Raw genomic sequence first — 57,671 nt, 5'->3', positions numbered from 1 at the left:
GACATTGCGGACAATGCCGATTACGACACGAGTTGTAACTAATCGAAAGATTTCCACAACCATCACACGCATCGATATGCCCACCCAAAGCAGCAGTCCGGCAATACGACAAAGCGCGAAGTGTTTTTTCTTGATGAACCGTAAAGTTTTGCGCCGACAAATTGATTTTGCGAAGAACATCAGCTACACTTCCGCCTTTACTTCGGGTTTCCATTTTTACTGCATAAAGCGAAAACGGTATCCAAAGGGCTGTGCGGTTTTTGATCCGATAACTGACAGACATGAAGATATTCCATGGTCGATTCAATTCTTTCATGTCCCAGAAGTTTCTGAACCATAATGATCGAAACTCCATCTTCCAACAGATGCGTGGCAAAGCTGTGTCGCAAAGTGTGCGTATGAACAACTTTGGTGATTCCGGCTTTTTTACTCACCGTTTTGATGACCCATTGAACGCCTCTTTGACTGTATCTGGAATCAAAATCTTTGGTGTGCGTTGTGGAAGTATCAATCTCTTCAATATTTCTATTTTGATTTCCATTGAATAAATATTGAGTCGGATTTTCCACTGAAATAAAGATTTTCAGTCCCCGAATTAAATGCTCGGATAATGGAACATAACGGTCTTTTTGACCTTTACCCTGAACAACATGCAGCATTTGGCGGTCAAAATCAAGGTGATGAAGTTCAATATTTCTTACTTCCATACATCGAAGTCCGCACCCGTAAATCAAACCGATGAGCAGTTTGTGTTTCAGCAATTGCGCCGTTTGAAGCATCCGCCAAACTTCCTGACGGCTTAAAATAGTGGGCAGTTTTTTGACTTTTGGAATGGCGGGAAGGTGTAGAAAACTATAGGGTAAACCTTCGGCTTTCAGAAGAAACCGCAGTCCATAAACCGTGTGTTTAAAGTAAGTTTGGGAAGGTGTTTTGCTGCGTTGTTGAAGTTCGAAGAGATAATCTTTGATGTCTTCCGGATCCAATTCGGTAGGGATTTTACCGAAGTAAAGCGCTACGGCGGCAACATGCCTGGAGTAATTATCAAAGGTTCTGGGACTTTTTCCCTGGATTGAAATATTTCTTTCAAAACGTTGTATCAGTTCCGAAAAACCATTAACTTCGCTTGAAGCACGATTCAAAATTTTGTTCGTTCTTAAATCCTCCGGAGATTTTTTTTTGTAGCCATTTTAGAGATTTTATTTTTGGTTGAATAAAAACAAAGTTAATAAAACAGCCTCAGGAAAAGCTACCGGAGGTTTAGTTCAACACGGTATTTCTACAAGCGGGTATGAAGTTTTCATCGAAGATTTTAGCGATTAAGTAAGATTTTAGCAAGTAGAAAGATTTCGTATTTTTATCCCGCCTGCAGAAATACCCAACCGTTATGCGCTATATTTCCGCAGAAGGAGAAAATTAAACTTAATAAAAATAAAATGTTTAATAGAAAATGGAATGAAAATCATCGGCTGAATTGGAACTCGCAACTTGAACTTAATAGTGACGGTTTCAGCGGTTTTCAATTACAACTTATGAAAGAAATAAAAAATTTATTTGATTCAAATTCTATACAATACGTTGAAGAAGTTTCCGAACACACCGATTTAGCAGACCTGAATAAAATTGTCAAGATGATTACATTATCACTAGAAGATTATTCAGAATCTCAACTGTGGATTTATCATGACATGGCTGAATATAATATAATTAAAAAACATGCTATTTTTGAGGAATGGGGATATATTTCACCTGCGGAACTTCAAGTAAAATATATAAAAAGTTTAAGAGACATTTTGAAAATACATTAATACAGCGCATAACAGCGGTTTGGCGCAATTGGGGTTTTAGGCAAACTCATAGGTTGGTTTTGTACTTGGAAGTTGGTTTTTAAACCGATACATTGGCTTACCAAATCCCCAACTGACGCCAAGCCACGAGACGTTACCTGCAATTGTAACCGAAAAGCCGCATAGATAATGAAAAAAATAGAAAAATATTGGAATTATATTGTTATAGTTTTTATAATTTTCATGTTTTTGAAACCTATTATTTGTTTTCTAATATTGGGATCAATTATATTATATGTTTGTCTTGATTATTTGCGAGTTTATAAAGTTCTTAAGAGAGATGGAATTTCAAAAACGGGAATAATTATAAAATATACTCGAGGTTGGAAAGGTTATCAAACTCCAACCATAAATTTTTCAACCACTAGTGGAGAAATAATTGAAGAAGAACCATATTTTTATAGTTCATCAGACGTAAATAAATTTCGCACATTCAAAAATTATATTGAAAAACCTGTTGAAATTAAATATAATCCGGAAAATCCTAAAGAATTTCTCATTTCAACTCAAGCAATTATTAATATAATTGGAATTTACATATTCGCTTTTGTCGCTTCATTCTTTACAATTGCGGGAATTCTGGATATTTGTGGAATAATAAATATCAACTTTTGAAAAAAAACAACTGCAGGTAATAACTAAGCTTTCGTTTTGTCTGCAAGACAAGAAATGAAAGCCTGTTGAACGGAATCTCCGGTGGCTTTTCCTCCCCAGTTGGCAACCTTATGGAGTTATCATTTTTAGAATTTAGGATAGTAAAGCAGTTTTTTAGAAGGACTGCTTTTTTGTGGAACTGAGGTGACGTTTTTCGAAGCACTCACCGGCTTTTTTTTACTTTTAAGATACAAAATCCCTTACCCACAAAATTTATTTTGCAGACGAGGCATTAAAAACGGCAAGAAAATCCTGAGGTGGGCCACGCTGTCCGAAAAGCGCTATGGTTATTAAGTTTCCTTCCTTGCAACACCGACATTTTTTAAGCAAAGTTTTCGGTTTTACTTCTGTAATTTGGATTTTTAAATCTGATTGTAAATCCTGAAGTTTTCCACGTTTCCAGGAGCTGCTTAAAATCCCGTAATGCCGTATTCTCACAAACCTTCGAGGCAAAATATGAAGACTAAATCTGCGCACAAATTCAGTATTCGATAAAGTCATTTCCTTTTTCTGACCTTCTTTGCGATAATCTTTGTACCCAAAACGAACTTCTTTATCCGTAACTTCTTTGATGCGGTGATTGCTGATGGCAACTTTGTGAGTATATCTTCCTAAATATTCGATCACTTGTTTCGGACCACCAAAAGGTCTTTTCGCATAAACCACCCAGTTTTTGGTGAAGAGTTTGTCCATTAAATCCTGGTCTTTAATTCCGGAAGCTCTTAATAAAGCCACGAACTTTGCCCGAAAAACTTTGCTCATCGCTTTTACACAGAAGAGATATTTATCGGTTCTTACTTTCTTTTTCCATTTGCCATTGTGGTCAATTCCACCACCCGGAACAATGCAGTGCAAATGCGGATGAAGACTTAAATTCTGTCCCCAAGTATGCAAAATCGCAATCATTCCCAACTGGATCTGTTCTGTTTTACCAAACTGATTTAATGTTGCCCACGCTGCTTCAAATAAGGTTTTATACAACAATGCCGGTTGAGAGATCGCCAAACCATTGAGTTCTTCGGGCAAAGTAAAAACCAAGTGATAATAACTGCACGGCAATAATTCCTGCTCGCGTTTCTGGATCCATTCTTCTCTTTTATGACCTTGACATTGCGGACAATGCCGATTACGACACGAGTTGTAACTAATCGAAAGATTTCCACAACCATCACACGCATCGATATGCCCACCCAAAGCAGCAGTCCGGCAATACGACAAAGGGCGAAGTGTTTTTTCTTGATGAACCGTAAAGTTTTGCGCCGACAAATTGATTTTGCGAAGAACATCAGCTACACTTCCGCCTTTACTTCGGGTTTCCATTTTTACTGCATAAAGCGAAAACGGTATCCAAAGGGCTGTGCGGTTTTTGATCCGATAACTGACAGACATGAAGATATTCCATGGTCGATTCAATTCTTTCATGTCCCAGAAGTTTCTGAACCATAATGATCGAAACTCCATCTTCCAACAGATGCGTGGCAAAGCTGTGTCGCAAAGTGTGCGTATGAACAACTTTGGTGATTCCGGCTTTTTTACTCACCGTTTTGATGACCCATTGAACGCCTCTTTGACTGTATCTGGAATCAAAATCTTTGGTGTGCGTTGTGGAAGTATCAATCTCTTCAATATTTCTATTTTGATTTCCATTGAATAAATATTGAGTCGGATTTTCCACTGAAATAAAGATTTTCAGTCCCCGAATTAAATGCTCGGATAATGGAACATAACGGTCTTTTTGACCTTTACCCTGAACAACATGCAGCATTTGGCGGTCAAAATCAAGGTGATGAAGTTCAATATTTCTTACTTCCATACATCGAAGTCCGCACCCGTAAATCAAACCGATGAGCAGTTTGTGTTTCAGCAATTGCGCCGTTTGAAGCATCCGCCAAACTTCCTGACGGCTTAAAATAGTGGGCAGTTTTTTGACTTTTGGAATGGCGGGAAGGTGTAGAAAACTATAGGGTAAACCTTCGGCTTTCAGAAGAAACCGCAGTCCATAAACCGTGTGTTTAAAGTAAGTTTGGGAAGGTGTTTTGCTGCGTTGTTGAAGTTCGAAGAGATAATCTTTGATGTCTTCCGGATCCAATTCGGTAGGGATTTTACCGAAGTAAAGCGCTACGGCGGCAACATGCCTGGAGTAATTATCAAAGGTTCTGGGACTTTTTCCCTGGATTGAAATATTTCTTTCAAAACGTTGTATCAGTTCCGAAAAACCATTAACTTCGCTTGAAGCACGATTCAAAATTTTGTTCGTTCTTAAATCCTCCGGAGATTTTTTTTTGTAGCCATTTTAGAGATTTTATTTTTGGTTGAATAAAAACAAAGTTAATAAAACAGCCTCAGGAAAAGCTACCGGAGGTTTAGTTCAACATCGTATTTCTACAAGCGGGTATGAAGTTTTCATCGAAGATTTTAGCGATTAATTAAGATTTTAGCAAGTAGAAATATTTCGTATTTTTAGCCCGCCTGCAGAAATACCCAAACGTTGGGAAAAATCGCCCTTTGGGACGATTTTTCCCAACGCCCAACTCGGCTCCGCCAACTGTTGTGAAACCATCGTTGCATTCGCACGACGTTCTCCCAACAGTCGCCTTTGACGCATTCCGAAAAAGAAGTTTTCAACTCCTTTTTCAGAACGACGACAAAGCCGAGCTGGGCGTTATATGCCATTTTATAAAACGCCTCGCACACAATGAAAATCCGAATTTTATTACTTTTTATTTTTATTTTCCTAAACTTAAAATCTCAAATTATCAGCGGGAAAATAATGTCCGAGGAAACTAAATTACCAATACCCTATGCGAGAATCGGAATTGAAAATAGTGAATTGGGGACAACTTCGGACGAAAATGGTGTTTTTTCAATTGATTTATCGAAAAGTAATAAAGGTCAAAATATCAAAATTGAAGTTGGCGGTTTTAAACCTTATTTAAATTCTGTTGAGAGTTTTTTGCTCGAAAATAATAAAACCTTTTACCTTGCCGATAGAATATTAAACATTGAACAAGTAGTCTTAATTCCTAAAAAATTGGTTTCTAAAAATTGGGGAATCAACGCAAAAACTAAAAAGATTGTTCATTTACAACCCTCAAAAAAATCTACAAGATATTTCAAAAGAACTTGCACTTCCGTTTGCAGCAGAGAAAAGAACTAAAATTGAGAAAATTAATATAAATTTTGCATACTTTGAATCTGACCGTCCTATATTCATCAGATATAATGTTTACGATGAAAACTGGAACTCTGTTTTAAGCGAAGATATTTCAACCGTGATGACAACTGAACAAATAAAAGATGGTGAATTTTCTTATGATATTTCTTCTAAAAATCTTTGGGTTGAAAATAAATTTTACGTCTCGTTTCAAATTTTAAACTCTTTTAAAGGATCCATTGCAGTTAGCGGAACGGTTTTTAAACCTGCATTTTATAGAAAGAATTTTGGAGAGTGGGAAAGAACACCTACTGTTTCTCCTGCACTAAACATTGACGTAAAAGTCATAAAGTAAAATCGGCATATAACAAGATATTTCTACAAGCGGGTTGGAAGTTTTCATCGAAGATTTTAGCAATTAATTCAATTTTTAGCAAGTAGAAAGTTTTCGTAATTTAAGCCCGCCTGCAGAAATACCCAACCGTTGGGAAAAATCGCCCTTTGGGACGATTTTTCCCAACGCCCAGCTCGGCTTCGCCAACTGTTGTGAAACCATCGTTGCATTCGCACGACGTTCTCCCAACAGTCGCCTTTGACGCATTCCGAAAAAGAAGTTTTCAACTCCTTTTTCAGAACGACGACAAAGCCGAGCTGGGCGTTATCTGCCATTTTATCAAGTGTGCGTTGGAACAAAATTGAAGTTGAAAATAAAAATTCAATTATTAAAATGAATTTTGAAAATCCTCTTTTTCTTTTACCGATTTTAGTTGGGCCAATTTTCATGATTGCAGGAATTGTAATGTTATTATTTCCTCCGAAAAAAATTAATTATTTGTATGGTTACCGGACAAAGAATTCAATGAAAAATATTAACCATTGGAATTTTGCCCAAAATTACTCTGCTAAAATTATGATTTGGTCAGGCCTTGTTTTTTCTTTGACTTCATTAATTGGAATTAATATTAAAGGCAATGAATTTATTCAGTTGATAATTGCGTTATGTTTAATGTTTTTATTGTGCGGAATTATCTTCTATCTGACTGAAAGAAAATTGAGACATAAATTTGAATAAAAACGGCAGATAATAACTAAGCTTTCGTCTTGTCCGCAGGACAGAAGATGAAAGCCCGTTGAACGGAAGCTCGGGTAGCTTTTCTTGAGCTTCAGTGGATTATCGACGGAAAATTTTAAAGATATTGAAGAGACTTCTAGAAAAATCTCTTTTTTTTGGTCGTTTCCATTTTTTAGTAACTTTCTACAATAACGTTAAACTCTCCTAGGAATCGGATGAAATATTTTATGATGAACAAATTCTGATGGGAGAGAACATTAGAAAATTGGCTGATTTTCGATGATTAACATTAACATTATTTAACATCTTTTGTATTTTTAGTTTGATAAGGAAAACTTATTTTTGTTAGAAAGAGTTGAAGAAACTCTCAATAACATTAAAAATTTTAAATTATGGAAAAGTTTGCAATATTAGCAAGAGTAGAAGCAAAACCGGGTAAAGAGAATGACGTATTGGAATTCCTAAAGTCTGCCTTACCGCTTGCCGAAGGTGAGCCAGGAACCGTAAGATGGTATGCTTTACAAATTGGCCCTTCTACTTTTGGTATATTCGATACGTTCGAAACTACAGATGCAAGAGATGCTCACTTGAATGGTGAGATTGCAAAGGCTTTAATGGCCAATGCTTCTGAATTACTTGCTAAAGAACCTGTACTTGAAATGGTAGATCTACTTGCAGTAAAGTAAGCAATCGAACACAAATTTTTAATACAGTTAAATGGAGCAGGCATTTCCCCGGCTCCATTTTTTTATATCATTTTGTGAAAGGTTGAACCTTTGCTATGTATACAAATTCGAATAAAATTTCCCTTTAGCATAAAAAAAGAGACTGAAAACAGCCTCTTTTGTATTCTTAACTATTAGAGTTTTTTAAGTTCTTCTAAAACAGCTTCGCCAACTGCATGAGCAGATTGAGGATTTTGTCCTGTTACCACTCTTTCGTCTACGGTAACGTGAGTTTGCCATAAACCAGATTTTTCAAACTTGGCTCCACGTTCTATTAATTTAGATTCTAATCTAAATGGAACCACTTCATCTAATTTCACAGCAGCTTCTTCTTCGTTGGTAAAAGCATTGATTTTTTTGCCATCTACCAAATATTTTCCATTGCTGAGTTTAATATTCACCAATCCAGCAGGACCGTGACAAACCGCACTTACGATTCCAGTTTTTTCGTAGATTTTTTGTGCGATTACTGCCAATTCTTCATTATCTGCAAAATCCCACATCGTACCGTGACCTCCAGCATAAAGAATCCCCACATATTCATCAGGATTTACTTCTGAAGGCGTCATGGTGTTCTGAATTTTATTTTGATAATATTCATCTGCCAAAAATCTTTCATTAACCTTATCATCTGGAGTATTTCCATAATACGGCGGGTTTCCACCTTTTGGACTCACGAAATCTATTTCGTAACCAGCATCTACTAATACCGCCCAAGGATGCGTAACTTCACCTAAATAATAACCGGTAGATTCACCAGTGTTTCCTAATTCGCCGTGGCTCGTAACCACGAATAATACTTTTTTGCTCATTTTGTTAGATTTTATTGTTTGTGCATTTATCATATTAATCCCTAAAAAAAGAATACAACCCGTTAAGAAAATAATCTTGGATAAAAACTTGTTGTGATTCATTTTACTATTGATTTTTAATGATTTGATAGTGCAAAGGTAAATGCAGCTCCCCACAAACAACAGGACCTACCTCACAACTTTTTTGTGACCTACATCACATTACACCGAAAGCCGACTCAAGGTTTCTCTGGAAACACCTAAATATGAAGCGATTAATGTTTTGGGCAATCGTTGTAAAAGTGTGGGATATTGAGAAATAAATTGTTCGTAGCGTTCTTTGGCATTGCTATTCAGCAGAGACAAAATTCTTCTTTGGAGTGCTATATAACCATTATTAGACTTTTTCCTGAAAAAATGTTCTATCTTATGCATATCTGCACAGAGTTTCTCTCGGTTATAGAGAGACAAAGTAAGTACTTCGGTAGATTCTGATGCATCAATGGTAAAAGTAGCTTCCGTTTGATTAAAATACGCTTGATAATCGGTAATCCACCAATCTTCCATTGCAAATTGCATGATGTGCTCTTTACCTTCTTTATTCAGGTAAGATGCTTTTAACAAACCATTCATCACAAAATAATCATTTTGTAAGGTATCTCCTTCTTGAATTAAAATCTGATGCTTTTTAAATTTTTTCAAGGTAAAATGAGACAGGATGTACTCGAACTCCTGGTCTGTTAATGGCGTAATTTTCTCAATTTGACGTCTTAAAATCTCACTCATATTTTTATCATTCTAAATTGCAAACAAAAGAATTGTTGCCTCCAAATGTAAACTATTGAAACCAAAAAATCCATCGCTCTTGATGGGCTTTTTAAATATGGTAGATGGAATTCTTATGGATTGTTGGAGAAAACAAAAGCTATAGAATGATATCTTGGTCGGACCTATTTTTGTGTTTGTGGATTGTAAAAATCAATTGATAAAAGAAATCCGAAAAAGCAGTTTATCATTTTACTGAAACAACAAATAAATATCGCAAAAAAGTTTTCAGGATCTGAAGGAACTAATGCCTCATACAACTCTATTTTTATTGTTAATTCTTTAGCCAAAACTATCACAGCGATGATTGCATTGAAATTGGTAATCTTAGGAAAATGGAATTTTAACGAACCTATATAAGTATACCATCCATTAAAATTGTCTCGCAGTTGAAATAAAAATTTTATCTCAAAAAAAAATACGTCGTATAATAACTAAGCTTTCGTCTTGTCCGCAGGACAGGAGATGAAAGCCCGTTGAACTAAACCTCCGGTAGCTTTTCAGCAGTATGATGGTCCTCTTATGGGGATGTCGTTTTTAGAAATTAGATACACAAAGCAGTTTTTTAGAAGGACTGCTTTTTTGTGGCATTTGGTAGTCTTTAGGAGTGTTCTAGATTTTCAAGGGTATTATACTTTAATTACAATTACGGGAAATAATAGTCGGAAAAAACATTGATAAAGCGTGTATTAGAAAAATCCAAAATAAAAATCCAGTTACCTTACATTGGCTGCGGCACAGTTACGCTACTAATTTATTAGAGTAGGGCATCTGAAAAAAGTCTGCTATAAGAAATGCGCCAAAATATTTATTTGACTATAACATGCGATTTATTCTTACTTTAGCGAAGAAATAATATATAACATTATTGATACCGATACATCATCAATTGGGCGTGTTTGTATCACTCAGTGATACATATAAGAAAGTTACCTGCAATGCCATTAAAAAACCGCATAAATGAAGAAAATATTAATCATCACGACAATTTTTTTAACAGTTATTAATTGTAAAAAAAGTGAGAATTCTGAAAATCAAATTTCAGAAAATGAAAAAAATATTTTACTAAAAAAAATAGGTGCAGAAATTATTAAACCTGCATTTGGAGGAAAAATTTTTGGGAATTTAATTGTCCTGCAAAGAAATCCATCAGAAATTTATGTTTGGACAACTTTACAAGAATTTTATGGAGAAAATAATGTTGAACTAGGAACAGGAACATCTCTTCCACTAAGAATTAATCTGAATGGAAATCCTATAACGGAAGATAACATTGTAAATATTGAAAAACCTGGTGACGGCAGTTTGTATGGAAAAGATATTAAAAAACTCTTTCCTGAAAATTTGCACAAAAAAATTGAGAATTTACCAAGTTCTAAAGTTTTAATGCAAATGACTGAAGATGTAAAAAACCATCCAATTAAATAAAACGGGAAAAAGGCACTGCAGGTAATAACTAAGCTTTCGTTTTGTCTGCAAGACAAGAAATGAAAGCCTGTTGAACGGAATCTCCGGTGGCTTTTCCTCCCCAGTTGGCAACCTTATGGAGTTATCATTTTTAGAATTTAGGATAGTAAAGCAGTTTTTTAGAAGGACTGCTTTTTTGTGGAACTGAGGTGACGTTTTTCGAAGCACTCACCGGCTTTTTTTTACTTTTAAGATACAAAATCCCTTACCCACAAAATTTATTTTGCAGACGAGGCATTAAAAACGGCAAGAAAATCCTGAGGTGGGCCACGCTGTCCGAAAAGCGCTATGGTTATTAAGTTTCCTTCCTTGCAACACCGACATTTTTTAAGCAAAGTTTTCGGTTTTACTTCTGTAATTTGGATTTTTAAATCTGATTGTAAATCCTGAAGTTTTCCACGTTTCCAGGAGCTGCTTAAAATCCCGTAATGCCGTATTCTCACAAACCTTCGAGGCAAAATATGAAGACTAAATCTGCGCACAAATTCAGTATTCGATAAAGTCATTTCCTTTTTCTGACCTTCTTTGCGATAATCTTTGTACCCAAAACGAACTTCTTTATCCGTAACTTCTTTGATGCGGTGATTGCTGATGGCAACTTTGTGAGTATATCTTCCTAAATATTCGATCACTTGTTTCGGACCACCAAAAGGTCTTTTCGCATAAACCACCCAGTTTTTGGTGAAGAGTTTGTCCATTAAATCCTGGTCTTTAATTCCGGAAGCTCTTAATAAAGCCACGAACTTTGCCCGAAAAACTTTGCTCATCGCTTTTACACAGAAGAGATATTTATCGGTTCTTACTTTCTTTTTCCATTTGCCATTGTGGTCAATTCCACCACCCGGAACAATGCAGTGCAAATGCGGATGAAGACTTAAATTCTGTCCCCAAGTATGCAAAATCGCAATCATTCCCAACTGGATCTGTTCTGTTTTACCAAACTGATTTAATGTTGCCCACGCTGCTTCAAATAAGGTTTTATACAACAATGCCGGTTGAGAGATCGCCAAACCATTGAGTTCTTCGGGCAAAGTAAAAACCAAGTGATAATAACTGCACGGCAATAATTCCTGCTCGCGTTTCTGGATCCATTCTTCTCTTTTATGACCTTGACATTGCGGACAATGCCGATTACGACACGAGTTGTAACTAATCGAAAGATTTCCACAACCATCACACGCATCGATATGCCCACCCAAAGCAGCAGTCCGGCAATACGACAAAGCGCGAAGTGTTTTTTCTTGATGAACCGTAAAGTTTTGCGCCGACAAATTGATTTTGCGAAGAACATCAGCTACACTTCCGCCTTTACTTCGGGTTTCCATTTTTACTGCATAAAGCGAAAACGGTATCCAAAGGGCTGTGCGGTTTTTGATCCGATAACTGACAGACATGAAGATATTCCATGGTCGATTCAATTCTTTCATGTCCCAGAAGTTTCTGAACCATAATGATCGAAACTCCATCTTCCAACAGATGCGTGGCAAAGCTGTGTCGCAAAGTGTGCGTATGAACAACTTTGGTGATTCCGGCTTTTTTACTCACCGTTTTGATGACCCATTGAACGCCTCTTTGACTGTATCTGGAATCAAAATCTTTGGTGTGCGTTGTGGAAGTATCAATCTCTTCAATATTTCTATTTTGATTTCCATTGAATAAATATTGAGTCGGATTTTCCACTGAAATAAAGATTTTCAGTCCCCGAATTAAATGCTCGGATAATGGAACATAACGGTCTTTTTGACCTTTACCCTGAACAACATGCAGCATTTGGCGGTCAAAATCAAGGTGATGAAGTTCAATATTTCTTACTTCCATACATCGAAGTCCGCACCCGTAAATCAAACCGATGAGCAGTTTGTGTTTCAGCAATTGCGCCGTTTGAAGCATCCGCCAAACTTCCTGACGGCTTAAAATAGTGGGCAGTTTTTTGACTTTTGGAATGGCGGGAAGGTGTAGAAAACTATAGGGTAAACCTTCGGCTTTCAGAAGAAACCGCAGTCCATAAACCGTGTGTTTAAAGTAAGTTTGGGAAGGTGTTTTGCTGCGTTGTTGAAGTTCGAAGAGATAATCTTTGATGTCTTCCGGATCCAATTCGGTAGGGATTTTACCGAAGTAAAGCGCTACGGCGGCAACATGCCTGGAGTAATTATCAAAGGTTCTGGGACTTTTTCCCTGGATTGAAATATTTCTTTCAAAACGTTGTATCAGTTCCGAAAAACCATTAACTTCGCTTGAAGCACGATTCAAAATTTTGTTCGTTCTTAAATCCTCCGGAGATTTTTTTTTGTAGCCATTTTAGAGATTTTATTTTTGGTTGAATAAAAACAAAGTTAATAAAACAGCCTCAGGAAAAGCTACCGGAGGTTTAGTTCAACAAGATATTTCTATTAGCGGGGTTGAAGTTTACATCATAAAGATTTTCGCTAATTGTTCGTTTTGTTATATTTACAAAAACCAGTTATAATAATCCCCGCCAACAGAAATACCCAACCGTTGGGAAAAATCGCCCTTTGGGACGATTTTTCCCAACGCCAAGCTCGGCTCCGCCAACTGTAGTGAAACCATCGTTGCATTCGCACGACGTTCTCCCAACAGTCGCCTTTGACGCATTCCGAAAAAGAAGTTTTCAACTCCTTTTTCAGAACGACGACAAAGCCGAGCTGGGCGTTATCTGTGATTTTAAACAAGACCCCGATGAAAAGAATATTACTGACATTAACTCTCTCAATACTAACTTTTGGAAATTTATTTTCTCAAAATATAAATTTGGATGAATATGAAATTTATGTCGGAGACACATTGATTGGAAAATCTGATTTTTTGAAAAACGGACAAAATTTATCACCTGAAAAAGCGGAAAAACTTCATTTTAAACCATTAACTGACGGAAATAAAACTTCTTATTATTTTAATGGAAATGTCTATTCTAAAGGTCTGATGAAAAATTATAAAGAGAAAGGAATTTGGGAATATTGGCATTCTAACAGAATAAAAGCCCGTGAGGGAGAATTTATCGACGGAAAACCGGATGGAACTCATAAATATTGGTATGAAAACGGACAATTAAGAGGAATTGGAAATTGGAAAGTTGGGGTTTATGATGGAATATGGGAAATGTATAATGAAGATGGAAAAGAAAAAATTATCCAAAATTACAAGGATGGAAAACTCGTGGAATAAAAACCACAGATAACATCGTATCGGCAATAGTGCGGAGAAATCGCAAGTTTAACCATTTTAGATTTATCGAAGAGTATTTATAATAAGAAAGTTTCCGCGTTAAAGCCGCACCATCGCCAATACGCAAAACGTTACAGGCAATACTGACTCGACGATGCCTTAAGGAAATAAACCGCTAATGAAAAAAATTATATACCTATTTTTTATTCTGACTCAAACAAGCTCTGTTGTCTTTTCTCAGACACAAAATGACAAGATAGACACACTAATTCAATCCTATGCTGACCTAAACAAATTTTGTGGTAATGTTCTTATTGTTGACGGAGATAAAGTTATTTTTGAAAAAAGTTACGGACTTGCCGACAGAGAATTTGATATTCCAAACTCAAGAAACACCAAGTTTCGCATTGCTTCATTGACTAAGCAATTCACTGCTGTGTTAATTCTCCAATTGGTAGAAGCAGGTAAACTTAATCTACGTACTCCAATCAGCGAGTATTTGCCTTATTATAGAAAACAAATTGGAGACCGCATAACACTACATCAACTGCTATCGCATACGGCAGGACTACCTGAATATACAGAACGTGATGATTTCTTTTCCGACATCAGCAAGCATTTTTACACGCACAAAGAGTTTGTTCAAAAATTTTGCAGTGATAATCTTTTATCAGAACCTGGGACTGAATATAAATATTCGAATGCAGATTATTATATTTTAGGAGCAATCATTGAAGAAGTTACCCATCAAAGTTATGCAGAAGTGTTACAGAAAAACATCTTGGATGTCTCAAATATGAAAAACACGGGTGTTGAAAATTCTTCTACAATTATAAAAGAAAAAGCGAAAGGATATAATTTTAATTCTAACACATATTTGAATGCCGACTATATCGATATTTTATCTACGATTTTTTCAGCTGGTGCTATTTACTCAACAACAGATGATTTACTTCTATGGGATAAAGCATTATATTCGGATAAATTAATTTCAAAAAAAAGCCGGGATTTAATGTTCACTCCTGTTTTGGCAAACTATGGGTACGGTGTTGGCATAACAAAATTTGTAGTTCCTGACCTGCATAAAGAGATGCACTACATTTTTCATCAAGGTGCAATTAATGGATTTCGCTCTATTATGACACACATTGTTAACGAGAATGTTCTTATTATAATACTTTGTAACAACTTTAACATAGACCTAAATCCAATTAATAACGCAATATTTTCTATTCTTCATAATCAACCATATACAATCCCGAGTAGATGAAAATGAAGAAACATTGAAGGGAAAAGCACTGCCTGTAACATCAGTTTGGCAAAATAGCGGATTTAGTGCTAAATTTAACGGTAGTTCTTCGATTGAACTTTTGTACAAGACTGAACACCTATACTTCGATTTCCGCCACTTCGCCAAGCTGCAAAACGTTTTCGGTCCTTTAAAGAAACTAAAGACCCGTTTTCTTCACTGATTTTAAATTCAATTCATACAGATTACCACCCGTCTTTTTCACTCTTTCGTCCGCAATCAATAAGGTTTCATTATTTTTAAAGGTTATGGCTTCTTTTTGAGAAAAATGGTCCAGATTGATTTCACTCATTTTACCATCGGCAATATTATCGGGAGAGAAATTTTCAAAAAGCCAGATCTTGGAATGCGATAAAAGCACAAATTTAGTTTGATCCGGACTGATGGCTGCACTTGTAATGGCGCAGTTTTGATAGTCAGTACAGGTTGTGATCGTTTTGATGAGTTCCGCTTTATGATGTCCGGCAGTATTGGGGATTTTATACACATAACTGCTGCCATCAAAACCTTTGCTGCGGTTTTTGGTAAAGAGATAAAAGAAATTTTGGTACTCGAAAAAACCTTCCACATCAAACATCATGTCTTTTTTCTTTGGTGGAAAATCTTTTTGTTCAGGATATTCGAACGAAACGGTATAAACAACTTCAGCCGTTTCACTTTTCAAATCTGACGGGTTTATTTTATAAATTGCAAGGTCTTTTCTGTCGTTCGCATTATTCCCAAAATCACCGATGTAGAGATTTCCGTTCGTATCAAAAGTCAGATCTTCCCAGTCAGTATTTTCCGTATTATTCAGCGTGATGGTTTTCTGAATTTTCCCGGAGAGATCCAAAACCGTTACCTGATTTTCGTTGCCGCGATCTTCAATACTGTAGATAAAATTGTTTTTGTAAGCAATTCCTGACACTTCTTTCAGACTGTTGGGAAACTGAGCCACGTGTTTCAAAACCGTACTGTTGGTGCTGCATGACAATATCATGGCGGCAGTTGTTGCTAAAAATAATCTGTTCATTTTTTTTAATTTAAAATTGGAAACCCAGGGAAAAAGCCAGTCTCAAGCCATCGCTAGAATTAAATAATCCTAAATTGGCACTTAACAGATCAGCTCCATTTACAAAAATTCCGCCACCGTAGGAATTGTTCCATTTGCCGGAATGTTCGCCTTTCAGCCAAATCCTTCCATAATCGAAACCCCCATAAACACCAAGTTTTACTGGAATAATATTCGTCTTCATGCTGTTAAAAGTATAGCGAATGTCTGTGTTTTGGAATAATGATTTTTGTCCCGAAAACCTCTGATTTCTAAAACCTCGCAATCCATCATTTCCACCGATGGAAGCGGCCTGATAAAACTCAAAATGATCATTAAAGATCAGATGACTTTTAACCTGCGTCGCGAGTACCAGTTTCCCGGACGGAATTAAAGAATGTGTAAAACTTACTTCCGGAATTAGATAAACGAAATTGCGTTTGGTATCTTCTAAACTGGTTTTAAAACCAACTTCCACAGCGGTTTTCATGCCAATTGTGGGAAAAACTTTATGATCATAATTCTCAAATTCAAATTTAGAATGGATACCGGCAAACTGATTGCTTTCAAAGATAGATTGAGGGATTTCGGTCGTATTAGCGACAAACCGACCGACAGTTTTGTCTACCTCAACGGCTTTGTAAGAAGCCCCAAAAGCAACTTGAGCGCCTCCAAACGCTCTGTACATGAGAGAAGGCGCGATACCATATTCTTTAATTCTCACGCGGTGATAATCTTCGCCTAGACTTTCTTCTAAATTTTTAGTTTCATTACCATATCCAAAAAAGTTTTGGGTGAAATTAGCACTCTGGAAATTAGATGCAATTAAAAGATTCATGCGTCCAATGACGTTTGCAAATTCGCCTTTATAAGTGAGTTCATAACCGCTCGTTGCAAAATAATAAGCCCCTTTAAAATGATGTTTGGACGTAAAAGGATTTCTCTCGAACCCAAAAGAGGTGAAAATTAAATTTCCGCCCACTTTCAAACCATCATCCGGATTTGCGCCCACCAATAAACTGGTTTCTGTGGTATTTGTTTTGAGTTTTCGGTAATCGTAGTTGTTCAGATTATATTCATCGCTCAATTTTACGTTGGCATTTTTCGCCTGATTTATGTTGTTGTTTTTGCTTTTGTAATCATAGATATACACTTTTCGGCCGTCTTCTACTTTAAACTCGTCGTTGTTTTGTCCGCCGATGAGGCGAATTTTAATTTTTTTGGTAGTTCCCGTCACTTCAAAAGTGTCATCGTCATCTAGTCCGTAAACCCAAATTTCTTTGGTCAGTTTTGGATCATAAATTTTATGAAGAAAAAGTTCAGTGCTGTCTTTCTTTTTGCGTAAAAGAGAAAGTTCCACATTTCCGTTTTCGTGGTTTTCAATTTTAACCAGATCATCTTTGTTGGTTCCCGTGATGACGCCGTATTTATTGATGACTTGAAAATAGTCATCGGAGATCTTCTGTAAATTTTCCTTTCGGGCTTTCAACGTTTTTTTGATGAAAGCAACGGATTCATTCTGGGCTTCTTTTGGGATTTGGTTAAAGGCTTTTTCAATCACTTCAACCGTCAGATTATTTTGAATCAACCGAACCTGTTCATCCCAAACTTTTTTGTCGGAAGTTCGCATAAAGGCCATGTCCAAAGGATAAGGTTCTACATTGAAACCTTTAACATTTTTTAAATCATCGCTGTATTTTTTTAATAATTCAGCAGCGGGAAAAAATTCAGTGGCTGCACCCATGATTAAACCGTCCGACATTTTAGAAAAAGCCTGATCTCGGTCTCTCGGTAAGGCTTTGTAAACGATCTTTCCATTTTCTTTAAATTCCAACCAGCGCCACTGATCCTGATGGCGGTCCCAGTCATTGATTAGCATATCAAACAATCTGGATCGGATGTAAACCGTTTCATCAATTGAAAAACTTTCGTCGGAATGCAGTTTTTTCAGCACATCGGTGGTACTGATAATGTTTCCCGTAAAGTTTTTTTCTTTGAGCGCTAAATTTCCATCGGAGGCTTGTTCTTCAATGATATACAACTCATCGCCAAATTCAGAATTGTAATCTCCCAAGGCTTTTTGTTTTGGAATATAATATAATTTGGGGTTCAAATGATAAATCCCGATCGGATCCGAAAGCGCCGGAATTACTAAGGGTGCAAATGGATGCGACCCCGTAAAAATATCCATAACGAGTTTTTCCGTGGCGGTATTTTTAAATTGAGGCTCTATGTATTGGTCTTTAAAAAGCAGCGACTGTAAATATTGGGTCGCATTTTTTTTCACCGCGCGCATCACATATTGTTTGCCGTCTTTGGTTTCCAGACGAAGAGTTTTGGACTGATTGCCGCCGCCTTTTCTTACGGGTTTTAAGCCGCCAAAAAGTGTTTCCAGATCAGCGGTTTCAGCAGCTACTGGAATACCATAACTTTCACGGTATCGTTTTCCCCATAAAAATTGGTAAACACCAGATTTTTCTGTCGCTTTGGGATCATAAACTGAACTTTTCATTTCAGCCGGAAACTGCGGATCGAAATTGAATTGGCGCGCCGTGTTATCCGGTTTTAAAACTTGCTGCTGATAAACCGTTTTACCATTATTACTATCAATAAATCTTAAAAATGATGAACCATCCTCGAAAACATCGAGAATCCCATAACCATTAACACCATAAGAAAACTGACCGCCTTTCACATTTCGGGTTGGATTTAATTTTGATCCGGAACCGCTGATGATTTGCGGGATCTGATCATTAATAATATACTGTAAATTATGGTCGTGCCCGGAAACGAAAATCACATTATCATTCTGCTGTGCCGCGGCAATGAGGTATTTGCTTAATTCGTTATAAAATTTATTTTCGATATCCGTATTGGAAATTCCGGTTGTTTCTCGCAGTAAATTTTTCAAACTTCCTAATATCGGTGCGGGAGTCATGTGACTTTTAAAAGAATATTGACCGCCGTGAGATCCATTGGTAAAAACAGGATGATGCAGTGCAATGATGGTTGTTTTTCCGCGGTTTTTTTTAATTTCATCCCGAAATTCATCCAGAAAATCCGCTCTGGTTTTGATGTCGCAATTATCGTTGATGGTGGGTTGGCGATCCCAATTCGTGATATACCACTGCGAATCTACCGTAAGTAAAACGACGTCTTCGCTGATCTTTACTTTATCGATAGGGCATCCGTTTTTTGGCAGGAAAGATTTTTTGCCCAGTTGCTCTTCTACAAAATCCTGTTCCCGTTTCAATCCAACGACGCCATTGCTGTACCAATCATGATTTCCCGGAATAAACAGTGTTTTTCCTTTAAAAGAAGCAGCCAGATCGATTTGATTTTGAATATTTTGTTCCGCATCTTTTCGGTTTTTATCCTCTTTTTTAGGCATTCCGGAGGGGTAAATATTGTCACCCAAAAAAATCAGCGTACTGTTTTCTGAGGCAGCATTTAAATGATCGACCAATGCATTGGAGTTGTTAACAGTGTCTTTTACCAAACCCAATCCTGCATCACCCAACAGAAAGAACGTATGGACCGGTTTTTTATCCGCCGGATATTTTTCTTCTTTGTAATCCTTACTGTATTGCGGTTTGAAGGTCGCACAGGATTGTACAGCAAAAAGTAAAAAGGCGGTATACAAGAAAAATTTGATCATAAGCGTTTTATTTATCTTAGGGCAAAAGCAATCAAATAAGCCAGTACAGAAATGATAATACCGACCATAAATACATTATAAGTATTTCTCAACAACCGATATTTTTTTCCAAGACAATTCCGAGGTGATAGAGGTCTTTGATCATAGAATTGTAAATATATTCCCGGTCTTTCATCAACTCGTTCATAGCCCAGTTGTAATCTTCGTACGGCATTTTGTAAAAGTTTCCAAAAAACAATAGATTCACCTTCTTCTCTTCGACTTCGTTCCTGCTGAAACTTCCTTTGGTGACTCGTGGTCTGGTTGCCAAGATTGCAAAAATAATAGACACCAAACTGCTGACAATCAACACCAATGTAGGAATAATCAGATGAGAATTACTTGGACTGTCCAGTTTCGGCACAATCGTAGAAAGTGAAACCGAGATGATAATCGCATTCACCGAAAGAATGATGTTTGCCTTATTATCGACAAAGCGGCTCAGGTTATTATGGTTGCTCAGCGTCGTTCGAAACATGGTCTCTACGCCGCGTTCCAGCCGCTCCGGCTTGGGATCTTTGTTTTTCTTTTTTTATCTTTTTCTTTTGGAAGTGCACTTTCTACTGGTTCACTTGCCGGTATATTTTCATCCATTTTAGGCTTGGTTTAATAGTTTTTGTTCAATTAATTTTAAGTTTTCTTCTTTTAGCTGTTGCCAGTTTTCCCGGGCAAATTTAGTGTAATATTGATGTTTTTTTAGAAACTCAACATTCAGTTTGTACCAATCGATATCGCAGTAGGATTGTTCCGTACAAGTCGCCCACTCTTCACGCAGACTACCCAAAACATTAGGATAATTTTCATGAGCCAGATGAGCATGGTCGGCATCTTTCATTATTTTTTCGAACAGATTTTCGGGCGAATGATTAAATGTGGTCGCGCCAATCAACGCACTTACTTTCTGCTGAATTTCATCAGAAGCATTTTGATCTTCTAAAAATTCCAATGCAATCTCTACGCTTTTCTGTTCATGGTCTTTGTCGCCTTCTACATATCCCGCATCATGAAACCAACCGGCCAGCAAAAGAATTTCAGTCATTTGTGCATCCGTTTTTTCCTGTTCACACAGGGTTCCTATCGCCCGCACCACATTTTGGGTATGTTCCAGATTATGATAGACATATTTGCAGTCTAATCTTTCTTTAAATAAGTCTGTAATAAATTTCTTGGCTTCGATAAGTAAAGAATTGTCGGTATGTTTTACCTTCACTCGCAAAGCTTTTAAGCCGGATATTCCCCTGCAGATCCTCCACTTCCAGTTTCTCAATATTATCGTCCAGCACATTTTTATGCTGCAGATATTTAATGTATTTGGTATATTCTTTTTCTTCCGAAGTACTGGAGTAAACAATGGTTATTTTTTCTTTCTGCGTGATGCGTTCGTTCGTATTTTTTACAAAGGCTTTATCAATTCTTTTTTTAACAACTTCATATCGGGCGTTGTAAGAGCCATCAACATCGAAGCGTTTTTCATCCATTCTGAAACGGATCGAAATTGGGGAAGAGAAAACCAAAATCAAAGAAGTCACATCCAAAGTGTAGGGCAAAGTCGTCTTTAACTGATGATGTTCCAGTTCCATTTCGCACAGTGTTTCCAGTTGCCATAACCGCAAATTACTCAGATACATTGGATTGTACGTTTCGTCCGGCGAAATAGAGGCGCCGATGTATAAATTATGTTCTACGCCGTCGGTTTTGAACCGTTCGTAATAATGCGGGAATATTTTCTGAGCCTGCTGTTGTTTTTCATCCAGGATCGCCGCCAGATTTTTGTTGATGCTCATAATGGTATCATCAAAATCTTTTCGGGTCTCATAAAACATGCCGGTTTTCACATCCAGTTTCTGGAAATAAGCATTGATTAATTCCTCTGATTTTTTATTTAAAGACGTATTCTTTAAAAAGGAATGAATTTCATTTTCAATATAATGATGAACAATTTGCTCAAAATTATTTTTAAAGCTGTGGTCGATCTCCACTAGAAAACTTTGCAATTCGAACTTTTTCTGCTCGATGACCACGATTTTCCTTTCGAAATTCAGCGTTTCCAGGATGTCGATTAGTTGGTGGAGTTGTTCCTTAAGGTCATTGATAATGGCAGCATTACGGTTTTCCGATGAACCTTTAATATCAATTTGGCCGTACAAAGGATACACCTCTTTGAACACAATTTCTTTGAAGGTATAATTCTGACGGAACTGGTCGGAATAAAAATAATTTTTAGCTTCTTTTTTAAATTTCCAGTAAACACTGGGATGGATCGCGGTGTATTCGCGCTGGATAATCGCTTCAAGCTGATTCATCATCGCGCTTTGATTTTTCTCAATGGTGTCGGAAAGATAAGGAAGTACAAGCTCCAGTTTATTGGCGTTCACCGAGTTTAAAGCGCGTGGTGTCGGCGATGCCAGTTCAATTAAGCCTAATAATTTCTCGCCTTTTCGCACAGGCGCGAGTAAAAAACTTTCGATTCCGAGGTGGAGTAAATTAGCCGAAAAACGATCGTTTACACGCGTGTTCGAATATTCACTTACTTCCGGAATCACAAAATGTTGATTATTTTCGATCAGACTTTCGTAAGAGCAACCGCACAACGCATTTTTGCAGTCCGCTTCTTTATCGTTGAGAAGGATAAAACTCCGCAGATCTCCGTTCTTAAAATTGGGTTTTACAAACCGGTCATCATCTTCATCGTATAAGGTCAGGCCAATTCGTAGATCCGGAATATTAAATACGGACCGGAAAATAGATTCAAAAGTTTCGCTGAGTTTTTCTTTGTCGAGATCGGGCTTTAAAAGATTTGTTTTGAGATTGGAAACCGCACTTTCAATGGTAACATCCACCAAAGTCATGATCGCAAAACCTTTCAGAATCCAGGAACTCTCAGGGAAAGCGGTTTTCCAAAGCTCCAGATCGTCGTAATGATCAACCAAATTATCGATTTCCTTTTGAGTTAAAGGCGGCATTTTGTCCGTCGGAAAAATCTCCAGAAAATCCGCGTTGTACAAAATGCGGTAATGTTTTACGATCTCATTTTCATCTTCAATATCGAAGAACAAAGGTTTCCCAAAATCGATATTCTGTTTGTAATGGCGGTTCAGAATCAGCGTGCAGTTCATGATATAAAACTGGTGTTCGCTCATATCCCGAATGCTGAAATCGGAGGACAGTTCCGCACCTTTCAATATTTTCCGAAATCGTTCGCTATAATTAAAAGTGATATCATAAAAAGGAATTGTCGCAGCCTTGATCTCATTTCGGGTGAGCGCGGTAGGAAATAGGTCTGCGAGCAAATATTTGATCAGCTCCCGGTTTTTATCGAGAAACTTTAAATCTTCAATCCCATTGACAAACTCCGGTTCATCCTTGATTTGATTTAATAAAGCCTTCGCATAATTGGCGCGGTAATCTATATTGGAAAGCGCGATTTCTTCCAAACCTTCAATCAGTTTATGAAAAGAGATCAGAATTTTGAAGGGACTTGTATATTTGTAATTATCAATCATGTTTTGTAAAAGAAATCCATTTTTATTAAACGAAAACAGTTTACAAAGATAATGTCAATTAATTAAACGTGATCTGTGAGCATCATTGATAAAAGCTTTTCCTTATCGATTTTTTATCATAGGTTAAGAAACGGCCGGTTCTTAATTGCGTATTTTTGTTTTGAAAATAACTTTAAAAAGAAAATCATGAAAACCGAATTTGAAAACATCCCGCTTGTCAAAAACGAAAAAAAGAAACGTTTTGAAATTGACGTTAATGGTCATTTTGCCTTTATCAATTATGGCGATTTTGGAAACTAGATTGCCCTGGTTCACACCGAAAAGGATTGAAAAAAAACTGATTTAAAACCAAACTCTGTTTTCACCATTTCCTGATAGTTCAAAAAAAATTAACCGATTATGACTGTAAAAGTTCTTGCCCGAATTGGCGCTGAAAAATATTATACCGAAGTTACGGCCGGCAAAAAGAGAATAATCACGGATGAGCCGCTGGATAAAGGGGGCCAGGATAAAGGTTTTAATCCGTTTGAACTGTTGGCGGCGTCACTTGCAACCTGTACTGCGGCAACTTTACGGATGTACATCGACAGAAAAGGTTGGTCCGTGCCGGAAATCGATGTTGAGGTAGATCTTGATCATTATCCTCAAACCAAAAGTACCCTGTTTACGAGAAAGATCAGTTACGGAAACGCAATTTTGGAAGCAGAACAGCAGGCAAGACTTCATTATATTGCAGATGCCTGCCCTGTTCATAAGATGCTTAAGGGAAATATTGAAATTAATACGGTATTTTTCGAAAAATAAAAATCTAAATCACCGGACATTAAAGCGCTTTATATCAGTTTAGGTTGAATTTATTTCGAAACCTACACACTTACAAGATGTTCGTTGAATGAATAAGCGATGAATACGCAATCTAATGCTAAATACTGTTCGTATTTTTTTTTCATGAACTCACCTCGGAACTCCTTTTTTTTGTACTAATTTGATATATTATAAGTACGAAAAAGCCTTTAAATACCAGTATTTAAAGGCTTTTTATATGTTTTGGTTCTTCACCAAGCGGAGAGCTAGGAACCGTCACATGCTCTTTAAATATCTCTATTCATACGCCTTTTCAAAGATTACTTCTCAGCTACTCACCTAATTACTCACCTTGAAAAAATGTTGGTTTTGATTGGTTTATTTATCAAAGTTACTTCTTTTTTCACACTTACAAAAATATCAACCTTAAATGTATTACTCTCTTTCCAAAAAAATTTAAAGCTCAAGGCAACCTAGGCGTAATTAACAAAACAACTAATTTTAATTGAATAATCGGCTTCAATGTGCAGATCACAGGATTTTATTTTTAGAAACCAATAAAAGTGCAATAAATAGCTCTTTAATGTCTAAACTGTAAAAATTTCCAAATTAAATTTAAAAAAGTGCATTAAATAACACTTATGATTTAATTATTAAAATAATGATGTATATTTGTACTTAAAGTGCAATATATGACACTAAGTAATTTAATAGTACCCATCAAAGAACGTAGAAAAATTTTAAATGTAACGCAGGAAACACTTGCGGAAATTTCTGGTGTAGGACTTCGTACCTTGAAACAATTGGAAAGCGGAAAAGGAAATCCAACGCTAGAAACATTGCAAAAAATTTGCGATGCTTTAGGTTTGGAAATTAAATTGGAAATTAAAAACATTAAATAATGAGATCCGCAAAAGTCTTATACAAAGGTCAACCAGCCGGAGTACTGAAGCAGAATGATGATGGTAGTTTCATTTTTCAATATGATCAGGATTGGCTGTTGGACACCAATAAACCTCCCATAAGCCTAACGCTCCCTAAAACACAGAAAGAATTCGTCTCTAAAGAATTATTCCCATTTTTCTACCATCTTTTGCCAGAAGGAATTAATAAAAGAATGGTTTGCCAAACTTACAAAATTGATGAATCCGATGCTTTCGGAATTCTTTTAACTACTGCAAACACAGATACAGTGGGAGCTATAACAATTGAAAGAATTAAAAATGGATCAGCATAAAATAAAATATTGTCCAGGAAAACTCACAGAAGGTTTTGATACTTACAGTCCGATTGTTTTAAAGAAAATGTTTGACGGTAAAAAAATCAGTCCTGTTCTGCCCTACACATCGCCATCAGATTCCAAAGAGCGGTCGGTATTTAATGAAAATCAACTGCATATTTCTATTTCAGGTTTTCAGGAAAAATACTCATTGCTCATCGAAAATTCAAAATTACGGTTAACGACTGAAGACGAGCGCGGACAATATATTTTGAAACCAATTTCAGACCTTCCAAAAAACAGTGAGTTTGCACCAGCAAACGAACATCTCACGATGCAAATCGCACAGCAAATTTTTAAAATAGAAACTGCGGAAAATGCTTTGACGTTCTTTGAAAATGGAAAACCCGCCTATCTTACTAAAAGATTTGATGTCAAAAAAAACGGGGAAAAATTAGCTGTTGAGGATTTTGCTTCTCTATTACAAAAATCACCTGCAACACACGGTGAACAGTACAAATACCAAGGAAATTACTTGGAACTTTTTGAAACATTGAAAAAATTTGTACCTGCCTCAAAAGTAGAAGCACCAAAACTTTTCACATTAATTCTTTTCAATTATTTATTTTCAAATGGAGATGCTCATCTAAAAAACTTTTCTCTAATAGAAACAGAGCAAGGTGATTTTAAATTAAGTCCGGCTTATGATCTACTCAACACTAAGATTCATATTGAAGTTGCTGATTTTGCTTTAAGCGACGTTCTTTTACCGAAATCCATTGCCAAAGGAAAAATAAAAGAGCAGTTTATTTTGTTGGGTCAAAAAGCTGAAATACCAGAAAAAATAATATCCAAAATTTTCAAAAATTTAACTTCTCACGAGAATGAAGTCATTGAATTGACTAGCCGTTCTTTTCTCAGTGAACAACTTAAAAGAAATTTTATACAGAGTTATCAGACGAGATTAAAGAAAATCTCTTGAAGAGAATCAATCAGATGATTTTTATTACATAGTAATTCTTTACCTAATAGCAATTTCTTAAAAATAATAACATCTACCTTTATTGTAAGCTGTTCCAAATATCAATTGAACTTTTTGAAAGTATCATGTTCTGAGAAAATCATCTTCTGGACTGTCTTTTTCTAAATCATCATATTCTTTGCTTTCACTATCAACTCCAAAAAGTTTTATCAATTTATCTGCATATCCAGTGACGTTTTTATGTTTCAATGTTTTTACCGGCTTGAGATACTCGGATGTAGAATATTTAAAGCGCAGTGATATAGTAGCGAAATAATAATTAATTTTTATTTTTTGGGCATAAAAAGGATAATACAAATATAAAGCAAATTGAAGCATCTATTATATCATATTTATCGGGTTTAACACCATCAATTTTCTACGCAAAAAGGATAGACATAATTATAATACTCCTTCATAAACGGTATAGGATTTTCCAAATGAATGACTTGTAGCGTCAATACATAGCCATACAAAGCTAAAATAATTCCCCAAAAACGCCATACCAAACAAGCTTATCTTCCTTTAACCAAAACCAAATAACCACCGCCAATCTCACAAAATCCTGCAAGTATAAAAATGGGTAAGGGTTTTAAATAAAATATCATCTATTACTATTATTTTTTTTAAATCCGCAAAATTGAAAATTCTGTGTCGTGTTAAAAGGTGTTGTATGATTTTCTGTAAAGCATTTTACGGCTTCAAAATTTTTGCTAAATGTAGCTTTCATCGTAATTTCATCGTATTGTTTTATATTTAATCCGCTGCATTTTAGAGGTCCATTTTCTGAAAATGTGCCTAATAAAAAATGACCGTTTTCTTTGATAGATTGACTTACTAAATGTGCATATTTTTGAATACTTTCATCATCTGTTACGAAATGAAAAACGGCTCTATCGTGCCAAAAGTCAAATTGTATATCGGTTTTAAATGCTGTAATATCCGAAACAATCCAATGTACCAATTTTGCTTTATCCCCTAATCGTTTTTTAGCTTTTTCTAATGCAGTAGCAGAAATATCCAATACCCAAATATTCTCATATCCTTTTTCTAAAAGTGCATCAACGAAATTACTATCGCCACCGCCAATATCAATAATAATGGTAGTTTTAGGCAAATTCAAATTTTCTAAATAATCTATTGAAGTTTTGGGATATTCTTGTGTCCAGCTCACTTCATTTGGGTTTTTGGTTGAAAATACTTTTTCCCAGTGTTGTTTATTCTGATTCATTTTTTTAATTAATAACAGAAAGGGTCATAAATGTTTTTCCATCCATAACCCTGTTCATTTTTTTATTGTTAAATGTATGCCGAAAAACCCGTAGCCAACTTAATAGACAGGATAGCATTACTACACATTTCCAACAGTTTAGGTGGTTGTTCATTTTAAAATTATTTACGTTATAATAAATCATTTAATTTTATGCTGATTCGAATAGATTAATCATAACAGTATTTAGATAGGATTAGAATGATAGTTATCTTTATCCAAATGCACCTCCATCAATGGTATGTATTAGTTTATGATCTAAAAATGTTTTAAGTGTTCTAAATAAAGTAACATTATCTGCTTTTTCGAATTGTTTTGATAAATCTTTATGACTGATCGCATACTTTTATTCTAATAATTTTTCTGCTACCAATAATGTCATTGCTATTGGTTTTTATGCCTCTTTGAACCAAAATGATTTCTATTTCTTTCATAACATTTAATTATATATTGCTCTACAGCTTACGTCAATGATTAATTATCTATTTTTTTTAATACAAACTTAGTTTGGTGAAAAACTACGAATAATGTCTATTTCGAGAATAAGAAACATTGGAGTGATTTTTAAAAAATTGATATTATATCAACTGTCGATGGTTTCTAGACCATTTGCATTCTTTTCGTTAGCAACATTTGTTGTCTTGTTGAATTGGCGGACAAGCAACTGTTCCGTAACTGCAATATACACAGCAGTCGCCTTGTTTTGGTTTAAGAACTTGTTTACAATTCTCACATTCGTAAAAATATTGGCAAGCGTCTGTCGGCATTATTTCTTCTTTCTTGTGTCCGCAGTTCGGGCAAGTGATTGTTGATTGTAATATAACTTCCATTTTAATTTTCTTTTTTGTTGGTTACAGAATATCCTGTTGAATTAATTGCTTTTTCAATTTCAGCAATGTTGGTTTTGGAATTATCAAACGCTACAACTGTTTTTCCGTTGTCGTAAGAAGTAGTTGAATTTATTATCCCTGTCAATTTATTCACTTCGTGATTTACATTTGCTTCGCAACTCGTACAAGTCATTCCGCTAATTGTAAACTCTGCTTTTTGGACATTGGATTTATCAACTACTATGATTTGTTTTTCTGTCTTTGGGTAGAAAATGCTTGAATAATATGGAAAGGCAAGCATAACAATTGCAAATACCGTTACAATTCCTAAAAACATTTTTGACTGAATGCTTTTTGGTTTTTCTTCCGTGTCGCAGTTGCAGTCAATTTGCTTTTTAGGTTTCAATTTTTGATACCAAGCAAAACCAAGCACTAAAATTGTCAAGCCGATAAAATATGGTCTGAAAGGTTCGAGCCAAGAAAAGGTTGAAGCAAGTCCGCTTGTCCCTGCAATAAGAGCCAAGATTGGTGTAATGCAACAAAGTGAAGCTGCAATAGCTGTGAAAATTCCTGTTCCGATTAGTTTGTTGTCGGTTTTCATATTGTTTCTAAAATTTTGTTTTCGTCAAGTATTTTAAAAAACGGTTTTAGCATTTTTTCATATTCTTTTGTCAAAGAGTAAAAAATGGTTTGTGCTTCTCTTTCGGTTTCAATTAGTTTTCGGTCTTTAAGTTTTCGCAAGTGTTGAGAAATTGCCGAAATTTTCATACCAAGAATGTCGCTGATGTCGCAAACACAAAGTCGTTTTTCTTCATAAAGCAGAAAGAGAATTCTCAGTCTTACATTGTTTCCCGCTAATTCAAGTCCGTTGGATAAGTAATCAAACGAATCGTTAAGCTCAGAGACTCGGCTTTTGCAACGGTTAATTTGCTTAATGTCTGCCTGTTGTCGTATGCAAGAATTATTGTCCATCGCACAAAGATAGTCAATTTGTTTATTTAAGCAAATGCTAAAATAAGGATTTATAATAAAGTGGTCAATTTTTTACTCGATGCATTCGTTAAAATTTCATCCGTTGTATCCTTACAGCGTTTAAAATTGCCAATAATGCCACACCAACATCCGCGAAAACCGCTTCCCACATTGTTGCCAAACCTCCTGCTCCTAAAACTAAAACAACGGCTTTCACGGCAAATGCCAGAATGATATTTTGCCAAACGATTTTTTTTGTCTGCTTTCCAATATTTATGGCCATTGCAATTTTACTCGGCTTATCATCCTGAATTACAACGTCCGCGGTTTCAATAGTAGCATCGCTTCCCAATCCACCCATTGCAATTCCTACGTCTGAAAGTGCGACGACCGGAGCGTCATTTACGCCATCGCCCACAAATGCTACACTCTCGCCTTTGCTTTTAATTGCTTTCAATTTTTCTACCTTATCTTCGGGCAGTAGATCTCCGAAAGCCGTATCAATCCCTAATTCTTTTGCAACAAGTTCTACGACGTTGGTTTTGTCACCGCTTAACATCGTTACTTTCACATTAAGATTATGCAGTTTAGTAACCGCCTCTTGCGCATCTTCTTTTATCGAATCTGCGATGGTCAAATAGCCGGCAAATTTATTATCATACGCAATTGCGATGGTAGTATAAACAATTGAACTTGGGTCTAAATCATATTTAATAGAAAATTTGTCTAATAATTTGAAATTACCGACTAATAATTCTTTTCCGTTTACGTTTGCTTTTAAACCGTGACCTGAAATTTCTTCTACATTCTCCAATGCTATTTTTGAATCCAATTCTCCAACAAAATTATGAATCGCAGTTGCTACCGGATGTGTACTTTGACTTTCCAATTTGTTGACCATCGCCAAAATTGTTTTTTCATCAAAATCTGGATGAATAATAACTTCCTGAACTTTGAAAACACCTTCCGTCATTGTGCCTGTTTTATCTATCACAACATTCTTTATAGTAGCAATAACGTCTAAAAAGTTGCTGCCTTTAAACAAAATACCGTTTTTACTTGCAGCGCCAATTCCTCCGAAATATCCTAGTGGAATACTAATTACCAAAGCACACGGACAACTGATTACCAAGAAAACAAGTGCTCTATACAACCACTTACTGAAGGTGTAATCCTGTACGAAAAAGAATGGAATAATTGTAATGAGAATTGCCAATAATACAACGATGGGCGTGTAGATTTTTGCAAATTTTCTAATAAATAATTCTGTGGGTGCTTTTTGTGAAGTTGCATTTTGCACCAATTCTAATATTTTGGAAAGTTTACTATCCTTGTATGCGGTAGTTACTTTCACCTGAACCACGGTGTTCAGATTGATCATTCCTGCTAAAACTATTTCGCCTTTTTCTTTAGAATCTGGTTTGCTTTCTCCTGTGAGTGCCGCTGTATTAAAAGACCCTTTTTCAGATAATAACTCGCCGTCTAAACCCAACTTTTCGCCAGATTTTAGTTGGATTATGTCGCCAATCTCTACAGATTCCGCTTTTACAGTTGTTGATTGATTATCTTTAACAACGGTAACTTCATCTGGTCTTTGGTCTAATAGTGTTTTTATATTAGTTTTTGCTCTCTGTACTGCAAGTGTTTGAAAAACTTCACCCACAGCATAGAAAAGCATCACTGCTACACCTTCAGGAAATTCTCCAATGGCGAACGCACCAATCGTAGCGATACTCATCAAAAAAAATTCTGAAAAGAAATCACTTTTTCTTATACTATCAAACGCATCTCTTAAAACTGGTAATCCCACGGGAATATACGCTGCAACATACCAGGCAATCCTTACCCATCCATTAAACCAATTTTGGGTAATCCAATTATCTAAAGCAATAGCAATTATTAATAATGTGAATGATATAATGGCGGGCAAAAACATTTGTAACGTTGTTTTGTCCGTATTATCGTGATTATGTCCAGCATCGTGGGAATGCTCTCCGGCATGTTTTTCCGTTCCAATATCCCTTAAGTTTAATTTCTTTTTTGCCATTTTTTATATTTTAATTTTTGAATATATCGTTTGTATCTTATTATAATAATTTATCAAGTTTAATTTTTGAACCTAAAAATTTTAAATTAAAATTCATTTTTTGAACTTTACGATTATGCTTATTTTTTTAATCTTAATTAATTTAAACTACCATTCCTACCAGTAGAAATATTAAAAATCCTACAAAAAACATACTCGTCTGCAAAAGTGTTTCTTTTTCTTCGTGCGCTTCTTTCAATAATTCTTCAGTTACCAAAAATAATAAAGCAGCGAGACCGAAAGACAGCACCAATTCCAGCCATTCCTGTGATAATCCTGCTAATAATGTAATTCCTAAAACGGCTCCGACAAAGAAGCAGGCACCCAAAACTAATAAAATAGTCAGGCTTTTTTGTTTTGAAAAATTTAAATCCATACAAGCCAAAACTACTGCTAATCCCAGAGAAAAAATTTCGAGAGCCAAAGCGATGGAAAGCAGAATTCCTTCGGTGCTTCCAGCCGCAAAACCAACGCCGAGAAGCACGCCATCTATTAGTAAATCGATGGCCAATGCCACCAGAAGTCCCATCGGCAAAGAATTTTTTACTGCCGATTTTTCAGCGTTTTTTTGAAATTTTTCTGAAAAATATTTTACAGCCAACATCGTCGCGATGCCCAGTCCGAAACCAATTCCCACTTCAATAGGCCTGTGATTTTTAATAATATCCGGCAGAAGTTCCACTGCAACAACTGAAAAAACCACTCCGCCCGCAAAATGCAACACAGAACTCCGAAAACCCGCGTTTGGTTTTTTAAATAATCCGGTAATCCCGCCCAATAAAATGGAAACAACTGGAATTAAGGCGTATAAATAAATTGAAATCATAAAAATATTTTGATGCTAGTTTTGGCAACTTTTTATGGAAACAAATGGTTTGTAAATAGGTTTTAAGGTTTTAAAATTATCCCAAGATTACTCCTCTTCCTCCATATTATTCATTTTAGAAAGCAGGTCATATGCCCCTTTTAAAACTACTTTATCGGATTCATTAAATTTTGCAGGCAAAGTAACCGCAGTAAAACCATTTTCGCTTACACCGGTTTGCACTTCTACCTTCCTAAAGATATATTGTTTTTCTTTTTCCTTCCCATCTTTATCTTTAGTTTTTTCTAAAGTTTTTTCTAAAATAAAAATAAAATTCTTACCTCCGGAACCTACAATTGCCGCATCTGGCAATGCTGGTGTTTCCACAGATCCAAGTTCTATGATAGCATTTACAAACATTCCCGGCAACAGATTTTGAGATACATTCTGAATTCTTGCCAAAACATCTACAGTTCTGTCTCCGTGTATATCTTTCCCTATCAGATAAACTTTAGCAGTTTTTTCCTCGGCGTCACCAGTAGCCTGAAATCGAATAATTTGACCAACTTTTATTTTTGCAACATCTTTTTCAAAAACCTGCACTTTTACCATCATATTACCTGTATTTGCAATATCTGCGACAACCTCATTAGTTCCAACATATTTTCCAATATTGGTATATACTTTTGTTACGTATCCGCTTTGTGGTGCATAAATGTTGGCGCGCGAAGATATGTTACCTCTTGCAACAGAAGCAGGATTGATGTTCGCAACCTGAAGTCTTGCCCGTAATCCGGCAACTCGTGCAGACATACTATTATACTCACTTTGCGCCCGCTGTAAAGATTTTCTGGCTGCAATATTTTCTTTTACCAGTTCTTTTTGGCGTGTAAGATCCTGTCTTAAATAAGACATCTGACTATTGCTTTCCATGTAATCCTGCTGTATCTGTAGAAATTCAGGATTTTCTATCGTTGCCACCACGGTTCCTTTTCCAATATATTTTCCTTCGATTATGTTCATGGATTTTACATGACCTCCAAAAGAAGAGGTGATACTGGTCAGATTTTGCGGTGGAACTTCAATAGCTCCAGAGGCTTTGATATAATTGGAAAGATTAGTATTGGTTATATTTCCCAATTCCATTCCCACACTTTTGTACTGCGCTTCACTAAATTCTACGCTGTTTGCATCGTGCGGAACTTCTACATTTGCCGTGACTGCTGTTTCTTCCTTTTTATCGGAATTACAGGCTGACAACATAAAACTTAAGACGATGATATATAAATATTTTGATTTACTCATGATTTTGGAACTTTAATTATTTATTATAAACCAGAAATTAATTCCAGTTCGATGGCTGTTTGATTATATTGATTTAAACTTTCGATGTATTGTTTTTGGACTTCCACGGCGTTGTTTATGGATTGACTAACCTGGTAATAATCCATTTCTCCAACCTCAAAGGCACGCTGTGATTTTGTAATAAGCAACTTTGCCTGTGGCAATGCTGTTTCCCTATAAAAATTGATCTGGATTTGCAACCGTTTTAGGTCCGAAAGCAGTGTAGAACCCCGTTGAGAAAGACTGAAAGAAAATGCATCTACTTTTGCTTCCTGTATTTGCTGGTTAATTTCTGCGGCTTTGATTTTTGCTTTTTGCGCTTTTGCAAAAATGGGTATGCTAATTCCCAATTCTACACCCTGAAATCTTTTTCCTACTCCGTAAAACTTCGAAACTCCATTTTTCTCGAAATTACCTACCAACGATTGGTTAAAATAACCGACGCTAAAATCGGGAAGTAACCTGCTTTTTTCAACTCTGATTTCTTCTTTAGCGACTTCTATCTGGCTTTTCAAAGCAAGCAAGTCTGGATTATTATTAAAAATTGCGCTCTGTGGTGATACATCTAAAAACTTTTCGATAAGCGTTGTTTCCATAATATCTTCGATGGTTTGATTTCCGGTATACCTTTTCAATTGCTCCAGATGAATTTTTATATATTCTTCCGTCTGCAATTTTTGAGAAATCGCTTCCTGCAATCTGGTATTGGCATTGTATTTTTCTAAAATATTTGTTTCACCAGTCTGAAATCTTATGTCGGCAGCACGAAGTATTTTCTCATAAAGCGCGATTAATTCCTCATTTAATGTTCTTTGTTCTTTTCTGTAGAGTAAACTATAATAAATACTTTTTACCTGATAAGTGATCTGATTTTTATAAATTCCTGCCTGCATTTTGGACGCGTTTATGTTGGCGTCTGCCAGTTCTGTTAATCTTTTCAAATAAACCGGATTCGGAATATTTTGGCTTATGGTAATATTATTATCATAAGCAATAAGACTGTTATATTGACCAAAAGTGAGATTGATATTTGTTTTGCCATAATCTCTCACAGAACCTTTTAATGCAGACTGGTATTCCTCTCCTAATTTTGCAACCCTTGTGTTTGGATTGGATTCCAGGGAAGCAGAAATTGCTGAATTCAAATCTATCGTCCCTAAAGATGAAGATGAATTTGTCGTAATTTGACCTTTAACTCCATTATTAAAACCTGAGAGTAAAAACAAAAGAATAATCGTTGCTGATCCTGCAATTTTTGTATTTTTCAACTTACGTCGGGAAGGTTTTATATTCTCCACATAAGAGTAAAGTACCGGCAAAAGTACAAGTGTAAGAAATGTTGCGGTGAACAAACCACCTATAACAACTGTTGCTAATGGTTTTTGTACTTCTCCTCCTGCTCCGGTTGCCAATGCCATAGGTAAAAATCCTAATGATGCAACGGTAGCAGTCATTAAAACCGGTCTTAATCTTATAGCAGTACCTGCGAGAATTCTTTGCTTAATATCTTTCATTCCTTGTTTTTTAAGTTGATTAAACTCTGTTATTAATACGATTCCATTTAAAACAGCCACACCAAACAAAGCAATAAAGCCTACACCAGCCGAAATACTAAAAGGTAAACCTCTTAACCAAAGGGCAAATATTCCACCTATGGCAGACATCGGGATTGCGGTGAAAATTAGTAGTGAGTATTTTAAGGAACCAAACGCAAAATAGAGCAGCAAAAGAATTAATCCCAATGCAACCGGTACGGCTATAGACAGTCTTTTGTTGGCTTCTTCCAAATTTTTAAATTGGCCACCATAAGTTATAAAATAGCCGGTCGGCATTTTTACTTTTTCGTCAATTTTTGCCTGAACGTCTTTTACTACAGAGGCAATATCTCTACCCCGAACATTAAAGCCAACAATAATTCTTCTTTTGGCATCTTCACGCTGTATTTGGTTAGGTGCCAATTGATAACTTACTTCTGCAACCTGCTCCAACGGAACCTGGTTTCCATTACTGGCAGTAACAAAGAGCCTTTTTACATCTTCAATACTTTGGCGTTCTCCTTGTTCTAACCGAACTACCAGATCAAAACGTTTTTCTCCTTCGAATACCGTTCCGGCAACACCACCAGCAAATGCAGTGTTAATAGCGTTATTTATTTCTTCAACATTTAACCCATATCGCGCGATATTATCCCGGTTCAATTTGATTGAAATTTGCGGTAGACCACTCACCTGTTCTATATATAAATCTTCTGCACCATCTATTGAGGGAATTAATCCACCTATTTTCTTCGCTAAATCTGAAAGCGTTTCTAAATCATCGCCAAAAATTTTGATACCTACATCCTGTCGTACACCAGAAATTAATTCGTTGGTCCGTAATTGTATAGGTTGCGAAAAACCGAACGTAACTCCCGGAACCTGTTCTAAAGTTTTCTGCATTTTCTCCGCTAATTCTTCCCGGGTATCTGCACTCGTCCAGTCTTTTTTAGGTTTTAATAATATCGTTATATCTGTGGCTTCTATCGGCATTGGATCTGTAGGAATCTCGGATGCTCCAATCTTGCCCACAACTTCCTTCACTTCCGGATAAGTTTTCATTAATAAACTTGATGCCTGCTCTATTTTTTCAACGGTCTGCTCCAGCGAACTTCCTACCAATAATCTTGTTTCTACAGCAAAATCTCCTTCCTCCAGCGTTGGTAGAAATTCACCTCCAAGAGAACTGAAGATAACTGCTGACAATCCGAGAAGCGCAATTGCAACAATCAAGACAGTTTTTTTAAATCGCAGTGCACCATTAATCAACGGATCATAAACGCGCTGAAATTTTTCCATCATTTTATCAGAAAAGTTCTTTTTATGACTAATATTTTTACTCAATAGAAGTGAACTGATCATCGGTACATAAGTAAGCGAAAGAATTAATGCTCCAAATATTGCAAAAGAAACCGTTTGTGCCATCGGGCGAAACATTTTGCCTTCAATTCCTACCAAAGCCAATATTGGTAAATAGACAATTAAAATAATAAGTTGACCAAACGCAGCGGAGTTCATCATTTTTTTTGCAGAACCGGAAACCTGAATATCCATTTCTGCCTGCGAAATTTTTCCTGTTTTCAACTTCCTCATGTGGTGCATGGTTGCTTCCACGATAATTACAGCACCATCCACAATAAGTCCAAAATCGATCGCCCCAAGACTCATCAAGTTTCCAGATACGCCAAAAACTTTCATCAATGCTACGGCAAATAGCATTGCTAAAGGTATAACCGAAGCCACAATTAAGCCTGAACGAATATTCCCGAGAAAAAGAACTAAAACCAATATTACAATTAACGCCCCTTCTATTAAGTTTTTTTGCACCGTACTCATGGCTCTGTCTACAAATTCACTTCTGTCCAGAAAGGGTTCTATCTCTACACCGTCAGGTAAAGTTTTCCGTATTTGGTCTATTTTATCCTTTACTCGTCCAACTACTTCAGAAGCATTATTATCTTTTAATAGCATTACAATTCCGCCGACCGCTTCTTTGTCATTTCTGGTAAGTGCACCGTATCGGGTAGCAGTCCCAAACTGAACTTTTGCAACATCTCTGATGGTAATAGGCAGACCACTCTCCGAATTTTTAACTACAATCCTTTCAATATCTCCAAGACTTGTGATCAAGCCCTGGCTTCTGATAAAATAGGCATTGGGTTTTTTATCAATATATGAACCACCGGTATTCTGATTATTTTTTTCCAATGCTGTGAAAACATCCGAAATAGATAAATTGTAACTCCGTAATTGATTAATATTTAGTGCAATTTCATACTGTTTCAAAAAACCTCCGAAACTATTTACTTCCGCAATTCCAGGCGTACCCAATAATTGTTTTCGAATAATCCAGTCTTGTATGGTTCGCAGTTTTGTAGCATCGTATTTATCCTCAAAGCCGGGTTTAGCATGAACCGTATATTGGTAAATTTCACCTAAACCAGTAGAAACCGGTGCCATTTCAGGATTACCAAGTCCTGCAGGAATGGAACTTTTTGCTTCAGGAAGCCGTTCAGAGACTTGCTGGCGTGCCCAGTAAATATCTATGTCATCATGAAAAATAATGGTTACAACAGATAAACCAAAGCGGGAAATAGATCGCACTTCCTGAATTTCAGGAATAGTAGACATTGTCTGTTCTATAGGATAAGAAATAAACTGTTCTATTTCCTGTGTTGCCAGTGATGGACTTAATGTTATTACCTGTACCTGATTATTTGTAATATCTGGTACGGCATCTATAGGAAGGGTTCGAAGGGACATGACGCCCCAAATAATGAGCGCAATAGTGAAAATTCCGATCACCAATTTATTATTGATGGAGAATTCAATGATTTTATTTAGCATTGATAAAGAAAATTAGATTAAAGTAAAATTTAGATAATAAAAAGTACGCGTTCGCAGAAAAGCAAAACCGTAAATTTTATTTAATAATACTAACCTAATTGAGGCGGTTGCCATATACTGCCGAAATAGTTGGAGTATGGGTTTGGAATATGAAAAAATTCTGATGAATAGAATTCGTTTGAAAAATGACCAATAAAGTTTGCAGGAATTTGTTGATATACTACAACATTCCTACCACAGCAACTGCACATACAAAAAGACGAACAAAAATCGTCTTTATGTTTTTGTGAATGTTCGTTCTGTACTTTTTCAATTTTAGTAGTAACCACCTCAAAAGTGCTTTGTTCATTATCCGAACAAGGCATACAAAATAGCACGGCTAAATAAATTGTTAATATATAATTGAAAATCTTCACCTTTGCAAAGTTAAATAAAAAATTGCTACCGGAAATTATATTATTCTTGATTTTTCGACAATCCGAAAAAGAGTAAATCTTTCAATAAATTCTAAAAAATTACCTGATATTATTTCATCTTCTATAATTAAATCTGTTCTTTTACAATCTTGAAGAAAATAATTTCGATATCATTTCTACTTATTTTTGTGTGTGCCAATACAGAATTGGGTGAAATGTTGAAATTTCCAAACTTGATACAGCATTTTGTAAAGCATAGTACGAATAAGACAGAACACTCTCTTTCATTTTTAGGTTTTGTGAAAAATCATTATGATAGTTAGAAATCGCATTCGGATTCTGACCAACACATTTTCCGGTAAGTGGAATCACGGCAAGTTCAAATATTAAAATTGACGGTAATTACTACTCGGTAAGTCCTTTGGCTCTGCGTGAAAAAGCAGAAATCTTCTGGCTGAATAAGCGCGAGTACTGCATTATAAAAAGTCCGGTTTTCGGCAATGTTGTCATGATCGAAGTTGGGGCAACAATGGTTGGAAGTATGATTCAAACTTATCAAGGTACGAATGTAAAAAAAGGGGAAGAAAAAGGTTATTTTAAATTTGGAGGTTTCGACAGTTGTCCTGTTATTTGAGAAAAACAAAATTAAAATCGATCATGATTTATTGGTTAATACCTCGAAAGATTTTGAAACGATCATAAAAATGGGTGAAAGAATTGGAGAAAAATTTTAAAAAACTCCATTTATTTGAAGTATAAAAAATATTCCTCTTAATTTTGTTTTGCTCGTATTTATATTAATCGTAATATTGCAATTAATAAAACATAATGGGAAGTTCAAAAACAGAAAAATTTACGGAAGAGCAAAATAAAATTGCATTATTTGCGAAAGTATTCGGACATCCTGCAAGGGTAGCGATTTTACAACATTTGTTTAAAATTAATGCTTGCATTTGCGGAGATCTGGTAAATGAAATTGGATTAGCCCAACCAACAATCTCGCAACATCTAAAAGAATTGAAGCATTTAGGCTTGATTAAAGGAAATGTGGAAGGAACAAGTGTTTGTTATTGTATTCACGCAGAAAATTGGATAGCAATGAAAACTGTAATGACTGAATTTCTAAACCAAGACTTAACCGAAAGCCAAGATTGCTGTTAAAAAAATTTGAATGTATTGATCATATAATCGCAATAAACAAATAAAGTTATGAAATTATCACAAGTAAAATCAGTATTAAAAGAACTGGAAACTATAGGTTTTCAATTACCAAACGGAGAATTAGTACCAAATCACTTTCACGTTACAGAAGTCGGTAAAATCACAAAACATTTTATCGATTGTGGTGGAACTGAAAGAAAAGAAGAAGTCGTAAATTTCCAACTATGGAATGCAAATGATTACGACCACAGATTGCATCCAGAAAAGTTGTTGAACATCATTGAACTTTCGGAAAAAGTTTTAAAAATAGCAGATTTAGAAATCGAAGTAGAATACCAAGCGGATACAATTGGAAAATTCGGACTTGATTTTGACGGGCAACATTTCTTATTGACATCTAAACAAACTGATTGTTTGGCTAAAGACCAATGTGGCATTCACGCTGAAAAACCTAAAAAGATTTTATCTGAAATTCAAACTGCAACTTCTTGTGCACCCGGAAGTGGTTGTTGCTAAAAAAAATCAAAAAAATGAAGACAACAAAGCGAACTCTATTTTTAGAAATACAAAATTTAATCAAAGAATTAAAACCTCATACCATTTCAAGCGAACGTAAAGCAGTTTTACAACCGCTAACTGATTTTATTCAGGCAGAGGTTTCAAAAAATCAAGAAATCCGTATCAACTTTATCTGCACTCACAATTCACGAAGAAGTCATTTATCACAAGTTTGGGCGCAAACAATGGCAAACTACTTCAATATCAGAAACGTATTTTGTTATTCGGGCGGAACAGAAGCAACCGCACTTTTTCCAATGGTTGCAGAAACTTTGCTAAATTCAGGTTTTCAGATAAACACAATTTCTAAAAATGATAATCCTGTTTATTCCATTAAATATGCAGATAACGAGCATCCAATAATTGGATTTTCAAAGAAATTGAATGATGATTTTAACCCAAAATCTGGTTTTTGTGCAGTTCTTACTTGTGATTCTGCAAATGAAGCCTGCCCAATTGTGTTTGGCGCAGAAAAACGAATTCCTATCACTTTTGAAGACCCAAAAGTATTTGACGATACACCACAACAAGCAGAAAAGTACAATGAAAGAAGTCTGCAAATAGCAACTGAAATGTTTTACGTTTTCTCTCAAATAAATTCATAAAAAATGGCTTCAAAAAAATTAAGTTTTCTAAATAGAAATCTAACGCTTTGGATATTTGTCGCAATGGCAATAGGAGTTGGACTTGGGTATTTTATTCCAACATTTCCAAACATCATCAATTCATTTAGTAGCGGAACTACAAATATTCCGATTGCAATCGGTTTGATTTTGATGATGTATCCACCATTGGCAAAAGTCAATTATTCATTATTGCCAAAGGTTTTCAGAAACACAAAAATCCTTTCTATTTCGCTCATTCTTAATTGGATAATTGGTCCCGTTTTAATGTTTGTTTTAGCAATTACATTTTTGCGAGATTATCCCGAATATATGGTTGGTCTTATTTTAATTGGTTTGGCTCGTTGCATAGCAATGGTCTTGGTTTGGAACGACCTTGCAGAAGGAAGTAGCGAATATGGAGCAGGTTTAGTCGCTTTAAATAGTATTTTTCAAGTTTTTGCCTATAGTTTTTATGCCTGGATTTTTATCACAGTTCTACCTCCATATTTCGGTTTTGATGGTGCAATTGTGGATATTTCAATCGGAACTATTGCAGAAAGTGTCGCCATTTATTTAGGTATTCCGTTTGTAATGGGAATTTTAAGCAGACTTATTTTAGTAAAAATAAAAGGCGAAGAATGGTATACCAACAAATTCATTCCGACAATTTCGCCCATAACTTTAATTGCGCTTTTATTTACCATTGTAGTAATGTTCTCGCTAAAAGGAGAATTGATTGTGAAAATACCAATGGACGTTGTGATTATTGCAATTCCATTATTAATATATTTTACGTTAATGTTTATCATTGGATTTTTCGTTACCAAAGCATCAGGAGCAGAATATGACAAAACGACAGCGGTGGCATTTACAGCAGCAGGGAATAATTTTGAATTGGCGATTGCAGTTGCAATTGCAGTTTTTGGGCTAAATTCGGGACAAGCGTTTGCAGGCGTAATTGGTCCTTTAGTCGAAGTTCCAGCACTGATTTTATTGGTTCGGGTTTCATTCTGGTTGCGGCAAAAATATTTCGCAAAAAATAATATTTAGTTCTGCAGAGTTTAGAGAACTGCATCATAATCATTAGTAGATAAATTTTCTATTTCAGAAAAAGAATAAACCGCAATTAAAGGCCAATCTATAATGAATGAATTAATTATACAACTGGAGTCCACAATATCAAATTATTACCATTCACAGACGACAATTGTTCAGCATCACCTTCAGGAACTAAAATCTTCTTACGATACATTAAGTCTCTTGGAAAAAAAGACGAGAAAATTTTATTTATTTAAAATATTCCTTTTGATGATTGTTCCCAAATCTTTCTCCGAAAACCATATATCTTCTGGATGAAGATGATGAACGGGAGCTTGTTGGCATCTATTATTACAATCCATTTTTTCAATTTCGATTTTATTTTTCAAATTATATTTCTTTACATAGAAATCTAAAAGTTTCCCCTTTTTCTTCCTACAATTTACGCCATTACACCAATAAATAATGGGCTTGCTGTGGTTAGAATCTTCCATAGTGTTATTGTTTATTGTAATTGATTTTTAGTCATTTAGATTAATTTGTCGGTTGTAATGTATAAGCGCTCTGTTTGCAATTTTTTTTAAGTTCATATTATAATGTAATTAATGCCCTCAAAAGTTTTCATAGCGTCTTAATAACAATTTTGCACCCAATTTTACTTCACCTCAAGCCTTTATATTTTTATAATTTCTTAAGTAATACAAAAACATTAGAAATAAAATCCGTCCCACTTTTAAAAAGGAGACGGATTTGAAAATTTTATTGGATATTTTTTATCTCTAATACATGAAGGTTAAACCCGCTCCAAATCCATATTCACTGTCGTAATTTGTCGACACTGAAACCCATTTCTGAAGAATGTATTTTAATCCAAAGTCAAATTCTTTGTCTGAATTAACGGCAAAATTTCCTCGAATTCTGGGTGATATTTTAATTCCTTCTCTCCCCAGTTCTAATCGCACTTTTCCATTTTGGTCAACGTTTGCGTCTGCTGTTATTAGCATTGGTAAAAGATAACGAATACCGGCAATGGCTACATTTTGATTCTGGGGCATTACATTTTGCCCGAACCAGGTTTTTGCCATATCATGATTTTTGTTACTTCTAAAACCGACATAAGGCATTGCCCATTGATATTTTCCTAAAAACCGACCCACTTTTACACTTCCTTCGTAATGTGTAAAATCATAATTACTGTGTAATTCATTCACATTCAACCATCTCGCTCCTAACATCGTCATGTTTTCAAAATGAAATTTATTAGACGCTACATCCAACATTGCAGTAGTATTAATCATTCGGTTCTTGTTTAGAAACTGTTTGTATGATGCTTCTTTATTCGGTAATTGTGGGTTTGGTGCTGAATTTTCATAACTGAAAACTCTTCCCATTCCACTCATCATGTGATATAAAATATGACAGTGGAAAAACCAGTCTCCGTCCTGATTTGCGGCAAATTCGATCGTCACAGTTTCCATTGGTGCAATGTCAATTACATTTTTTAAAGGTGCATATTCCCCTTTAGCGTTCACTACACGAAAATCATGACCGTGAAGATGCATTGGATGGCGCATCATGGAATTATTGTACATGGTAATTCTCACGACCTGACCTTTTTTAATTAAAATTTTATCACTTTCAGCGACCGTTTTATTATCTAAAGTCCACAGATAATTACGCATATTACCTTCCAAAGTGAATTTCAATTCCTTTACATTATCAGTAGGTAAAATAGTTGTGAACGGAGATTTCAACATGTTATAATTGAGCCTTTTGATGGTTTTTTCTTCGGAAGATTCCATGGCCATCTTGCTGTGATCCATTTCCATCTTACCATCATCCATTTTCACGTCAGATTTCATATCCATTTTGCTGTCATCCATTTCCATTTTACCATGATCCATTTTCATGTCCGATTTCATATCCATTTTACCGTGATCCATTTCCATTTTACCATCCTTCATTTTCATGTCGGATTTCATGTCCATTTTGCCACCTTCCATCTTCATGTCGGATTTAGTCCCCATCATTTCCATCATGTGCTGCATGGTTTTCATGCGTTGGCTTTCTGATAATTCCGGATACATTACTTCGTTCAAATCCATCACCTGATTGCCCATCGTCATGCTCATCGGTTTCATGTCTCCACTCATCAACATCATGTCGTTCATCATTTTCATGCCTTCGAACAGCATCAGTTTCGGTAAGTTTGGTGCGTCTACTTTTTCGCCGTCTCCCAAATAAAGTGAAGCATGACCTTGTCGGTCTTCCGAGGTTGCACGAAATTCAAAACTTTTATTTTCCGGTATCGTCACTTCTATATCATAAGATTCGGAAACGCCAACAATGAGACGGTCTACTTCTACAGGTTCTACCTCATTACCATCAGTTCCAATAACGGTAATTTTTCCACCACCATAATTTAGCCAAAAATAAGAGGAAGATGCACCATTTGCTACTCGAAGCCTGACTTTATCTCCGGCTTTTAGATCTTTGTAATTTGAAGAAATCTCACCATTAATAAGGAAATTATTGTAATAAACGTCACTTACATCCATGGCTTCCATTCGCTTCCATTCATTCAAAAGTTTGGTTCCGAAATGTCCTTTTCCAATGGCTTCGGAATAACTTTGAACGGTTCCTTTTTTTATGGCCCAATAATCTCCCCGATCCATGTGCAATCTTCGCATGATCTGTTTCGGATTTTCATCTGTCCATTCACCTAAAAGAACGGGAATATCTGCTGCAAACTTTTTACTTGGCTGACTATCTCTTTTATTAAAAACCAAAATCCCATTCATCCCGATCTGTTCCTGAGTTCCCTCATGAGAATGATACCAATAAGTACCATTTTGAGAAATACGGAATTTGTAAAGATGCGTTTCGCCGGGCTTAACTTCTTTCGTAGTTAAATAAGGAACCCCATCCATTTCATTGGGTAGAATCACACCGTGCCAATGAAGACCTGTATTTTCTTTCAACTGATTGTGCAGGTAAATCTCTGCGGTATCACCTTCTGTAAAATATAAAGTTGGCGCCATTAACTTTCCATTGATGGCAATTGCTCTCGCTGGTTTACCGGTGAAATTTACGAGCGTATCTTTTACATATAAATCGTAGCGCACTGTTTTTCCACCAAAAGAAATTTTACCACTGCCATCTTCTTTTGCAGTCTCTTTTTTCTCCATGTGCATGTTGTGGTCCTGAGAAAATCCCTGGGCCGAAACCGCAATAAACAGCAGTGCGAAAAATTTTAAAAAGTTGGGTATTTTATTTTTCATTTTCTAATCTTTTTATCATTGTTTTCATTTCTTCTATTTCTTTTCTTTGCGCAGAAATGATACTTTCAGCTAATTTTTTTACTTCGGGGTCTTTAATGTCGGCTCTTTCACTTGTTAAAATGGCGATGGAATGGTGAGGAATCATTCCTTTCATCCAAAGAACATCGCCAACAATGGGACTTTGCGTACGAACCAAACCGAGTGCAACGAAAAATAATCCTATACTTCCCACTATTATTCCCAGGTTTTTCTGCTTATTTTGATACATTTTGCGCATAAAGAAAAACATGATCAAAGCCATCGTAGAGATTCCAAGACATACCATATAAAATCTGGTCATGCTGAAATAAACGTGATCTAGTTCATAGGTATTGAGATACATGGTTATGTACATCGCTACAAATGAGGCCGCAAGCATTAAAACAAATTTGGTGTAAACGTTACTTTTTGAGTGATCCATTGAATTTTCCATCAATTTATTTTTAAATGTTAATATTTTTTAAACGTAATGAATTACCGATCACAGACACGGAACTAAAACTCATAGCCAAGGCTGCAATCATCGGTGATAAAAGGATTCCAAAAACAGGAAACAAAACGCCTGCTGCAATTGGAATTCCTAAAATATTATAAGCTAAAGCGAAAAATAAGTTTTGCTTGATATTCTTCATAACAGCATCGCTTAGGTTTCTTGCTTTTACAATTCCGTGCAAGTCACCCTGTACCAAAGTGATCATTGCGCTTTCAATCGCAACATCAGTTCCGGTTCCCATCGCGATTCCGACATCACTTTTTGCCAACGCAGGTGCATCGTTAATTCCATCTCCAGCCATTGCTACGATCTTTCCACTTTTCTGAAGTTTTTCTACTTCCTGCAGTTTATTTTCGGGTAGCATTCCAGCTTTAAAATGAACAAGATTGAGTTCTTTGGCAACCGCCTGTGCAGTATCGTGATTGTCTCCTGTAAGCATGATAACATCAATACCTTTTTCCTGTAATGCTTTAATTGCTTTTGCACTGGTCGGTTTTATTTTGTCACTAATAACCACATATCCCGAAACTTTTCCCTCTACAGATAAGAAAGAAACAGTTTTTCCCTGTTTTTGAAAATTTTGCACTTCGGTTTCCATCAAAGAGGTGATTTCAGCTTTGGCATATTCCATCATTTTGGCATTACCCAGATCAATTTTTTTTCCGTTGACCTTTCCCTCAACACCTTTTCCTGTGACTGCACTGAAATTTTCAGCATTTACAATTTCTATATTTTGTTCTTTCCCATATTTTACGGTAGCCTCTGCTAATGGATGTTCGCTCATTTTATTTAAAGAAACAATGAACTGTAGAACTTCTTTTTCTGTAAGCCGATCTCCGAAAACTCCAATTTTTTCAACGGTTGGTTTTCCCTCCGTAATAGTTCCTGTTTTATCGATAATTAAAGTATCGACCTTATCCATTTTTTCCAAGGCTTCGGCGTTTTTTATAAGTACCCCATTTTGAGCACCTTTACCAACACCGACCATTACAGACATTGGTGTTGCTAATCCTAAAGCACATGGGCAAGCAATAATAAGAACAGCAAGTGCATTTACAAAAGCATAAACATAAACCGGTTGTGGTCCAAAGACTGCCCACACGATGAATGTAATAACAGAAATAAGTACAACAATTGGCACAAAATAACCCGACACCGTATCGGCTAATTTCTGAATTGGTGCCCGACTGCGACTGGCGTTATTGACCATTTCCACAATTTGAGAGAGCAAAGTATCTGAACCCACTTTCTCCGCTTTCATTAAAAACGATTGGTTACCGTTGATGGTTCCACTGCTTACTTTATCGTCTATTGTTTTGGTTACAGGAATCGGTTCTCCCGTAATCATTGATTCATCTACAGAGGTTTCGCCTTCTGTAATTGCACCATCTACTGGAATTTTTTCGCCAGGTTTTACACGCAGAATGTCACCTATGACGATTTGTTCAATAGTCACTTCTTCTTCAATGCCGTCTTTAACTCTGATGGCTCGGTTTGGCGCGAGTTTTAATAATTCTTTAACTGCAGAATTTGTTTTGCTGTGTGCTCTGGCTTCCAATACCTGTCCCAGTAGCACTAAAGTCAAAATTACCGTGGCAGCCTCAAAATATACATGAACTGCTCCGGTGTGCGATTTAAATTGTTTTGGAAAAATATCCGGAAAAAACATTCCGAAAACACTGAAAAGGAAAGCGGCTCCCGCACCAATTCCTATCAACGTAAACATATTGAGATTCCATGTTTTAATACTTTTATAGGCACGTTCAAAAAACATCCAGGTCGCATAAAACACAACCGGAATCGATAGAACGAACTGAACCCAGTTCCAGTATTTTTGTTCCATCAAATTATATAATGGATTGTTTGGAATCATTTCACTCATTGCTATTAAAACAATGGGTAAAGTAAAAATTACGGCAATCCATAATTTCTTTAGTAATTTTTTATAGGTTTTTTCTTCCGCTGAAATATCAGGTTCCATCGACACCAGATCCATCCCACAAATAGGACAGGCGCCAGGTTTATCTCTGATTATTTCGGGGTGCATTGGACAAGTCCATTGTTCCGAATTCGAGTTGCTTAATTTTTGTTCTTCTACCAGATCCATTCCGCAGACGGGACAATCGCCTGCTTTGTCGTACGTTTTTTCACCTTCACAATGCATTGGGCAGTAAAAAGTACCGTTACCTTTTACTTTTTTAATTTCTTTTTTCTTGGTTTCTGCCTCTGCTTTTGGCAGATCACCTATATTATGAATACTGTATGTTCCACCATCTTTTTTCAAGGCTTCCTGATATTTTTCAATGTGCAAATGACCATCTGTTTCAATAACTGCTTCCTCTTTCGAGAGATCAACCGTTACTTTTGAAACGCCTTCAATTTTTGAAAGTGTTTCTTCTACGTGTTTCCGGCAACCGTCACAGGTCATCCCGTGAATATGATAGGTGTGTTTCATAATTTTACTTTACTTAAATTTTTAATTTACCGAATTTTATCAAATACCGATTTGTTTGGGATCCTATTTCCCAAATAGTTGCAGTACAATTACTCCAATAATAATTGCACCGATGAATATATACAGTCCGTAGTTCCACCATTTTTTAAAACCAGTTTTTTTCTGATTATTTTCATTTCCTGTTTTGCAGCAATCCTTCATAATAATCCTTTTTTGTGCCTAACAAAGAGAAAAGGGTAATGTAATAATTCACTACATATTCTAACCTTTTCTCTCGTCAGGACTTAAATTTTAATTATTAGGTATTTTTCAATATCGCAACATTTTACTGAATCGTTCTCTGAACTTTACCACATGTCAGCATTTTGCTGCCATAAAATGGGTTTCTAACCTCATTGCTTTTACTCAACCAAGTGCTTCCTTTTTGATACATTGGGCAAAACTGCTCGTATAATTTCATTTTAGTTCCAGTAATTGCAACCAGATCTGAAATGTCTTTGCTTAATGTTTTAAAGTGATCACGTTGATGATCGATTGGGCTTTTTGAAATATGTTCAGCGTGCTCTGTAGCATCATCTATAATATCTGCCAACTCTTTTTTATCCGCTGCAGAATATTTTGAAGCGCTAAAAGACTTTAATGAAACGGCGAGTTTAGCGCCTGCAGTGCCTGCTTTCTTGCTGTCGTCTCCTACCAAAGCATCTTTCAAATTAAAATAATCGCCCAAAATAGCCTCTGCTTTTGCATCGCTTTTCATAGACATCATTTTACCGTTGCTCATTTTCATATCCATTTTGCTGTGGTCCATCTTCATATCCATTTTACTTTTCTGTTGCGCGTTTGCAAAAGAAATAGCGAATAACATTACTGTTGCTATACTTACTTTTAAATTTTTCATTTTATTTTTTTAAAATTTTATAAACTGTCTCTTTTTTGTGCCATCCATTCTATCATTTCCTGCTTTTCAGCTTTTGTAAACTTTGCATCTCTGTGAATAATGGTGTAAGAATTCAAAGGCATTTCATCATCTCTTATCTGATTAACTATTGCTTTCAATTTGCTTTTTTTCTGTCTTACAGATAAAGAATCCCACTCACTGAAATTCAGTTCTTTTTTTCCATCTTTCACATGATTTGCTAAAAACATTGCGGCGGGCTGGATTTTGTTGTACCATGGATAACGGGAATTATTACTGTGACAATCATAGCAGGAGGTCTGCAACTTATTTTTAATATTTGCCGGAACCTTATTGACAACCAAAAAGTCTGCTTTTGAAGTGGTTTGGCTTTGATTAATTTGTTTTGGAAGAAATTGTATACCAACAAATGCGATTAATAAAACCACTGCTATGATCTTGAAAATTTTCATTTTATTTTAATTCCTTTTTCACGCTTCCACAAGTCAACATCGATTTGCCGTAAAAGGGATTTTTTATCGTTTTTTCTGCACTTAACCAAGTCGCATCTGCCATTGGACAATAAAGTACGAAAACTGAATCGTTTGAAAGTTTGAAGTTCTTCGCCACTGCAACCATATTTTCAGATAATTTTGCAAACGATTCCCGTTGAGTTTCTATGCTTCTACTTTCAGCAATGGTAGAAGCATCTTTTCGGAGAACGTCTAGATTCCCTTCCGACATAACTTTGTAATCTACCATAGATGCAGATTTTATAAAGTCGTTTGCTGCTTTGGAGGCTCCATCTGAATTGTCTGTTACCAAAGCATCTTTGATGATGATATAATTTTGGTAAAGTTTAGAAATTGATGCGTCAGAAATTTGCGCTGATAAATTAAAAGTTGAAAATACTGAGAATAATGCTGTGAAAATTAATTTTTTCATTGTAATAAATTTTTGATTGTTTTTTATAAAGAAGATTCCAAAAAAAATGGCTACAATTAATAACGATTTTTCAGGTGAAAAATGACGGATTTATTCTAAGTTCTAAAATTACAATAAGAAATAAATAAGGGTAATTCTGTCCTGTCCGGTGGTGGATTTAGCGGAACAGAAAATTGATTACGTTCTACCGGTGTTAAGAAATCTGCATAGAATATTTGCGGAATAATTGCTACAGCAGGCGCATCATTTATAAATGAAATATCTGCTTTCTGCGGAACATCTGTTTTTAAAATCTTAATTTCACTTTTACAACAACCTTTCTTTTTTTGGTACCACAAAGGGCACAAGTTAAAGTGGAAGAAGTTGAAGAGGCGGAAGAAACAAAAGTTTGATCCAAGCAATAATGCACGTTATAAACCATTCCGGATGAAAATCCAAAATAGAAAACGGTGAACATAATTGCTAAATACTTTTTCATAATAATTTACAAATAATTTAATAAAATTATTTTTTATTAAATTTAGAATGTAATGAATATAATTCTCATTTTTTACCGTAATAATCAAGCTGTTATAATTATCTTTTAATTTTAAATCGTATTTAGCCACAGCATGAACCTGCAGATTTTTTCGGTTCATTGTCTTCCGTACTAGCAACGCGATAGTCTCCCGCGGCAGACAATGCTTTATTTATTTGTTGATCGGTAACTGTTTGGGCGGCTTGCAAATCTGCTTGAGGTGGGTTTAAAGTTACAGAAACTTCCTGTACACCTTCTATAGTTGAAAGTGCTTTTTCAACAGACTTTACACAACCACCGCAAGTCATCCCTTTAATTAAAACAATTTGATTCATAATTTAAAATTTTGTTCGAGTTATTTTTACATTACAAAATTAATGACTGAAAATATAACTTATTGTTACAATTCGGTTTATTGCTTACACAATATCGTCTATGGATTTTCTTTCCCATTTTCGCAGATTTTTGAATTCCGTCATAGACATACCTGTCTCATGCTTAAACTGTTTTGCTAAATGACCACTGTTGTTATAATCTAAACTATATGCTATTTCGGAAAAATTCAGTTCCCCAAATTGTATCAATTCTTTCACTTTTTCCATCTTCAGATTAATCCTGTATTTTTCGATGGTTATACCTTCCTTTAAACTAAATAATTTACTCAAAACCGAATAGGATTTGTTAAAAGTAGCGGTTAGAAAAGCCGGTAAATTTGAATAATCTTGATTTTCAATTTTATTAATGATCGCAATTTTTATTTCTTCAACCAATACATCCGTTTCCTCGATCAACAATTCAAAACCGAGTTCTTGGAGAATCTTTTCCAGTTTAGAAATCTCAACTGGCATATCCTGATCCAGTACAACTTGTCCTAATTCTAAGGAATCGATATGGTAGCCTAAAGTATTCAGTTCTCGCATCACCGCCGACTTACAGCGATCGCACACCATATTTTTTATATATAAAGTTGTTTTCATATTGGTGTTTTAATGGTTATTTATTTTAATAGTTTTTATAATCTGCATCCCCGTTGATAATGAATGTATGAACTTGATGAAAATTTTACATATCATGACCCGCCATTGGATTTGCACCTTTTTTGAAAATGTATTCGCTATTGAGCAGATAAGTTCCTGAAATTACGATATCGTCACCCTCCTTAATTCCAGAAATAATTTCTATGCGGTCATCGGTTTCCAGACCTGTTTTCACCATTTTGTTGACGAAGGTGTTTTTTGCGGTTTTTACCCAGACGGTCGCCATTTTACCATCGCGGATCACCGCATCAATCGGTAAGGTCAATGAATTAGTTGAGGGGTTTTCCAACAAAACATAGACAGACATACCGGGTTTGAGCAAATGATCTTTATTGGGAATGGAAACCCGTACCAGATTGATTCGGCTGGCGGAATTGATTTCAGGATTTGTAAAGTCGATTTTACCCTCGATTTTCAAATTATCAAGATCAGGCAGCGACACAGTCACTTTACTGTCTCGGTGGATGAGTGCCATCTGCGAAGAATAAACCTGAGCTTCTGCCCAAAGCGTCGAAAGATCGGCAAGAGTCAAAATAGTTCCGCCTTCGGAAAGATACGCACCTTCCGAAATATTTAGATTCGTAATATATCCCGCTCCGGTGCTCAATACCGTAGTCGTCAATGATGCTTTTCGGCTCCGCTCCAGCTGCCGGATCTGACCTTCAGACATGCCCCACAGCGAAAGTTTATTGCGGGAACTCTGAAGCAACTGGTTAAAATCGATAGAAGTATTTCCTGTAAAGAGATTTCGTCTTTCCAACGCGAGCAAATATTCCTGTTTAGCATTATTTAGTTCTTCACTATAAATCTCAATAAGCGGTGAACCTTGCGGCACATATTCGCCGATATTTCTATAATAAAGTTTTTCAACTCTGCCCATCACCCGCGAACTCACTGAATGCATTTTATACTGATTGAAATTAAGTGTTCCAGTCAGCGTAAGTTTGTCGGACAATTCATCATTTCCGAGACTGACGGTTTTTATATTTCCCAGTTTTATCTGCTCATCGTTCAGGACAAGCTCATTGGGATCGGCATTTTTTTTTTTTCAACTGGAACTAAATCCATATGGCAAATTGGGCATTTTCCCGGTTTATCTCCCACAATTTGGGGATGCATAGAACAGGTGTAATATATATCGTGGTTGGCGTGCGGATCTTCTTCCTTTTTACAGGAAAAAAGAAAAACCAACAGTACCATTATGAGAATATTAAATTTCATTTTTTCTTTATTTACTTATTTACTTTAATCAGACTTTCACTGTCCATGAGATATTGAGCGTTTTCTGCCACCTCGTCTTCAGGTTCCAAACTACTTACAATTTCAATTTTATCTTTAATGACGGCCCCGATCCCTACTTTGTGTGCAATGAAACCTCCCGCAACTTTTTTGAAGACAATTTTATCCATACCTAAAGAAACCACGGCAGTTTTTGGCAGCCAGTCGGCTACTTTAGAATGACTGGAAATCTCCGCTCTTACCTGGCTTCCAATTGGAATTTTCCCGATGCTGTTGTCGAAATAAACTCTTGCCGTAACCGTTTTGCTGTCCGGACGGAAAAAGGGTTCAATAAAATCAATAGTTCCATTGAAGCGCCGGGAAGGATCACTTTGGGGAATCACCGCAACCGACTGTCCTTTACTGACCAATGCGATATCTTCTGCAAAAATATTGAGAACTGCCCAACTTTTATTCGGATTGTAAACCGTGAAAATGTTTTGCCCTTTTTCAAGATACATTCCTTCTTTCAGAGGTAATTCTGCAGTAACTGCACTTCCACCCGGCATGGCACTTTCCGGTGAAGGAGAGGGGCTTGCCGCCATATTTCCGGCTCCCTGAATATATCCGCTGTAATTACTGAAAACTGGAACACTTAGATAGGGTCTGCCTTTTCTGCTGATGCTTTGAATCTGCGACGCAGGCATTCCCAGAAGCAGTAATTTTTGTCGGGAAGCATTGAGCAGCATTACGTTTGACCGGTCATTTTTTAAAATAAATAAATGATTCTGCTGAGCGGTGAGCAATTCCGGGCTGTATATATCGAGAATGCGCTGTCCTTTGGAAACTTTCTGGTATTTGTAGCGCACATATAGTTTCTCGATTCGTCCGGAAACCCGCGAAGAAATAGTCCCAATCTGCCGCGTGTCGTAATCCACAATTCCTAAAGCGTCTACCGTGGTGGGGATATTTTCTTTTTTTAAACGCACGACAGGCAACTGCGAGACCACGAAATTGTTGGTGGGTTGCAGCAAATCATCTAATTTGATGCCTTCTTCTTTTTGAGCCGGTGCATTTTTCAACACCAAATCCATCCCACATTTTGGGCATTTGCCTGGTTTGTCTGAGATAATTTCCGGATGCATCGGACAGGTATACGTATGTAGCGCATCCGCTTGCGAGTGGGTGTCTTCCCAAAATTTTATTTTTTCACATGCTGACAAAGTTAAAAGCAGGAATGTGAACAGTATTAATTTTTTCATCTTTTTTCAAGTAATCGGTCCAGTTCAGTTTGAGATTGTACGGCTTTGGTAAGAATATCGAGATATTCCAACTGCGTCATATTGAGTTTCTCCCACGCATCGTAAAGCGTGAAAAGATCCTCCGTATTTTGCTCGTAGCCTAACTGCATTATTTTATAATTGTTCTTCAAGGCGGGAATAATGGTATTTTCATACAGTTGAATCTGTTTTTTATTCAGCTCCAGCTCGTTACGCATTCCATAGGCTCTGCCGCTATACTCGTTGACCATCAACTTTTTCTTTGCAAGCAACGCTTCTTCCTTGATCTGTAAGCTTTCGATATTGGCGTCGTACATTTTGGAAGTCCATGGAACCAAGGGTATTTTCGCCATTATCATTAATGAAAACTGCATTGGCTGTCCGCCGAAGCCCGCCATATTTTCGAATTTTACACCGAATTCCGGCCGCAGATTCTGTCTTTCCAAATCCTGTTTCAGCTGGGCAATATTAATTTCCCGGTCAATCCCACGCAGGTCACTTCTGTTCTGATAAAAATTTTGGGCGTCGAAAAGTTCCAGCGCATACTCATTTAAATTAAAATCGGACTTTACTTCTAAAGGTTCCATAGGATTTCTTCCCATCAAAGCATTAAGACGGATTCTCTTTACGCGGATATCGTTATCGTACATTAATTGCATATTATCTGCGGAGCCGAGTGCTGCCTTCGCTTTGTAATAAGCGGAAATTTTCCCGAGGCCATTCTTGTACCGGATTTCGGAATTCCTGATCATAAAGTCGAGCATTACCTTGTTTTCCTTAACTACTTTTATTTTCTTCGCTAAAACCACCCAGTCGTAATACAATTGTTTTGCATCCTGAAAATTTTCGTTCAAAGCCGCATACAATTTCTCTTTCTCCACCGAAGACATGGCCGTCATCAGATTTTCATTGGCATCCAATTTCTTTTTATTGGGAATCATTTGTTCTACAGACACCGCAAAAGAGCCCATTCCGAGCATTTCACCCTTCCTGCTCCAACGCTGCGGATTATAGGGTGTCATAAAAAGACCTGCACCAACCATCGGTGGCATCCAGCTTCTGGAACCTTTAGCAGCAGCATCGAGTGATCTCATTTCTGCATCGTACATTTTTACCACCGGATTATTGGCCGCAATACTGTCTAAAATTTCAGACAAAGGCATTTGCTGAGCACTCATTTTGCCAGAAAAAAAGGCAAATAATAGTAGAAGTGTTATTTTTTTCATTTTAATTATGATTAAATTTTAATGGGAAGCATCAAGTACATCTATTTTCCCGAGCTTATTCAATTCCCATTCTTTCTGCATCAAAAAGATGATTGGCGTGACCAAAAGAATATGAATGGCCGACGTGAAAACGCCCCCTACCATTGGCAAAACAATAGGTTTCATCATGTCACTGCCGACGCCGTGACTCCAAAGAATCGGAACCAGACCGAAGAGCGTCACACAAACCGTCATTATTTTGGGTCTCAACCGTTTGGCTGCACCATAAATAACATACTCACGCAGTTCCTCATTGGTAATGGTTTCGCGGGAATTACCGTTTTTCGCTACCAATTGGACCATGGCATCGTTGAGATAAATGACCATTACAATTCCGGTTTCTACGGCGAGTCCGAAAAGTGCGATAAACCCCACTGCCACTGCAACAGAAAGATTAACGCCCCAAATCGATATCATAAAAACACCTCCAATTAAGGCAAAAGGAATACTGATGAGATTGAAAAACGCTTCGCGATAAGAGTTAAAAGCAAAATACATAGATAGAAAAATGACAATAAGCACGATGGGCATTATCATTTTTAATGTTTGTTCGCCTCGAATCAAATTCTCGTATTGGCCGCTCCACTCCACATAATATCCTTTTGGCATTTTCGCCATTTTACTATCTATCCTTTTCTTGGCTTCTTCTACAGTACTCCCTAAATCACGGTCCCGAACATTGAATAAAACGGCACCGCGCAACATGGCATTTTCAGAATTGATCATTGGTGGACCTTCGGAGAGTTGTACATCTGCTACGGAACTTAAAGGGATGGAACCAAAGTTCATGGTCTGCAAAGGCAATCGACGGATCGATTCTAAATTATTACGGAAATCCTGGCCGTAGCGTGCATTCACCGAAAAACGCTGCCGTCCTTCAATGGTTGTGGTCAGTTTCATTCCACCCAGAGCACTTTCTACGACGGTATTTACATCATCAACACTTAAACCGTATCTGCCAATTTCATCTTTATTTATTTTTATATCGATGTATTTACCACCCGTAATCGGTTCCACGAACATATCTTTAATTCCGTCAATACCGACCAGTTCATTTTTAATTTGTTGAGATAAGGCATAAATGCTATCTAAATTTTCTCCGTACACCTTCACGCCGACATCGGTTCTGATTCCGGTAGAAAGCATATTGATCCTGTTTACAATGGGCATTGTCCAGCCATTTGTAACGCCAGGAATTTGAAGTTTGGCATTTAATTCATCGATCAAACTTTCTTTTGTAGTTCCGTCCCGCCATTCATCCCGAGGTTTCAATAAAATAATGGTTTCAATCATGGAGATGGGCGAGTTATCGGTGGCTGTGTTGGCTCTACCGGCTTTGCCTAAAACATGATCCACTTCTGGAACGCTTTTGATAATTTTATCCTGAACCTGGAGTAGTCTTTTGGCTTCCGAATTAGAAATATCGGGCAGCGTTACGGGCATAAAAAGGATGGAACCTTCATCCAAAGGCGGCATAAACTCCCGACCGAGATTCAGCACCATCGGAATGCTGATTAAAAGGGCGAGAAGATTAATTCCGAGTGTGGTTTTTCGCCACTTAATACACCATCTGATCAGAGGTTCATAAAATCGTTCTAAACCTCTATTTATTGGGTTTTTATTGTCATCCTTAAATTTTCCTTTCATAAAAAAAGAAATAAGCACTGGCGCCAAAGTAAGGACTAGAAAAGCATCAACAATCAGAATGAAAGTTTTGGTGTAAGCAAGCGGATGGAACAATTTGCCCTCCTGTCCTGTAAGCATAAATACGGGCAGAAAAGAAACCACAATAATCACGGTAGAGAAAAACACTCCTCTTGATACCTGTTTACACGATTTTTCAATAATACTCATCCGAATATCTTCGGGTATCTTTTTATAATTATCCGGCTTTTGGCTTTTCTTCCGGAATATATTTTTAAACCAATCGGTCTTCATTATTAGGAGTTTTTGTTTTGGTTATGATTCTGCCAATCCGACAGGTTTTTGTAGGCATTTTCCGACATGATAATTCCATTATCTACGATGACTCCAATGGCTAAGGCAATTCCTGTAAGCGACATGATATTGGAGGAGAGTCCGAAAGCATTGAGTATAATAAAGGCAATGGCAATAGTGATTGGAATTTGAATAATAATACTCAAGGCACTGCGCCAATGAAAAAGAAAAACAATGACAATAATAGCCACCACAATCATTTCTTCAACTAGTTTGGTTTTAATATTATCTATCGCTGCTTCTATTAGAGTACTTCGATCGTAGGAGGTTTTTAAGGTAACACCTTCTGGCAGACCTTTTTCCACCTCTTTCATTTTCTCCTTTACATCATTAATGACTTTGTCCGCATTCTCACCGTAGCGCGCGACGATAATTCCGCCCACTACTTCCCCTTTACCGTCAACATCAAAAATACCCGTCCGCAAATCGCCACCCATTTGTACGGATGCCACATCTTTCACCCGAACTGGAATACCTTGATTG

The 57,671-nt window shown here is 36.3% G+C and carries 58 protein-coding genes (2 of these 58 cut by a window edge); 18 read left to right on the top strand and 40 right to left on the bottom strand.

Going from position 1 to position 57,671, the window contains the following annotated elements; all coding sequences use genetic code 11:
- Together L0B70_RS11000 and L0B70_RS10995 are read right to left on the bottom strand one after the other, a co-directional pair.
- On the bottom strand, positions 1-214 hold the 5' end (the start) of the coding sequence (locus L0B70_RS11000) for an IS91 family transposase (protein WP_235141811.1). It extends 893 nt beyond the left edge of the window; only the first 214 of its 1,107 coding nucleotides appear in the window; its start codon is at positions 212-214; its stop codon lies beyond the left edge, outside the window.
- Positions 198-1,139, bottom strand: coding sequence for a tyrosine-type recombinase/integrase (locus L0B70_RS10995; protein WP_235141810.1), 942 nt, complete (start codon positions 1,137-1,139; stop codon positions 198-200). The genes L0B70_RS11000 and L0B70_RS10995 overlap by 17 nt, the downstream gene beginning before the upstream one ends.
- 390 nt (positions 1,140-1,529) lie before the next feature.
- Between L0B70_RS10995 and L0B70_RS10990 the strand changes: the two genes are divergently transcribed.
- Positions 1,530-1,805, top strand: a complete 276-nt coding sequence (locus tag L0B70_RS10990) for a hypothetical protein (RefSeq protein WP_235141822.1) — start codon at positions 1,530-1,532, stop codon at positions 1,803-1,805.
- A 168-nt stretch (positions 1,806-1,973) separates the two neighbouring features.
- Entirely contained in the window at positions 1,974-2,459 is a 486-nt protein-coding gene (locus L0B70_RS10985) for a hypothetical protein (protein ID WP_235141821.1), read from the top strand.
- Positions 2,460-2,711: 252 nt separating this feature from the next.
- On the opposite strand, the gene L0B70_RS10980 is transcribed toward L0B70_RS10985, so the two are convergent.
- The 3 genes from L0B70_RS10980 to L0B70_RS10970 all read right to left on the bottom strand — a co-directional run bounded on the left by L0B70_RS10980 (position 2,712) and on the right by L0B70_RS10970 (position 5,171).
- The gene (locus L0B70_RS10980; protein ID WP_235141820.1) at positions 2,712-3,818 is read right to left on the bottom strand and encodes an IS91 family transposase; all 1,107 of its coding nucleotides are present in this window, start codon (positions 3,816-3,818) and stop codon (positions 2,712-2,714) included.
- Positions 3,802-4,743, bottom strand: coding sequence for a tyrosine-type recombinase/integrase (locus L0B70_RS10975; RefSeq protein WP_235141810.1), 942 nt, complete (start codon positions 4,741-4,743; stop codon positions 3,802-3,804). The genes L0B70_RS10980 and L0B70_RS10975 overlap by 17 nt, the downstream gene beginning before the upstream one ends.
- Before the next feature lie 215 nt (positions 4,744-4,958).
- Entirely contained in the window at positions 4,959-5,171 is a 213-nt protein-coding gene (locus tag L0B70_RS10970) for a hypothetical protein (protein WP_235141819.1), read from the bottom strand.
- Positions 5,172-5,268: 97 nt separating this feature from the next.
- Here L0B70_RS10970 and L0B70_RS10965 point away from each other — a divergent pair, with 97 nt between their 5' ends.
- Positions 5,269-5,655 (top strand): carboxypeptidase-like regulatory domain-containing protein, encoded by a 387-nt coding sequence (locus L0B70_RS10965; protein WP_235141818.1) that lies wholly within the window; start codon positions 5,269-5,271, stop codon positions 5,653-5,655.
- Positions 5,573-6,007, top strand: a complete 435-nt coding sequence (locus L0B70_RS10960; protein ID WP_235141817.1) for a hypothetical protein — start codon at positions 5,573-5,575, stop codon at positions 6,005-6,007. The genes L0B70_RS10965 and L0B70_RS10960 overlap by 83 nt, the downstream gene beginning before the upstream one ends.
- A gap of 68 nt (positions 6,008-6,075) precedes the next feature.
- On the opposite strand, the gene L0B70_RS10955 is transcribed toward L0B70_RS10960, so the two are convergent.
- Positions 6,076-6,321 carry a hypothetical protein gene (locus L0B70_RS10955; RefSeq protein WP_235141816.1) on the bottom strand — a complete coding sequence of 82 codons (246 nt, stop codon included), beginning with the start codon at positions 6,319-6,321 and terminating at the stop codon, positions 6,076-6,078.
- Positions 6,322-6,379: 58 nt separating this feature from the next.
- Between L0B70_RS10955 and L0B70_RS10950 the strand changes: the two genes are divergently transcribed.
- Both L0B70_RS10950 and L0B70_RS10945 read left to right on the top strand, forming a co-directional pair.
- Positions 6,380-6,724 carry an SdpI family protein gene (locus L0B70_RS10950; protein ID WP_235141815.1) on the top strand — a complete coding sequence of 115 codons (345 nt, stop codon included), beginning with the start codon at positions 6,380-6,382 and terminating at the stop codon, positions 6,722-6,724.
- A 392-nt stretch (positions 6,725-7,116) separates the two neighbouring features.
- Positions 7,117-7,410, top strand: coding sequence for a putative quinol monooxygenase (locus L0B70_RS10945; protein WP_078797893.1), 294 nt, complete (start codon positions 7,117-7,119; stop codon positions 7,408-7,410).
- Positions 7,411-7,583: 173 nt separating this feature from the next.
- On the opposite strand, the gene L0B70_RS10940 is transcribed toward L0B70_RS10945, so the two are convergent.
- Entirely contained in the window at positions 7,584-8,363 is a 780-nt protein-coding gene (locus L0B70_RS10940) for a type 1 glutamine amidotransferase domain-containing protein (RefSeq protein WP_235141814.1), read from the bottom strand.
- A gap of 99 nt (positions 8,364-8,462) precedes the next feature.
- Positions 8,463-9,026 carry a Crp/Fnr family transcriptional regulator gene (locus tag L0B70_RS10935; RefSeq protein WP_235141813.1) on the bottom strand — a complete coding sequence of 188 codons (564 nt, stop codon included), beginning with the start codon at positions 9,024-9,026 and terminating at the stop codon, positions 8,463-8,465.
- A gap of 999 nt (positions 9,027-10,025) precedes the next feature.
- Here L0B70_RS10935 and L0B70_RS10930 point away from each other — a divergent pair.
- Complete coding sequence (locus L0B70_RS10930; RefSeq protein ID WP_235141812.1) at positions 10,026-10,493, top strand: hypothetical protein; 468 nt, start codon at positions 10,026-10,028, stop codon at positions 10,491-10,493.
- Positions 10,494-10,750: 257 nt separating this feature from the next.
- Here the strand turns inward: L0B70_RS10930 and L0B70_RS10925 are convergent, their stop codons facing one another.
- The 3 genes from L0B70_RS10925 to L0B70_RS10915 all read right to left on the bottom strand — a co-directional run bounded on the left by L0B70_RS10925 (position 10,751) and on the right by L0B70_RS10915 (position 13,145).
- Positions 10,751-11,857 carry an IS91 family transposase gene (locus L0B70_RS10925; RefSeq protein ID WP_235141811.1) on the bottom strand — a complete coding sequence of 369 codons (1,107 nt, stop codon included), beginning with the start codon at positions 11,855-11,857 and terminating at the stop codon, positions 10,751-10,753.
- On the bottom strand, positions 11,841-12,782 hold the full coding sequence (locus L0B70_RS10920) for a tyrosine-type recombinase/integrase (protein WP_235141810.1): 942 nt from the start codon (positions 12,780-12,782) through the stop codon (positions 11,841-11,843). The genes L0B70_RS10925 and L0B70_RS10920 overlap by 17 nt, the downstream gene beginning before the upstream one ends.
- Positions 12,783-12,980: 198 nt before the next feature.
- Positions 12,981-13,145, bottom strand: a complete 165-nt coding sequence (locus tag L0B70_RS10915) for a hypothetical protein (RefSeq protein ID WP_235141809.1) — start codon at positions 13,143-13,145, stop codon at positions 12,981-12,983.
- An 84-nt stretch (positions 13,146-13,229) separates the two neighbouring features.
- Here L0B70_RS10915 and L0B70_RS10910 point away from each other — a divergent pair, with 84 nt between their 5' ends.
- Positions 13,230-13,715, top strand: a complete 486-nt coding sequence (locus tag L0B70_RS10910) for a toxin-antitoxin system YwqK family antitoxin (RefSeq protein WP_235141808.1) — start codon at positions 13,230-13,232, stop codon at positions 13,713-13,715.
- A 178-nt stretch (positions 13,716-13,893) separates the two neighbouring features.
- On the top strand, positions 13,894-14,985 hold the full coding sequence (locus L0B70_RS10905; protein WP_235141807.1) for a serine hydrolase: 1,092 nt from the start codon (positions 13,894-13,896) through the stop codon (positions 14,983-14,985).
- Positions 14,986-15,163: 178 nt separating this feature from the next.
- Here the strand turns inward: L0B70_RS10905 and L0B70_RS10900 are convergent, their stop codons facing one another.
- The 5 genes from L0B70_RS10900 to L0B70_RS10885 all read right to left on the bottom strand — a co-directional run bounded on the left by L0B70_RS10900 (position 15,164) and on the right by L0B70_RS10885 (position 23,254).
- Entirely contained in the window at positions 15,164-16,036 is an 873-nt protein-coding gene (locus tag L0B70_RS10900) for a hypothetical protein (protein WP_235141806.1), read from the bottom strand.
- 10 nt (positions 16,037-16,046) lie between these two features.
- Positions 16,047-19,712, bottom strand: a complete 3,666-nt coding sequence (locus L0B70_RS10895; RefSeq protein ID WP_235141805.1) for a metallophosphoesterase — start codon at positions 19,710-19,712, stop codon at positions 16,047-16,049.
- Positions 19,713-19,800: 88 nt separating this feature from the next.
- Entirely contained in the window at positions 19,801-20,229 is a 429-nt protein-coding gene (locus L0B70_RS13485; RefSeq protein WP_311195384.1) for a Pycsar system effector family protein, read from the bottom strand.
- Positions 20,230-20,346: 117 nt separating this feature from the next.
- Positions 20,347-20,961, bottom strand: a complete 615-nt coding sequence (locus L0B70_RS13480; RefSeq protein ID WP_311195383.1) for an HD domain-containing protein — start codon at positions 20,959-20,961, stop codon at positions 20,347-20,349.
- Positions 20,894-23,254 carry a GAF domain-containing protein gene (locus L0B70_RS10885; protein WP_235141804.1) on the bottom strand — a complete coding sequence of 787 codons (2,361 nt, stop codon included), beginning with the start codon at positions 23,252-23,254 and terminating at the stop codon, positions 20,894-20,896. Before L0B70_RS10885 ends, L0B70_RS13480 begins: the two co-directional genes overlap by 68 nt.
- Positions 23,255-23,653: 399 nt before the next feature.
- Between L0B70_RS10885 and L0B70_RS10880 the strand changes: the two genes are divergently transcribed.
- The 4 genes from L0B70_RS10880 (at position 23,654) to L0B70_RS10865 (ending at position 26,259) form a co-directional block, all read left to right on the top strand.
- A complete protein-coding gene (locus L0B70_RS10880) occupies positions 23,654-24,058 on the top strand; it encodes an OsmC family protein (protein WP_235141803.1) in 405 nt (134 codons plus the stop codon).
- Positions 24,059-24,750: 692 nt separating this feature from the next.
- The gene (locus L0B70_RS10875) at positions 24,751-24,960 is read left to right on the top strand and encodes a helix-turn-helix domain-containing protein (protein WP_076387880.1); all 210 of its coding nucleotides are present in this window, start codon (positions 24,751-24,753) and stop codon (positions 24,958-24,960) included.
- Complete coding sequence (locus L0B70_RS10870; protein ID WP_076387882.1) at positions 24,960-25,295, top strand: HipA N-terminal domain-containing protein; 336 nt, start codon at positions 24,960-24,962, stop codon at positions 25,293-25,295. Before L0B70_RS10875 ends, L0B70_RS10870 begins: the two co-directional genes overlap by 1 nt.
- Positions 25,267-26,259: a HipA domain-containing protein gene (locus L0B70_RS10865; RefSeq protein WP_311195382.1), complete on the top strand. Its 993-nt coding sequence runs from the start codon at positions 25,267-25,269 to the stop codon at positions 26,257-26,259. Before L0B70_RS10870 ends, L0B70_RS10865 begins: the two co-directional genes overlap by 29 nt.
- 123 nt (positions 26,260-26,382) lie before the next feature.
- On the opposite strand, the gene L0B70_RS10860 is transcribed toward L0B70_RS10865, so the two are convergent.
- The 9 genes from L0B70_RS10860 to L0B70_RS10820 all read right to left on the bottom strand — a co-directional run bounded on the left by L0B70_RS10860 (position 26,383) and on the right by L0B70_RS10820 (position 37,987).
- A complete protein-coding gene (locus L0B70_RS10860) occupies positions 26,383-26,637 on the bottom strand; it encodes a hypothetical protein (protein ID WP_076387884.1) in 255 nt (84 codons plus the stop codon).
- 265 nt (positions 26,638-26,902) lie between these two features.
- Complete coding sequence (locus L0B70_RS10855) at positions 26,903-27,529, bottom strand: trans-aconitate 2-methyltransferase (RefSeq protein WP_076387886.1); 627 nt, start codon at positions 27,527-27,529, stop codon at positions 26,903-26,905.
- A gap of 662 nt (positions 27,530-28,191) precedes the next feature.
- Positions 28,192-28,398: a GDCCVxC domain-containing (seleno)protein gene (locus L0B70_RS10850; protein ID WP_076387888.1), complete on the bottom strand. Its 207-nt coding sequence runs from the start codon at positions 28,396-28,398 to the stop codon at positions 28,192-28,194.
- Between the two features lies 1 nt (position 28,399).
- Complete coding sequence (gene merTP, locus L0B70_RS10845) at positions 28,400-28,999, bottom strand: mercuric transport protein MerTP (RefSeq protein WP_076387890.1); 600 nt, start codon at positions 28,997-28,999, stop codon at positions 28,400-28,402.
- Positions 28,996-29,370: a metalloregulator ArsR/SmtB family transcription factor gene (locus L0B70_RS10840; protein ID WP_076387892.1), complete on the bottom strand. Its 375-nt coding sequence runs from the start codon at positions 29,368-29,370 to the stop codon at positions 28,996-28,998. Before L0B70_RS10840 ends, merTP begins: the two co-directional genes overlap by 4 nt.
- Positions 29,371-29,458: 88 nt before the next feature.
- Positions 29,459-31,417, bottom strand: coding sequence for a heavy metal translocating P-type ATPase (locus tag L0B70_RS10835; protein WP_235141802.1), 1,959 nt, complete (start codon positions 31,415-31,417; stop codon positions 29,459-29,461).
- A gap of 142 nt (positions 31,418-31,559) precedes the next feature.
- Positions 31,560-32,282, bottom strand: a complete 723-nt coding sequence (locus L0B70_RS10830) for a ZIP family metal transporter (RefSeq protein WP_076387896.1) — start codon at positions 32,280-32,282, stop codon at positions 31,560-31,562.
- Between the two features lie 87 nt (positions 32,283-32,369).
- Entirely contained in the window at positions 32,370-33,566 is a 1,197-nt protein-coding gene (locus L0B70_RS10825; RefSeq protein ID WP_235141801.1) for an efflux RND transporter periplasmic adaptor subunit, read from the bottom strand.
- A 23-nt stretch (positions 33,567-33,589) separates the two neighbouring features.
- Complete coding sequence (locus L0B70_RS10820; protein WP_235141800.1) at positions 33,590-37,987, bottom strand: CusA/CzcA family heavy metal efflux RND transporter; 4,398 nt, start codon at positions 37,985-37,987, stop codon at positions 33,590-33,592.
- A gap of 783 nt (positions 37,988-38,770) precedes the next feature.
- On the opposite strand from L0B70_RS10820, the gene L0B70_RS10815 reads away from it, so the two are divergent.
- The 5 genes from L0B70_RS10815 (at position 38,771) to arsB (ending at position 41,777) form a co-directional block, all read left to right on the top strand.
- Positions 38,771-39,037, top strand: a complete 267-nt coding sequence (locus L0B70_RS10815; protein WP_103913366.1) for a phosphatidylserine decarboxylase — start codon at positions 38,771-38,773, stop codon at positions 39,035-39,037.
- A gap of 194 nt (positions 39,038-39,231) precedes the next feature.
- Complete coding sequence (locus tag L0B70_RS10810) at positions 39,232-39,564, top strand: helix-turn-helix transcriptional regulator (protein WP_076387906.1); 333 nt, start codon at positions 39,232-39,234, stop codon at positions 39,562-39,564.
- Between the two features lie 48 nt (positions 39,565-39,612).
- Positions 39,613-40,080 carry a DUF6428 family protein gene (locus L0B70_RS10805; RefSeq protein WP_076387908.1) on the top strand — a complete coding sequence of 156 codons (468 nt, stop codon included), beginning with the start codon at positions 39,613-39,615 and terminating at the stop codon, positions 40,078-40,080.
- A 14-nt stretch (positions 40,081-40,094) separates the two neighbouring features.
- Positions 40,095-40,727: a low molecular weight phosphatase family protein gene (locus tag L0B70_RS10800; protein ID WP_103913448.1), complete on the top strand. Its 633-nt coding sequence runs from the start codon at positions 40,095-40,097 to the stop codon at positions 40,725-40,727.
- A gap of 3 nt (positions 40,728-40,730) precedes the next feature.
- Positions 40,731-41,777 carry an ACR3 family arsenite efflux transporter gene (gene arsB / locus L0B70_RS10795; RefSeq protein WP_076387910.1) on the top strand — a complete coding sequence of 349 codons (1,047 nt, stop codon included), beginning with the start codon at positions 40,731-40,733 and terminating at the stop codon, positions 41,775-41,777.
- Positions 41,778-42,010: 233 nt separating this feature from the next.
- On the opposite strand, the gene L0B70_RS10790 is transcribed toward arsB, so the two are convergent.
- The 15 genes from L0B70_RS10790 to L0B70_RS13415 form a co-directional block, all read right to left on the bottom strand.
- Positions 42,011-42,259 carry a (2Fe-2S) ferredoxin domain-containing protein gene (locus tag L0B70_RS10790; protein ID WP_076387912.1) on the bottom strand — a complete coding sequence of 83 codons (249 nt, stop codon included), beginning with the start codon at positions 42,257-42,259 and terminating at the stop codon, positions 42,011-42,013.
- A 285-nt stretch (positions 42,260-42,544) separates the two neighbouring features.
- Positions 42,545-44,953 (bottom strand): multicopper oxidase domain-containing protein, encoded by a 2,409-nt coding sequence (locus L0B70_RS10785; protein ID WP_235143591.1) that lies wholly within the window; start codon positions 44,951-44,953, stop codon positions 42,545-42,547.
- 82 nt (positions 44,954-45,035) lie between these two features.
- Positions 45,036-45,518, bottom strand: a complete 483-nt coding sequence (locus L0B70_RS10780; RefSeq protein WP_235141799.1) for a DUF305 domain-containing protein — start codon at positions 45,516-45,518, stop codon at positions 45,036-45,038.
- A gap of 10 nt (positions 45,519-45,528) precedes the next feature.
- Complete coding sequence (locus tag L0B70_RS10775; protein ID WP_076387918.1) at positions 45,529-48,033, bottom strand: heavy metal translocating P-type ATPase; 2,505 nt, start codon at positions 48,031-48,033, stop codon at positions 45,529-45,531.
- A gap of 325 nt (positions 48,034-48,358) precedes the next feature.
- Positions 48,359-48,931, bottom strand: coding sequence for a DUF3347 domain-containing protein (locus tag L0B70_RS10770; RefSeq protein WP_235141798.1), 573 nt, complete (start codon positions 48,929-48,931; stop codon positions 48,359-48,361).
- 17 nt (positions 48,932-48,948) lie between these two features.
- Entirely contained in the window at positions 48,949-49,401 is a 453-nt protein-coding gene (locus tag L0B70_RS10765; RefSeq protein ID WP_235141797.1) for a heme-binding domain-containing protein, read from the bottom strand.
- A 1-nt stretch (position 49,402) separates the two neighbouring features.
- On the bottom strand, positions 49,403-49,873 hold the full coding sequence (locus tag L0B70_RS10760) for a DUF3347 domain-containing protein (RefSeq protein ID WP_235141796.1): 471 nt from the start codon (positions 49,871-49,873) through the stop codon (positions 49,403-49,405).
- Between the two features lie 600 nt (positions 49,874-50,473).
- On the bottom strand, positions 50,474-50,725 hold the full coding sequence (locus L0B70_RS10755; RefSeq protein ID WP_235141795.1) for a heavy-metal-associated domain-containing protein: 252 nt from the start codon (positions 50,723-50,725) through the stop codon (positions 50,474-50,476).
- An 84-nt stretch (positions 50,726-50,809) separates the two neighbouring features.
- Entirely contained in the window at positions 50,810-51,367 is a 558-nt protein-coding gene (locus L0B70_RS10750) for an AraC family transcriptional regulator (RefSeq protein ID WP_235141794.1), read from the bottom strand.
- 85 nt (positions 51,368-51,452) lie between these two features.
- On the bottom strand, positions 51,453-52,382 hold the full coding sequence (locus tag L0B70_RS10745; protein WP_235141793.1) for an efflux RND transporter periplasmic adaptor subunit: 930 nt from the start codon (positions 52,380-52,382) through the stop codon (positions 51,453-51,455).
- Between the two features lie 56 nt (positions 52,383-52,438).
- Positions 52,439-52,546 (bottom strand): heavy metal-binding domain-containing protein, encoded by a 108-nt coding sequence (locus L0B70_RS13560; protein ID WP_407929705.1) that lies wholly within the window; start codon positions 52,544-52,546, stop codon positions 52,439-52,441.
- 113 nt (positions 52,547-52,659) lie between these two features.
- Positions 52,660-53,907, bottom strand: coding sequence for an efflux RND transporter periplasmic adaptor subunit (locus L0B70_RS10740; protein WP_235141792.1), 1,248 nt, complete (start codon positions 53,905-53,907; stop codon positions 52,660-52,662).
- Entirely contained in the window at positions 53,904-55,103 is a 1,200-nt protein-coding gene (locus L0B70_RS10735; protein WP_235141791.1) for a TolC family protein, read from the bottom strand. Before L0B70_RS10735 ends, L0B70_RS10740 begins: the two co-directional genes overlap by 4 nt.
- 66 nt (positions 55,104-55,169) lie before the next feature.
- Positions 55,170-57,128, bottom strand: coding sequence for an efflux RND transporter permease subunit (locus tag L0B70_RS13420; RefSeq protein WP_260089131.1), 1,959 nt, complete (start codon positions 57,126-57,128; stop codon positions 55,170-55,172).
- 2 nt (positions 57,129-57,130) lie between these two features.
- A protein-coding gene (locus L0B70_RS13415; protein WP_260089130.1) for an efflux RND transporter permease subunit crosses the window boundary here: on the bottom strand, positions 57,131-57,671 show its end. 743 nt of this gene lie beyond the right edge of the window; 541 of the gene's 1,284 nt are visible here — the last part of the coding sequence; the start codon falls outside the window, past its right edge; its stop codon occupies positions 57,131-57,133.

The sequence above is a fragment of the Kaistella sp. 97-N-M2 genome, from assembly GCF_021513235.1.
GTDB lineage: Bacteria > Bacteroidota > Bacteroidia > Flavobacteriales > Weeksellaceae > Kaistella.
Note: the sequence above shows the minus strand (reverse complement) of the source record. Positions and strands in the feature narration are given on the sequence as shown.

Bases quoted from the DNA above. Each gene is read 5' to 3' on its own strand.
- L0B70_RS10990 (WP_235141822.1), top strand. From the start codon at position 1,530: ATGAAAGAAATAAAAAATTTATTTGATTCAAATTCTATACAATACGTT.
- L0B70_RS10985 (WP_235141821.1), top strand. From the start codon at position 1,974: ATGAAAAAAATAGAAAAATATTGGAATTATATTGTTATAGTTTTTATA.
- L0B70_RS10980 (WP_235141820.1), bottom strand. From the start codon at position 3,818: ATGGAAACCCGAAGTAAAGGCGGAAGTGTAGCTGATGTTCTTCGCAAA.
- L0B70_RS10970 (WP_235141819.1), bottom strand. From the start codon at position 5,171: ATGGCATATAACGCCCAGCTCGGCTTTGTCGTCGTTCTGAAAAAGGAG.
- L0B70_RS10965 (WP_235141818.1), top strand. From the start codon at position 5,269: ATGTCCGAGGAAACTAAATTACCAATACCCTATGCGAGAATCGGAATT.
- L0B70_RS10955 (WP_235141816.1), bottom strand. From the start codon at position 6,321: ATGGCAGATAACGCCCAGCTCGGCTTTGTCGTCGTTCTGAAAAAGGAG.
- L0B70_RS10950 (WP_235141815.1), top strand. From the start codon at position 6,380: ATGAATTTTGAAAATCCTCTTTTTCTTTTACCGATTTTAGTTGGGCCA.
- L0B70_RS10945 (WP_078797893.1), top strand. From the start codon at position 7,117: ATGGAAAAGTTTGCAATATTAGCAAGAGTAGAAGCAAAACCGGGTAAA.
- L0B70_RS10940 (WP_235141814.1), bottom strand. From the start codon at position 8,363: ATGAATCACAACAAGTTTTTATCCAAGATTATTTTCTTAACGGGTTGT.
- L0B70_RS10935 (WP_235141813.1), bottom strand. From the start codon at position 9,026: ATGAGTGAGATTTTAAGACGTCAAATTGAGAAAATTACGCCATTAACA.
- L0B70_RS10930 (WP_235141812.1), top strand. From the start codon at position 10,026: ATGAAGAAAATATTAATCATCACGACAATTTTTTTAACAGTTATTAAT.
- L0B70_RS10925 (WP_235141811.1), bottom strand. From the start codon at position 11,857: ATGGAAACCCGAAGTAAAGGCGGAAGTGTAGCTGATGTTCTTCGCAAA.
- L0B70_RS10915 (WP_235141809.1), bottom strand. From the start codon at position 13,145: ATGCGTCAAAGGCGACTGTTGGGAGAACGTCGTGCGAATGCAACGATG.
- L0B70_RS10910 (WP_235141808.1), top strand. From the start codon at position 13,230: ATGAAAAGAATATTACTGACATTAACTCTCTCAATACTAACTTTTGGA.
- L0B70_RS10905 (WP_235141807.1), top strand. From the start codon at position 13,894: ATGAAAAAAATTATATACCTATTTTTTATTCTGACTCAAACAAGCTCT.
- L0B70_RS10900 (WP_235141806.1), bottom strand. From the start codon at position 16,036: ATGAACAGATTATTTTTAGCAACAACTGCCGCCATGATATTGTCATGC.
- L0B70_RS10895 (WP_235141805.1), bottom strand. From the start codon at position 19,712: ATGATCAAATTTTTCTTGTATACCGCCTTTTTACTTTTTGCTGTACAA.
- L0B70_RS13485 (WP_311195384.1), bottom strand. From the start codon at position 20,229: ATGTTTCGAACGACGCTGAGCAACCATAATAACCTGAGCCGCTTTGTC.
- L0B70_RS10885 (WP_235141804.1), bottom strand. From the start codon at position 23,254: ATGATTGATAATTACAAATATACAAGTCCCTTCAAAATTCTGATCTCT.
- L0B70_RS10880 (WP_235141803.1), top strand. From the start codon at position 23,654: ATGACTGTAAAAGTTCTTGCCCGAATTGGCGCTGAAAAATATTATACC.
- L0B70_RS10875 (WP_076387880.1), top strand. From the start codon at position 24,751: ATGACACTAAGTAATTTAATAGTACCCATCAAAGAACGTAGAAAAATT.
- L0B70_RS10870 (WP_076387882.1), top strand. From the start codon at position 24,960: ATGAGATCCGCAAAAGTCTTATACAAAGGTCAACCAGCCGGAGTACTG.
- L0B70_RS10860 (WP_076387884.1), bottom strand. From the start codon at position 26,637: ATGCTTCAATTTGCTTTATATTTGTATTATCCTTTTTATGCCCAAAAA.
- L0B70_RS10855 (WP_076387886.1), bottom strand. From the start codon at position 27,529: ATGAATCAGAATAAACAACACTGGGAAAAAGTATTTTCAACCAAAAAC.
- L0B70_RS10850 (WP_076387888.1), bottom strand. From the start codon at position 28,398: ATGGAAGTTATATTACAATCAACAATCACTTGCCCGAACTGCGGACAC.
- merTP (WP_076387890.1), bottom strand. From the start codon at position 28,999: ATGAAAACCGACAACAAACTAATCGGAACAGGAATTTTCACAGCTATT.
- L0B70_RS10840 (WP_076387892.1), bottom strand. From the start codon at position 29,370: ATGGACAATAATTCTTGCATACGACAACAGGCAGACATTAAGCAAATT.
- L0B70_RS10835 (WP_235141802.1), bottom strand. From the start codon at position 31,417: ATGGCAAAAAAGAAATTAAACTTAAGGGATATTGGAACGGAAAAACAT.
- L0B70_RS10830 (WP_076387896.1), bottom strand. From the start codon at position 32,282: ATGATTTCAATTTATTTATACGCCTTAATTCCAGTTGTTTCCATTTTA.
- L0B70_RS10825 (WP_235141801.1), bottom strand. From the start codon at position 33,566: ATGAGTAAATCAAAATATTTATATATCATCGTCTTAAGTTTTATGTTG.
- L0B70_RS10820 (WP_235141800.1), bottom strand. From the start codon at position 37,987: ATGCTAAATAAAATCATTGAATTCTCCATCAATAATAAATTGGTGATC.
- L0B70_RS10810 (WP_076387906.1), top strand. From the start codon at position 39,232: ATGGGAAGTTCAAAAACAGAAAAATTTACGGAAGAGCAAAATAAAATT.
- L0B70_RS10805 (WP_076387908.1), top strand. From the start codon at position 39,613: ATGAAATTATCACAAGTAAAATCAGTATTAAAAGAACTGGAAACTATA.
- L0B70_RS10800 (WP_103913448.1), top strand. From the start codon at position 40,095: ATGAAGACAACAAAGCGAACTCTATTTTTAGAAATACAAAATTTAATC.
- arsB (WP_076387910.1), top strand. From the start codon at position 40,731: ATGGCTTCAAAAAAATTAAGTTTTCTAAATAGAAATCTAACGCTTTGG.
- L0B70_RS10790 (WP_076387912.1), bottom strand. From the start codon at position 42,259: ATGGAAGATTCTAACCACAGCAAGCCCATTATTTATTGGTGTAATGGC.
- L0B70_RS10785 (WP_235143591.1), bottom strand. From the start codon at position 44,953: ATGGAGAAAAAAGAGACTGCAAAAGAAGATGGCAGTGGTAAAATTTCT.
- L0B70_RS10780 (WP_235141799.1), bottom strand. From the start codon at position 45,518: ATGGAAAATTCAATGGATCACTCAAAAAGTAACGTTTACACCAAATTT.
- L0B70_RS10775 (WP_076387918.1), bottom strand. From the start codon at position 48,033: ATGAAACACACCTATCATATTCACGGGATGACCTGTGACGGTTGCCGG.
- L0B70_RS10770 (WP_235141798.1), bottom strand. From the start codon at position 48,931: ATGAAAAATTTAAAAGTAAGTATAGCAACAGTAATGTTATTCGCTATT.
- L0B70_RS10765 (WP_235141797.1), bottom strand. From the start codon at position 49,401: ATGAAAATTTTCAAGATCATAGCAGTGGTTTTATTAATCGCATTTGTT.
- L0B70_RS10760 (WP_235141796.1), bottom strand. From the start codon at position 49,873: ATGAAAAAATTAATTTTCACAGCATTATTCTCAGTATTTTCAACTTTT.
- L0B70_RS10755 (WP_235141795.1), bottom strand. From the start codon at position 50,725: ATGAATCAAATTGTTTTAATTAAAGGGATGACTTGCGGTGGTTGTGTA.
- L0B70_RS10750 (WP_235141794.1), bottom strand. From the start codon at position 51,367: ATGAAAACAACTTTATATATAAAAAATATGGTGTGCGATCGCTGTAAG.
- L0B70_RS13560 (WP_407929705.1), bottom strand. From the start codon at position 52,546: ATGCATCCCCAAATTGTGGGAGATAAACCGGGAAAATGCCCAATTTGC.
- L0B70_RS10740 (WP_235141792.1), bottom strand. From the start codon at position 53,907: ATGAAAAAATTAATACTGTTCACATTCCTGCTTTTAACTTTGTCAGCA.
- L0B70_RS10735 (WP_235141791.1), bottom strand. From the start codon at position 55,103: ATGAGTGCTCAGCAAATGCCTTTGTCTGAAATTTTAGACAGTATTGCG.
- L0B70_RS13420 (WP_260089131.1), bottom strand. From the start codon at position 57,128: ATGAAGACCGATTGGTTTAAAAATATATTCCGGAAGAAAAGCCAAAAG.